Source organism: Exiguobacterium sp. s56, from assembly GCF_018618255.1.
GTDB lineage: Bacteria > Bacillota > Bacilli > Exiguobacteriales > Exiguobacteriaceae > Exiguobacterium > Exiguobacterium chiriqhucha.
In genome coordinates this window covers 1-57,671 of record NZ_JACSLR010000016.1, presented here as the reverse complement: position 1 = coordinate 57,671, position 57,671 = coordinate 1, and the positions used below count along the sequence as shown (strand labels likewise).

General features: G+C 51.5%; 58 protein-coding genes and 1 pseudogene (1 of these 59 running past the window's edge). 43 read left to right on the top strand and 16 right to left on the bottom strand.

Annotated features, from left to right (window positions below):
• The 5 genes from gyrB to dnaA all read right to left on the bottom strand — a co-directional run.
• On the bottom strand, positions 1 to 1,687 hold the 5' portion of the coding sequence (gene gyrB, locus KNP71_RS13615) for a DNA topoisomerase (ATP-hydrolyzing) subunit B (RefSeq protein WP_131472094.1). Its footprint begins 242 nt before the window's first position; the window shows 1,687 of its 1,929 coding nt (coding positions 1-1,687); the start codon lies at positions 1,685 to 1,687; its stop codon lies off the left edge, out of view.
• A gap of 54 nt (positions 1,688 to 1,741) precedes the next feature.
• The gene (gene recF / locus KNP71_RS13610; protein ID WP_021067844.1) at positions 1,742 to 2,860 is read right to left on the bottom strand and encodes a DNA replication/repair protein RecF; all 1,119 of its coding nucleotides are present in this window, start codon (positions 2,858 to 2,860) and stop codon (positions 1,742 to 1,744) included.
• A 1-nt stretch (position 2,861) separates the two neighbouring features.
• Positions 2,862 to 3,077 (bottom strand): S4 domain-containing protein YaaA, encoded by a 216-nt coding sequence (gene yaaA / locus KNP71_RS13605; protein WP_021067845.1) that lies wholly within the window; start codon positions 3,075 to 3,077, stop codon positions 2,862 to 2,864.
• 135 nt (positions 3,078 to 3,212) lie between these two features.
• Positions 3,213 to 4,352, bottom strand: coding sequence for a DNA polymerase III subunit beta (gene dnaN, locus KNP71_RS13600; RefSeq protein WP_021067846.1), 1,140 nt, complete (start codon positions 4,350 to 4,352; stop codon positions 3,213 to 3,215).
• Between the two features lie 197 nt (positions 4,353 to 4,549).
• Positions 4,550 to 5,923, bottom strand: coding sequence for a chromosomal replication initiator protein DnaA (gene dnaA, locus KNP71_RS13595; RefSeq protein ID WP_021067847.1), 1,374 nt, complete (start codon positions 5,921 to 5,923; stop codon positions 4,550 to 4,552).
• Between the two features lie 771 nt (positions 5,924 to 6,694).
• Here dnaA and rpmH point away from each other — a divergent pair.
• The 4 genes from rpmH (at position 6,695) to KNP71_RS13575 (ending at position 8,976) form a co-directional block, all read left to right on the top strand.
• A complete protein-coding gene (gene rpmH / locus KNP71_RS13590) occupies positions 6,695 to 6,829 on the top strand; it encodes a 50S ribosomal protein L34 (protein WP_015880216.1) in 135 nt (44 codons plus the stop codon).
• Positions 6,830 to 6,996: 167 nt separating this feature from the next.
• Positions 6,997 to 7,350, top strand: coding sequence for a ribonuclease P protein component (gene rnpA / locus KNP71_RS13585; RefSeq protein WP_021067848.1), 354 nt, complete (start codon positions 6,997 to 6,999; stop codon positions 7,348 to 7,350).
• 102 nt (positions 7,351 to 7,452) lie between these two features.
• On the top strand, positions 7,453 to 8,313 hold the full coding sequence (gene yidC, locus KNP71_RS13580; RefSeq protein ID WP_021067849.1) for a membrane protein insertase YidC: 861 nt from the start codon (positions 7,453 to 7,455) through the stop codon (positions 8,311 to 8,313).
• Positions 8,314 to 8,433: 120 nt separating this feature from the next.
• Positions 8,434 to 8,976 carry an HdeD family acid-resistance protein gene (locus tag KNP71_RS13575; protein WP_131472089.1) on the top strand — a complete coding sequence of 181 codons (543 nt, stop codon included), beginning with the start codon at positions 8,434 to 8,436 and terminating at the stop codon, positions 8,974 to 8,976.
• Between the two features lie 16 nt (positions 8,977 to 8,992).
• Here the strand turns inward: KNP71_RS13575 and KNP71_RS13570 are convergent, their stop codons facing one another.
• Positions 8,993 to 9,745, bottom strand: a complete 753-nt coding sequence (locus KNP71_RS13570; protein WP_214830901.1) for a nucleotidyltransferase domain-containing protein — start codon at positions 9,743 to 9,745, stop codon at positions 8,993 to 8,995.
• Between the two features lie 170 nt (positions 9,746 to 9,915).
• On the opposite strand from KNP71_RS13570, the gene mnmE reads away from it, so the two are divergent.
• The 5 genes from mnmE (at position 9,916) to KNP71_RS13545 (ending at position 15,708) form a co-directional block, all read left to right on the top strand.
• Positions 9,916 to 11,295 (top strand): tRNA uridine-5-carboxymethylaminomethyl(34) synthesis GTPase MnmE, encoded by a 1,380-nt coding sequence (gene mnmE, locus KNP71_RS13565; protein WP_021067853.1) that lies wholly within the window; start codon positions 9,916 to 9,918, stop codon positions 11,293 to 11,295.
• Positions 11,296 to 11,310: 15 nt separating this feature from the next.
• Positions 11,311 to 13,197 carry a tRNA uridine-5-carboxymethylaminomethyl(34) synthesis enzyme MnmG gene (gene mnmG, locus KNP71_RS13560; RefSeq protein ID WP_214830900.1) on the top strand — a complete coding sequence of 629 codons (1,887 nt, stop codon included), beginning with the start codon at positions 11,311 to 11,313 and terminating at the stop codon, positions 13,195 to 13,197.
• Positions 13,198 to 13,201: 4 nt separating this feature from the next.
• Entirely contained in the window at positions 13,202 to 13,918 is a 717-nt protein-coding gene (rsmG, locus tag KNP71_RS13555; RefSeq protein ID WP_021067855.1) for a 16S rRNA (guanine(527)-N(7))-methyltransferase RsmG, read from the top strand.
• A 79-nt stretch (positions 13,919 to 13,997) separates the two neighbouring features.
• On the top strand, positions 13,998 to 14,876 hold the full coding sequence (noc, locus tag KNP71_RS13550) for a nucleoid occlusion protein (protein WP_021067856.1): 879 nt from the start codon (positions 13,998 to 14,000) through the stop codon (positions 14,874 to 14,876).
• A gap of 49 nt (positions 14,877 to 14,925) precedes the next feature.
• Entirely contained in the window at positions 14,926 to 15,708 is a 783-nt protein-coding gene (locus KNP71_RS13545; protein ID WP_029596439.1) for a ParB/RepB/Spo0J family partition protein, read from the top strand.
• Here KNP71_RS13545 and yyaC read toward each other — a convergent pair.
• Positions 15,681 to 16,307 carry a spore protease YyaC gene (gene yyaC, locus KNP71_RS13540; RefSeq protein WP_021067858.1) on the bottom strand — a complete coding sequence of 209 codons (627 nt, stop codon included), beginning with the start codon at positions 16,305 to 16,307 and terminating at the stop codon, positions 15,681 to 15,683. The genes KNP71_RS13545 and yyaC overlap by 28 nt on opposite strands.
• Positions 16,308 to 16,476: 169 nt before the next feature.
• On the opposite strand from yyaC, the gene KNP71_RS13535 reads away from it, so the two are divergent.
• The 19 genes from KNP71_RS13535 to KNP71_RS13445 all read left to right on the top strand — a co-directional run bounded on the left by KNP71_RS13535 (position 16,477) and on the right by KNP71_RS13445 (position 34,334).
• Positions 16,477 to 17,415 carry a mechanosensitive ion channel family protein gene (locus KNP71_RS13535; RefSeq protein WP_021067859.1) on the top strand — a complete coding sequence of 313 codons (939 nt, stop codon included), beginning with the start codon at positions 16,477 to 16,479 and terminating at the stop codon, positions 17,413 to 17,415.
• Positions 17,405 to 17,608, top strand: a complete 204-nt coding sequence (locus tag KNP71_RS13530; RefSeq protein WP_016509068.1) for a DUF951 domain-containing protein — start codon at positions 17,405 to 17,407, stop codon at positions 17,606 to 17,608. Before KNP71_RS13535 ends, KNP71_RS13530 begins: the two co-directional genes overlap by 11 nt.
• 152 nt (positions 17,609 to 17,760) lie before the next feature.
• The gene (ychF, locus tag KNP71_RS13525; protein ID WP_029596437.1) at positions 17,761 to 18,861 is read left to right on the top strand and encodes a redox-regulated ATPase YchF; all 1,101 of its coding nucleotides are present in this window, start codon (positions 17,761 to 17,763) and stop codon (positions 18,859 to 18,861) included.
• A gap of 130 nt (positions 18,862 to 18,991) precedes the next feature.
• Positions 18,992 to 19,279: a 30S ribosomal protein S6 gene (gene rpsF, locus KNP71_RS13520; RefSeq protein WP_021067861.1), complete on the top strand. Its 288-nt coding sequence runs from the start codon at positions 18,992 to 18,994 to the stop codon at positions 19,277 to 19,279.
• Positions 19,280 to 19,316: 37 nt separating this feature from the next.
• A complete protein-coding gene (gene ssb, locus KNP71_RS13515; RefSeq protein ID WP_021067862.1) occupies positions 19,317 to 19,826 on the top strand; it encodes a single-stranded DNA-binding protein in 510 nt (169 codons plus the stop codon).
• 41 nt (positions 19,827 to 19,867) lie between these two features.
• Positions 19,868 to 20,098, top strand: coding sequence for a 30S ribosomal protein S18 (rpsR, locus tag KNP71_RS13510; protein WP_015880232.1), 231 nt, complete (start codon positions 19,868 to 19,870; stop codon positions 20,096 to 20,098).
• A 150-nt stretch (positions 20,099 to 20,248) separates the two neighbouring features.
• Entirely contained in the window at positions 20,249 to 22,240 is a 1,992-nt protein-coding gene (locus KNP71_RS13505; RefSeq protein ID WP_021067863.1) for a DHH family phosphoesterase, read from the top strand.
• A complete protein-coding gene (rplI, locus tag KNP71_RS13500; protein ID WP_021067864.1) occupies positions 22,237 to 22,680 on the top strand; it encodes a 50S ribosomal protein L9 in 444 nt (147 codons plus the stop codon). The genes KNP71_RS13505 and rplI overlap by 4 nt, the downstream gene beginning before the upstream one ends.
• A gap of 18 nt (positions 22,681 to 22,698) precedes the next feature.
• A complete protein-coding gene (gene dnaB / locus KNP71_RS13495) occupies positions 22,699 to 24,051 on the top strand; it encodes a replicative DNA helicase (protein ID WP_021067865.1) in 1,353 nt (450 codons plus the stop codon).
• 234 nt (positions 24,052 to 24,285) lie between these two features.
• Positions 24,286 to 25,575 (top strand): adenylosuccinate synthase, encoded by a 1,290-nt coding sequence (locus KNP71_RS13490; RefSeq protein WP_021067866.1) that lies wholly within the window; start codon positions 24,286 to 24,288, stop codon positions 25,573 to 25,575.
• A gap of 120 nt (positions 25,576 to 25,695) precedes the next feature.
• On the top strand, positions 25,696 to 26,406 hold the full coding sequence (gene yycF / locus KNP71_RS13485) for a response regulator YycF (protein WP_021067867.1): 711 nt from the start codon (positions 25,696 to 25,698) through the stop codon (positions 26,404 to 26,406).
• A gap of 3 nt (positions 26,407 to 26,409) precedes the next feature.
• Entirely contained in the window at positions 26,410 to 28,251 is a 1,842-nt protein-coding gene (gene walK / locus KNP71_RS13480) for a cell wall metabolism sensor histidine kinase WalK (RefSeq protein ID WP_021067868.1), read from the top strand.
• The gene (gene yycH, locus KNP71_RS13475) at positions 28,251 to 29,636 is read left to right on the top strand and encodes a two-component system activity regulator YycH (RefSeq protein WP_029596436.1); all 1,386 of its coding nucleotides are present in this window, start codon (positions 28,251 to 28,253) and stop codon (positions 29,634 to 29,636) included. Before walK ends, yycH begins: the two co-directional genes overlap by 1 nt.
• Entirely contained in the window at positions 29,623 to 30,447 is an 825-nt protein-coding gene (locus KNP71_RS13470; protein WP_214828486.1) for a two-component system regulatory protein YycI, read from the top strand. Before yycH ends, KNP71_RS13470 begins: the two co-directional genes overlap by 14 nt.
• A 13-nt stretch (positions 30,448 to 30,460) precedes the next feature.
• Positions 30,461 to 31,252 (top strand): MBL fold metallo-hydrolase, encoded by a 792-nt coding sequence (locus KNP71_RS13465; protein ID WP_021067871.1) that lies wholly within the window; start codon positions 30,461 to 30,463, stop codon positions 31,250 to 31,252.
• 51 nt (positions 31,253 to 31,303) lie between these two features.
• Positions 31,304 to 32,572: a S1C family serine protease gene (locus tag KNP71_RS13460; RefSeq protein ID WP_214830898.1), complete on the top strand. Its 1,269-nt coding sequence runs from the start codon at positions 31,304 to 31,306 to the stop codon at positions 32,570 to 32,572.
• A gap of 37 nt (positions 32,573 to 32,609) precedes the next feature.
• Positions 32,610 to 32,771, top strand: coding sequence for a CxxH/CxxC protein (locus KNP71_RS13455; protein WP_021067873.1), 162 nt, complete (start codon positions 32,610 to 32,612; stop codon positions 32,769 to 32,771).
• An 83-nt stretch (positions 32,772 to 32,854) separates the two neighbouring features.
• On the top strand, positions 32,855 to 33,334 hold the full coding sequence (gene rlmH / locus KNP71_RS13450; protein ID WP_029596433.1) for a 23S rRNA (pseudouridine(1915)-N(3))-methyltransferase RlmH: 480 nt from the start codon (positions 32,855 to 32,857) through the stop codon (positions 33,332 to 33,334).
• A gap of 337 nt (positions 33,335 to 33,671) precedes the next feature.
• Positions 33,672 to 34,334 (top strand): DUF4230 domain-containing protein, encoded by a 663-nt coding sequence (locus KNP71_RS13445; RefSeq protein WP_214830896.1) that lies wholly within the window; start codon positions 33,672 to 33,674, stop codon positions 34,332 to 34,334.
• Positions 34,335 to 34,445: 111 nt separating this feature from the next.
• Here the strand turns inward: KNP71_RS13445 and KNP71_RS13440 are convergent.
• Positions 34,446 to 35,776 (bottom strand): IS3 family transposase gene (locus tag KNP71_RS13440; RefSeq protein WP_483299389.1). Its coding sequence is split into 2 segments (ribosomal slippage): positions 34,446 to 35,395 and positions 35,395 to 35,776, totalling 1,332 coding nucleotides; the frame shifts between segments, so codons are not numbered across the junction.
• A gap of 165 nt (positions 35,777 to 35,941) precedes the next feature.
• Here KNP71_RS13440 and KNP71_RS13435 point away from each other — a divergent pair.
• On the top strand, positions 35,942 to 36,670 hold the full coding sequence (locus tag KNP71_RS13435; protein ID WP_214830894.1) for an alpha/beta fold hydrolase: 729 nt from the start codon (positions 35,942 to 35,944) through the stop codon (positions 36,668 to 36,670).
• 230 nt (positions 36,671 to 36,900) lie between these two features.
• Positions 36,901 to 37,548, top strand: coding sequence for a hypothetical protein (locus KNP71_RS13430; protein ID WP_251132816.1), 648 nt, complete (start codon positions 36,901 to 36,903; stop codon positions 37,546 to 37,548).
• A 49-nt stretch (positions 37,549 to 37,597) separates the two neighbouring features.
• Here KNP71_RS13430 and KNP71_RS13425 read toward each other — a convergent pair whose 3' ends face one another.
• Genes KNP71_RS13425 through KNP71_RS13415 form a run of 3 tightly spaced genes read right to left on the bottom strand, consistent with a single transcriptional unit; the run spans position 37,598 to position 38,806 of the window.
• A complete protein-coding gene (locus KNP71_RS13425) occupies positions 37,598 to 37,969 on the bottom strand; it encodes a VOC family protein (protein ID WP_214830890.1) in 372 nt (123 codons plus the stop codon).
• Between the two features lie 53 nt (positions 37,970 to 38,022).
• A complete protein-coding gene (locus tag KNP71_RS13420) occupies positions 38,023 to 38,286 on the bottom strand; it encodes a hypothetical protein (RefSeq protein WP_214830888.1) in 264 nt (87 codons plus the stop codon).
• A gap of 1 nt (position 38,287) precedes the next feature.
• Entirely contained in the window at positions 38,288 to 38,806 is a 519-nt protein-coding gene (locus tag KNP71_RS13415) for a hypothetical protein (RefSeq protein WP_251131599.1), read from the bottom strand.
• Positions 38,807 to 38,911: 105 nt separating this feature from the next.
• Between KNP71_RS13415 and KNP71_RS13410 the strand changes: the two genes are divergently transcribed.
• The gene (locus KNP71_RS13410; protein WP_214830886.1) at positions 38,912 to 39,397 is read left to right on the top strand and encodes a peptide-methionine (S)-S-oxide reductase; all 486 of its coding nucleotides are present in this window, start codon (positions 38,912 to 38,914) and stop codon (positions 39,395 to 39,397) included.
• An 88-nt stretch (positions 39,398 to 39,485) separates the two neighbouring features.
• A complete protein-coding gene (locus KNP71_RS15945; protein WP_285801280.1) occupies positions 39,486 to 39,611 on the top strand; it encodes a hypothetical protein in 126 nt (41 codons plus the stop codon).
• A gap of 58 nt (positions 39,612 to 39,669) precedes the next feature.
• Here KNP71_RS15945 and KNP71_RS13405 read toward each other — a convergent pair whose 3' ends face one another.
• Together KNP71_RS13405 and KNP71_RS13400 are read right to left on the bottom strand one after the other, a co-directional pair.
• Positions 39,670 to 39,912: a hypothetical protein gene (locus KNP71_RS13405; RefSeq protein ID WP_021067883.1), complete on the bottom strand. Its 243-nt coding sequence runs from the start codon at positions 39,910 to 39,912 to the stop codon at positions 39,670 to 39,672.
• A gap of 18 nt (positions 39,913 to 39,930) precedes the next feature.
• Positions 39,931 to 40,563 (bottom strand): HNH endonuclease family protein, encoded by a 633-nt coding sequence (locus KNP71_RS13400; RefSeq protein WP_214753805.1) that lies wholly within the window; start codon positions 40,561 to 40,563, stop codon positions 39,931 to 39,933.
• Between the two features lie 255 nt (positions 40,564 to 40,818).
• Between KNP71_RS13400 and KNP71_RS13395 the strand changes: the two genes are divergently transcribed.
• The gene (locus KNP71_RS13395) at positions 40,819 to 42,012 is read left to right on the top strand and encodes a DUF4317 domain-containing protein (RefSeq protein WP_214830884.1); all 1,194 of its coding nucleotides are present in this window, start codon (positions 40,819 to 40,821) and stop codon (positions 42,010 to 42,012) included.
• A gap of 328 nt (positions 42,013 to 42,340) precedes the next feature.
• On the opposite strand, the gene KNP71_RS13390 is transcribed toward KNP71_RS13395, so the two are convergent.
• The gene (locus tag KNP71_RS13390) at positions 42,341 to 43,786 is read right to left on the bottom strand and encodes a DEAD/DEAH box helicase (RefSeq protein ID WP_029596425.1); all 1,446 of its coding nucleotides are present in this window, start codon (positions 43,784 to 43,786) and stop codon (positions 42,341 to 42,343) included.
• 128 nt (positions 43,787 to 43,914) lie between these two features.
• Positions 43,915 to 44,688: an aminoglycoside 6-adenylyltransferase gene (locus tag KNP71_RS13385; protein ID WP_214830882.1), complete on the bottom strand. Its 774-nt coding sequence runs from the start codon at positions 44,686 to 44,688 to the stop codon at positions 43,915 to 43,917.
• A gap of 84 nt (positions 44,689 to 44,772) precedes the next feature.
• On the opposite strand from KNP71_RS13385, the gene KNP71_RS13380 reads away from it, so the two are divergent.
• The 5 genes and pseudogenes from KNP71_RS13380 (at position 44,773) to KNP71_RS13360 (ending at position 51,416) form a co-directional block, all read left to right on the top strand.
• The gene (locus KNP71_RS13380; protein WP_214830880.1) at positions 44,773 to 45,840 is read left to right on the top strand and encodes an alpha/beta hydrolase; all 1,068 of its coding nucleotides are present in this window, start codon (positions 44,773 to 44,775) and stop codon (positions 45,838 to 45,840) included.
• Positions 45,840 to 48,574 (top strand): annotated as a pseudogene (locus KNP71_RS16120) (glycoside hydrolase family 3 C-terminal domain-containing protein). The gene KNP71_RS13380 and the pseudogene KNP71_RS16120 overlap by 1 nt, the downstream one beginning before the upstream one ends.
• Positions 48,575 to 48,849: 275 nt before the next feature.
• Positions 48,850 to 49,116, top strand: a complete 267-nt coding sequence (locus KNP71_RS13370; protein ID WP_214830877.1) for a CD3324 family protein — start codon at positions 48,850 to 48,852, stop codon at positions 49,114 to 49,116.
• 133 nt (positions 49,117 to 49,249) lie between these two features.
• Entirely contained in the window at positions 49,250 to 49,900 is a 651-nt protein-coding gene (locus tag KNP71_RS15940) for a FusB/FusC family EF-G-binding protein (RefSeq protein ID WP_214830875.1), read from the top strand.
• A 148-nt stretch (positions 49,901 to 50,048) separates the two neighbouring features.
• The gene (locus KNP71_RS13360; protein ID WP_214830873.1) at positions 50,049 to 51,416 is read left to right on the top strand and encodes an alkaline phosphatase; all 1,368 of its coding nucleotides are present in this window, start codon (positions 50,049 to 50,051) and stop codon (positions 51,414 to 51,416) included.
• Positions 51,417 to 51,472: 56 nt separating this feature from the next.
• Here KNP71_RS13360 and KNP71_RS13355 read toward each other — a convergent pair whose 3' ends face one another.
• Positions 51,473 to 51,916 (bottom strand): hypothetical protein, encoded by a 444-nt coding sequence (locus KNP71_RS13355; protein WP_214830871.1) that lies wholly within the window; start codon positions 51,914 to 51,916, stop codon positions 51,473 to 51,475.
• 103 nt (positions 51,917 to 52,019) lie between these two features.
• Between KNP71_RS13355 and KNP71_RS13350 the strand changes: the two genes are divergently transcribed.
• From KNP71_RS13350 to KNP71_RS13330, 5 genes are all read left to right on the top strand, one after another.
• A complete protein-coding gene (locus KNP71_RS13350; RefSeq protein WP_214797344.1) occupies positions 52,020 to 52,514 on the top strand; it encodes an LURP-one-related/scramblase family protein in 495 nt (164 codons plus the stop codon).
• A gap of 13 nt (positions 52,515 to 52,527) precedes the next feature.
• A complete protein-coding gene (locus KNP71_RS13345) occupies positions 52,528 to 53,070 on the top strand; it encodes an NUDIX hydrolase (RefSeq protein ID WP_214830869.1) in 543 nt (180 codons plus the stop codon).
• The gene (locus KNP71_RS13340; RefSeq protein ID WP_214830867.1) at positions 53,042 to 53,614 is read left to right on the top strand and encodes a DUF1349 domain-containing protein; all 573 of its coding nucleotides are present in this window, start codon (positions 53,042 to 53,044) and stop codon (positions 53,612 to 53,614) included. The genes KNP71_RS13345 and KNP71_RS13340 overlap by 29 nt, the downstream gene beginning before the upstream one ends.
• 138 nt (positions 53,615 to 53,752) lie before the next feature.
• Entirely contained in the window at positions 53,753 to 54,925 is a 1,173-nt protein-coding gene (gene tnpB / locus KNP71_RS13335) for an IS200/IS605 family element RNA-guided endonuclease TnpB (RefSeq protein ID WP_214715345.1), read from the top strand.
• Positions 54,926 to 55,168: 243 nt separating this feature from the next.
• Positions 55,169 to 57,559, top strand: a complete 2,391-nt coding sequence (locus KNP71_RS13330; protein ID WP_214756482.1) for a carbohydrate binding domain-containing protein — start codon at positions 55,169 to 55,171, stop codon at positions 57,557 to 57,559.
• Positions 57,560 to 57,671 lie beyond the last annotated feature (112 nt).

The window sequence follows — 57,671 nt, the reverse complement described above, 5'->3', positions numbered from 1 at the left end:
TCGCTTCTTGCAGTTCCCGTTCATTTTGGACGTAGGTGACGTCTTTTCCGTGCTTCAAGCCGTAAAGTGGCGGTTGCGCGATATACACATAGCCGCTTTCAACGAGCGGACGCATGTAACGGTAGAAGAACGTCAAGAGCAGTGTCCGAATGTGGGCTCCATCGACGTCGGCATCGGTCATGATAATCAATTTATGGTACCGCGCCTTCGCGAGATCGAACTCTTCCGCGATCCCAGTCCCGAGCGCCGTAATAATTGTACGAACTTCTTGGTTGGCTAAAATCTTATCGAGTCTCGCTTTTTCGACGTTGATGATTTTACCTCGAATCGGCAAGATCGCTTGGAAGTGACGATCGCGACCTGATTTTGCAGAGCCACCGGCCGAGTCACCCTCGACGATGTACAATTCAGACTTCGATGCATCTTTCGATGAACAGTCTGCTAGTTTCCCAGGCAATGAACTGACTTCGAGGATTCCTTTTCGGCGAGTCATTTCACGAGCACGTTTCGCTGCAAGACGAGCACGTGCCGCCATTAAACCTTTGTCGACAATCAATCGCCCGACAGACGGGTTCTCAAGCAAGAACTGCTCAAACGTGTCTGTGAAGAGCGAGTCTGTCGCTGTACGAGCGTCAGCGTTGCCGAGCTTTGTCTTCGTTTGACCCTCGAACTGTGGCGATGGGTGTTTGACCGAGACAATCGCCGTCAATCCTTCACGTACGTCATCCCCTGACAAGCTACCATCGGCTTCTTTCATGAGACCGAAGCGTTTTGCATAGTCGTTGATCGAACGAGTCAGTGCCGTTTTGAACCCTGTCTCGTGCGTTCCGCCCTCGTGGGTCGGAATGTTGTTCGTGAATGAATAGATGTTGCTCGCAAATCCTTCGTTGTACTGAAGCGCGATCTCAACTTCAATCCCATCCTTCGTGCCATGTACATAGACAGGCTCATCGTGGATTGAGGCTTTTGAGCGGTTCAAGTGTTCAACGTATGACTTGATTCCGCCCTCGTAATGATAGTTGCGTTCAATCGTCTCATCACTGCGCTCGTCTTTTGCGACGATGCGAAGCCCTTTGTTCAGGAAGGCAAGTTCGCGCAGACGTGTGGCGAGTAAATCAAAGTCGTATTCGAGCGTCTCCTCAAAGATATCGCCGTCCGGGAAGAAACGGACAGTCGTACCCGTCGTATCAGTCGTACCAACAATTTCGAGTTCTCCTTGTGGAACACCGCGTTTGAATGATTGGTAGTAGACGTTGCCGTTACGGCGAACGAACACTTCAAGTTTCGTCGACAAGGCGTTAACGACCGAGGCCCCGACGCCGTGTAGACCACCTGAAACTTTGTATCCGCCGCCGCCAAACTTACCTCCGGCGTGAAGGACGGTGAAGATGACTTCGACGGCAGGACGGCCCGTTTTCTTTTGAACATCGACTGGAATCCCGCGTCCGTTATCTTCGACAACAATCGAGTTACCTGGTTCTACTGTCATCGTGATCGTGTCACAGTGTCCGGCGAGCGCTTCATCAATCGAGTTGTCGACGATTTCCCACACCAAGTGGTGGAGTCCTCGTGAGCTCGTTGAACCGATATACATCCCCGGGCGTTTACGAACGGCTTCTAACCCTTCAAGCACTTGAATCTGATCAGCACCATAATCTTGCATTTGTTTTTCGTTTTCGTTACTCATCGGTTTTGTTCACCTACTATACATGAATTGGTGTTCATATGGATTGGTCTTACGTTATACAGATTCCGTTTCAACTTCGCCTTGTTTCACGTGAAACACCTTCGCTTGTTGAATCGTTTCGTGAGCGATGCCATCAATGTTGGTCGTCGTGATAATGGTTTGGACTTTTTGGCCCATCGTGTCGAGCAGATGGGTTTGGCGATGGTCGTCTAATTCAGATAACACGTCATCTAACAAAAGCAATGGATATTCCCCGACCTCTTCGTGGATCAGTTCAATCTCCGCTAACTTTAAAGACAAAGCCGCTGTACGTTGCTGGCCTTGTGAACCGAACGTTTGGACGTTGCGATTGTTGACATACAATTCAAAGTCATCTCGATGCGGACCAAATAACGTCACGCCTCGTCTTCGTTCGTTCTCTCTTATTTTATCAAACTTTTGACGATACGTTTCAAACATCGCCTCTTTTGGGTAACGTTCTTTTTGGAATGTATCCGATACGTATTGAATCGTCAGTGTCTCCAAGTCACGTGTGATGCCGGAATGGATGGGTCCCGCCCATTTTTCAAGCTGATCGATAAAATGATGACGTCGCGAAACGATTTTCACGGCAAGCTCAATCATTTGATCGGTGAGCACCTCTAGTAGCGTCTCGTCCCCGCCTTTGATGGACAGTTGCTTCAACAAGGCGTTCCGTTGCTTCAGTGTCTTCAAATACTGATTCAATTCATGTAAATAGACAGGACTCACTTGCCCGATTTCCATATCTAAAAACCGTCGTCTTCCTTGCGGGCTACCTTTGACGATGGCAAGGTCTTCGGGTGCGAACAGCACGACGTTAAAAGCGCCGACATAGTCGCTGAGGCGGCGTTGTTCGAGATGGTTCAATTTCGCTTTCTTCCCTTTCGGTGAAAACGTGAGCGACTGGACCGTCTCCCCGGTCCGTTTATGAATCCGTCCCTCGACCATCGCTGCATCCGCCTCCCAGCCGATCAGTTCACGGTCTTGCGTCGTCCGATGTGACTTTGCGAGCGCAAGTACGTAAATCGATTCGAGCAGATTCGTTTTCCCTTGGGCATTCTCACCAATGAGAACGTTCGTCTGTTCTGAAAAATCTAGCTCGAGGGTTTCGTAGTTGCGGTAGTTTTGCAATCGGATCGACTTTAAATGCACGTTAGTTACCCTCGATTTGGAAGTCTCCGAAACCTTCGACCTCAATCGTGTCCCCATCGCGTAGTTTGCGTCCGCGACGTTGATCAACCTCACCGTTCACTTTCACTTGAATGTCCTCTAAGAAGAACTTCGCTTGGCCTCCGCTTGAAATGATATCAGCCAACTTCAAAAATTGTCCGAGCGTTACATACTCGGTTGTAATCGACACTTTTTTCATGTCGTCACTTCCTTTCTTTCATACTTAGTACAAAAAATCGCCATACTTATTAGTTTATCGAAAAACGTCGAATAAGGCAAAAATGGGGATGACAAGGTGAAACACCTCATCATCCCCGAATCTGCTCAGTCTGACTTAAGACGTGCGGACTGGCAAGATCAACTGTAGGACGCTATCTTGCTCGACCGGACGCAAGATGAACGGACGCATCGAACCCGTGAACTGGATTTCGATCTCTGAAGCATCAAGCGCACGAAGCGCATCCATGACAAATTTCGAGTTGAATGAAATTTTTAACTCTTCTCCTTCAAGCGACAGGATGCTGACGCGCTCTGACACTTTCCCGACTTCTGGAGAATGAGAGGAGACTTCGACCGTCGTCGCTTCTTCAGCGACAAACTTGATGACGTTATTGCGATCAGCGCGTGCAAGCAATGACGCACGATCGATAGCTTGGAGGAAGTCCTTCGCGTTCATGCGGACCGCTGTCCGGTATTCTTCCGGAATCAAGCGTGATGTATCTGGGTATGCTCCGTCGAGTAGACGCGAGAAGAACGAGATGTTTTTCAAGCGGAACAAGATTTGTTGGTCCGTCAACACGATTTCGACTGGCAACTCTTCCCGATCAAGCAATTTTGCGAGTTCGTTCAATGAGCGGCCTGGGACGACGACATTTTGGAACGTCAAATCGTTGTCTGTCTCAAACCGTGCCCGGCGAAGTGCCAGACGGTGGCTATCCGTTGCGACACACGTCAAGAATCCTTTTTCGGCAGAGAAGTTGACCCCTGTCAACACAGGACGTGTCTCTTGTCCAGAAACAGCGAAGCTCGTTTGACGGATAATCGTCTTCAACAAATCGGCCGGCAAGTAGAAACGACGCTCGCTTGATAGTTCAGGCAGGCGCGGGTATTCATCTGGATCGAGTCCGTTCAAATGGAACTCGGCTTGTCCCGATTCAATTCGTGTCATAAAGTTCGGAGACACTTCGAGTGTCACTTCATTCGTCGGCAACTTTTTAACGATCTCACCGAGGAAACGTGCATTGAGCACGACGCTACCTGCTCGTTGAATTTGAATGAGTTCGATTCCGCCTTCTTCAATCGGTATTAAGCGTTCGATTGAAATTTCCGTATCGCTACCTGTGAGCGTCAACCCATCGGCATGGGCTTCAAGCTTTAATCCTGTGAGGATTGGAATCGTCGTTCGGGAAGCAACAGCTTTTGATACATCTTGTACGGCTTGCATGAATACATCTCGCTGAATCGTTAAATGCATGTGGATAATTCCTCCTAAGTGAACTGAGTCATATAGTTAATAATAATAGTATTATTTAAGTCATAATAGTAATAAGGGCTGTGGATACTGGGGATAAGTCACTTTAACCACTGGTGTTGAGCCATTCCGCCTGTGAATAACTTGTGGATAACTATGTGGGTTTATCCACAGGATATCCACAATGAAATTGAAGCGTTTTATGACAATGCTTTCTTTAACGTCTGAATCGTCTCTTGCATCTCCGGATCGTGCTTGAGCAACGTACTAATTTTCTCATGGGCGTGAATCACTGTCGTGTGATCGCGTCCACCGAACTCTTCCCCGATTTTAGGAAGCGAGCTTTCCGTCATCTCACGTGATAAGTACATCGCGATTTGACGAGGGAATGCGAGCGTCTTCGTCCGTTTCTTCGCCTTCAGTTCATCGACTTCAATATTAAAGTGACGGCCCACGATTTCTTGAATGTCCCGAATGACAATTTTCTTCGCTTCTTGGACCGGCATGATGTTGTGCAACGCTTCAGCAGCGACATCCGGGTCAATCGGACGACCGACGAGCTTGGCATAGGCCACGACGCGCGTCAACGCCCCTTCGAGTTCACGAATGTTCGTGTCGATTTGGTTGGCAATATACAGCATGACGTCGTTTGCGATATCCAGTCCTTCTGCCGTCGCTTTCTTGCGTAAGATGGCAATCCGTGTTTCAAGGTCAGGCGGTGTGATGTCTGTGATAAGACCCCATTCGAACCGCGAACGAAGACGATCTTCGAGCGTCGGAATCTCTTTAGGCGGTCGATCACTCGAAATCACAATCTGTTTCTGATCGTTATGAAGCGCATTGAACGTGTGGAAAAACTCTTCCTGTGTCTGTTCTTTCCCGGCTAGGAACTGAATGTCATCGATTAAGAGAACATCAATGTTCCGATAGCGGTTGCGGAATTCTTCGGTCTTATTGTCACGAATCGAGTTGATAAACTCATTCGTGAACTTTTCAGATGATACGTAAGCGATCCGTGCGCCAGGCTTCTGCCCTTTCACGTAATGACCAATCGCATGCATCAAATGCGTCTTGCCGAGCCCGACTCCTCCATAAATGAAGAGCGGATTATAGGCGCGCGCCGGCGCTTCTGCGACAGCGAGCGAGGCAGCGTGAGCAAATCGGTTACCCGACCCGATGACAAACGTCTCAAAAATGTACTTGTCATTCAGCTGTCCGAGGTTCCCTTCCTCTTTTGGTAGTACCGGAAGCGGCTGTTCTTTCATTTCTGTGGCAGCAATCGTCTCTTTCGATCCATCCGCAGGTGCATACTTGTGTGCTTGTGATTCCTCGATAAAATGAATCTCAAGCTTGTTGTTCGTTACTTCTTCAATCGTATCTTGTAACAATGACAAGTACTGACGCTCAAGCCAAGTCACAATGAAACTGGCTGGCGCGGACACGACGAGTGTCGTCCCCATCAACGAAATTCCTTCTGTTGATTTCAACCACATATCAAAGCTGGCTTTTGGTGTTCGTTCCTCTTCCTCAATCAGAGATAAAACATTTCTCCAAATCTCGCGAGCATTCTTCAATGAAAGACCTCCTTTACTCACATGTTGGCGAAACTTATTCACACGATATACACATACACTATTCTATAGTAGATAATAGGGTTATCCCCAGAGAACAAAAACTGTGGATAACGTTATCCACATGGTGTTGATGTTGGGGATAACAGTTATCCACAGCCTGTGTATATCTTGGAATTGCTAAAAGTTCATCCACAAGTTTGTGCACATTCAGTTTATCAAAATAAAATAGACGTGGCAACGGTTTTTAATATTTATCCACAGACTGCAAAAAGAATCCACAGGCAGTTATCCACATGCTGTGTATAGTGTGGATAAACTGTGGATATGTTGTGGATAATTAGCAGTGAGATAAGATATAGACAGAAAAGTTATACACAAAAGAGGAAGAAGGAATTGTGGAGAATATTTTTTCAAGAGAAGAAAATGAAAAATTAAAAAATGGAATCGTAAAATTGTTGAAAGAAGAGGAGTTATTCACATATAAGTGTGGATAACTCTTGGGATATGTGGATAAAATGGCTTTAGACAGCTATTTGTAAAAAAGTCACTGGCGGATTGTTAATTCTCCATGTGATTCATTACTTCCGTTTCTTCTAGATCATGCCATCCGGAGGTGATTGTCCCCTTCCCGTCCGAAGGATTTCATCCTAATTGAAAACCTAGCGAAAACTCATTGACAATCTAGACAACAGTTTATATAATCTTAAAGACTGCCTTAAATGAAACTATAACTTGCTAATAGAGCGTTAACCTTGAGGAGGTGCTTTAACAATGAAACCAACTTTCAATCCTAACAACCGTAAGCGTAAGAAAGTCCACGGATTCCGTGCACGCATGGCGACTAAAAACGGCCGCAACATTCTTGCAGCTCGCCGTCGTAAAGGCCGCAAAGCCTTGACTGTCTAATACAGATTATGAGATTGCCCGAGGAATCCTCCTTGGGCAATCTTTTTTTGTATCGTCACAGAACTCACACAAACGGACGGAAAAAGCTGATTCACTCTCGTTGAAACGAATGGGATATGGTATGATGTTAGTTGACGATTTTTGAAGCGAAGGATGGAGTGAGAATTTTGAAAAAAGAATACCGCCTGCAAAAGAATGAAGAGTTCCAAGCGGTGTTTCGTGAAGGACGCTCCGTGGCCAATCGTCAGTTTGTCGTCTACACGCAGAAAGCGGATCAAGCGCACTTCCGGGTCGGACTTTCGGTCAGCAAAAAGCTGGGAAATGCCGTGGAACGGAACCGGATGAAACGATTGATGCGTGAATCGCTTCGCTTGCTCGAACCGAACGTGGCTCCGCACAATTATGTCATCATTGCGCGCAAACCAGCGACGTCGCTTACGCAAGATGAAGTGACAGAAAGCTTGAAACACGCATTCAAACGGGCTAAAGTTTGGAAGCAGAGACAAGTCGATCGATCATAACAATCCGAGCTCGTTCTTTCATATATAACGCGAACTAATTAGGATTGACCGATAGACGTGTGATGAAACAAAAGAATCGATAAAGAAAGCGTAGGGGGAACTATGAGCAAAAAGCTAAAATTAGGATTGTTGGCTGTCATGACCGGCGTCATCATGTTGATGGCTGGCTGTGTCGACCCATCGACGATCCAAGGAGAGCCGATTACGGCTGAGACGGAAGGCTTCTGGTCGCAATACTTTGTTTGGCCACTAGCATGGTTGTTGAAAGAAGCGGCTTACTTAATTGGTGGGACGTGGCAGTACGGTTACTCGATCATCGTCGCGACGATTATCGTCCGCCTCTTGATTTTACCGCTTATGATCAAGCAGACGAAGAGTATGGGTGCGATGCAAGTGTTGCAGCCGGAAATGCTCAAGCTGCGTGAGAAGTACAGCTCGAAAGACCAAGAGACGCAACGTAAACTGCAAGAAGAAATGATGAAAATGTATCAAGAGTACCAAATCAACCCGCTCGCGGGCTGCTTGCCAATCTTGATTCAAATGCCGATTTTGTTCGCGTTCTATGATGCGATCCGTCGGACACCTGAAATCTTTGAAGCACAGTTCCTCTGGTTCGACCTCGGGGCACCAGATCCAACGTTCATCTTGCCGATTCTGGCAGCGATTTTGACGTTTGTACAGCAAAAAATCTCAATGGCGGGCCAAGAACAAAACCCACAATTGAAAATGATGCTCTACATCTTCCCAGTGATGATCTTCGTCATGTCGATCACGCTTCCAGCCGCCCTTTCGATGTACTGGGTCGTCGGTTACATCATCTCGATTATCGTGACGATGGCAATCATGCTCCCGATGCGTGAGAAGATGAAAGTTCAAGCTGAAGCGAAAATCGCTGCGAAAGAAGCAGAACGTGCCGTACTCGCAGAAGAAGAAAAAAAGGCAAAAAAGAAAAAACGTAAATAAACGCTAAGGCTGTGGATAACCAATCCACAGCCTTTTTTGTCGTTCGGGATAGATCAACCTTAAATCCGGGAATAAACAAAGCAGTGGTCGAAATCGTCGAATCAGAAAGGGGTCTTTCATATGGAGACGCTTATCAAACGGTTGGAACGGTCGACGTTCATTCAAGCGGCGCTTTACGTGGTAATCGGGTTACTCATCATCTTGTATCCGCGCATCTTTTTTGATGCGATCGTCTATTTGGTTGCGGCTTACTTTGCCATCATCGGTCTCGTCGCCATCATTCAAGGGTTGCGGCACAAACGGGACGGGCTCCCAGCCGGTTTTTTTATGGGAATCATCTATTTATTGATCGCTTTAATCGTCTTTTTCTTCGCTGAAACGTTGGCAAGTCTGCTCCCGATTTTTATCGGCGCCTTATTCTTGTTTGGTGGCATCATCCGGTTGATTCAAGCCGTCGGATTTCGCCGGACCATCGCCAATCGGTGGATGTACTTCATGCTCAGCAGTCTATTGTGGATTGGGATTGGCCTACTCATGTTGGCGAACCCGTTTGACAGCCTGCTCGTTTTGTTCCAATTGTTCGGCGGTTTTCTCATCGCCGTCGGGGTGATCGAATGGGTGCTCTATTTCACACTCCGCTCCTCGAGACGCCAGCAAGCATAAACGAAAGCCGCTCACATTAGGAGCGGCTTTTTTCACGGATGACGAGTCGGTCGAAAAACGGACGAATCAATTCGAACGCAACGGTCGTCTCGAAGAAGGGACGCTCGACTTCGAGACGGGAGATATACCATCGAGCGGCTGTCGCATGATGGTCGGGTGTCAACGCTTCATAAAAGGTCCGGATTTCAATCCGCTGTCGGGCGGCCACGTCTTTCAACCCGAGTGCGGCCCGTTCGGGTTCGTAATGAGCGGCGAGCACATAGGCGAAATGACTCATGCCTTGCCGAAGCATCTCGACGGCCCAGACATCGTTGCCGCGGTCACGGGCTTTCATATATTGGAAAAAGAACCAAATCGCATCAAACACGTGTCCGCTTAAGTCTTCATCCGACAAGGTGAGCGAACTCGAGTGATGTTGCAGTCGATGTTCCGGATCATACAGCACCGTGATTGTGTCTTGATGGTTCAACGTGTCCGCCGTCACCGTGAAGAAGTCGAGATGCAAGAAATCATCATAGACGACGATCAGTTGCGGGGCTACGATATCGATTTCGTCCTCGAGTAGAATCGGGCGATATGTGGCCAGATGGTCGCGGCGGCGCGACAAGAACTCATTCAGGCTGTCAGGGGCGACCATGACGTACAAGTCGACATCGGAATGTTCGTCCGCTTCACCACGCCCGAACGATCCTTTCAAGAAAATGGCCTGCACGTCCGTATCGGAGATGAGGCTGTCGGTCAATGTGGCGATGGCATCTTGCTGTCGCATTTCATCACGTCCTCCATGGAAATATATTCCTTTATTGTACTAAAGTAATTCACTGAAATGCAACCGTTGCTCGAGAGGTCGGACTCTTTCGTTCGAGACAAATATCGTGTATAGTAGGTGCGTTATGCATAAGATAGAGGAAGTAGTAAGAAGTATGGGAGGGAAAGATGATGCTAGAGTTTGACACGATTACGGCGATTTCGACGCCGATGGGTGAAGGGGCAATCGGAATCGTCCGCTTGTCCGGTGACCGCGCCGTCGAGACGGTGGGCCGTGTGTTTTCTGGAAAGGATTTGACGAAAGTGGAGTCACATACGATCCATTACGGAAAATTGAAACGTCCTGGCACGGACGAGGTCGTCGATGAAGTCATGGTGAGCATCATGCGCGCACCGAAGACGTTCACGCGAGAAGACGTCGTTGAAATCAATTGCCATGGAGGAATCGTCGCGGTCAATCGTGTCCTCGAACTGATTCTTGAACAACCGGACATCCGCTTGGCAGAACCGGGCGAGTTCACGAAACGCGCCTTTTTGAATGGACGGATTGATTTGTCGCAAGCCGAGGCCGTCATGGATTTGATTCGTGCCAAAACGGATCGGGCCATGAACGTCGCCATGTCACAAATGGAAGGACGCTTGTCACGGCTCGTCCGCGAGTTGCGTCAACTGTTGCTTGAGACGATTGCGGCGGTCGAGGTCAATATCGACTATCCGGAATACGACGCCGAAGAGATGACCCAGGCCATCGTCGAAGACAAGGCGGGCGAAGTGAAGCGTGTGCTCGAGCAACTGCTCGAGACGGCGCGACAAGGCAAGATTTTACGAGAAGGGCTCGCGACAGCGATTATCGGTCGACCGAACGTCGGCAAATCATCGCTCATGAACACGCTCGTACAAGAGACGAAAGCGATCGTCACGGAAATCGCCGGAACGACGCGCGATACGATTGAAGAGTATGTGAACGTCAAAGGCGTTCCGCTCAAATTGATTGATACGGCAGGAATTCGGGAGACGGAAGATATCGTCGAGCGGATCGGTGTCGAGAAATCGCGCAAGGCGCTCGCCGGGGCTGACTTGATTTTGCTCGTCTTGAACGGGCATGAAGGTCTGACTGTCGAGGATGAGGCCTTATTTGAGGCGATTGCTGGTATGAATGCGATCATCATCATCAATAAGACGGACTTGCCACAAAGTATGGATTCTTCTAAGCTGGAGAAACTAGCGGCAGGTCGCCCGATCGTGGCGACGTCTCTCTTATTAGAAGAGGGAATCGATGCATTGGAGAAGGCGATCTCGAACTTGTTCTTCGCTAAAGGCGTCGAATCACAGGATATGACATATATCTCGAACGCACGACACATTCAGCTCATCAAACGGACGATCGAACAAATCGATGAGGCGCTCGGAAGCGCCGCCATGAATTTGCCGATTGATATGGTCCAAATCGATTTACGGCGGGCGTGGGATACGCTCGGCGAAATCAACGGGGACACCGTTCAAGAAAGTTTGATTGATCAACTCTTTTCACAGTTTTGTCTTGGGAAATAATAAGGAGGAACAACTATGGCTTACACGGCAGGCGAGTTTGATGTCATCGTCATCGGAGCCGGTCATGCGGGAATCGAGGCCGCACTGGCTTCGGCGCGCATGGGCGCGAAAACGGCGATGCTCACGATGAATCCGGATATGGTCGGATTCATGTACTGCAACCCATCGATCGGTGGTCCCGCGAAAGGGATCGTCGTTCGCGAAATCGATGCCCTTGGCGGCGAAATGGCGAAGGCGATCGATGCGACGTACATTCAAATGAAGATGCTCAACACATCAAAAGGTCCAGCAGTGCGCGCATTACGGGCGCAAGCGGACAAATTCCAATACCAAAATCATATGAAGAAAGTGCTTGAAGACGAACCGAACCTATTGCTTCGTCAAGCGCTCGTCGAACGACTTCTCATCGAAGATGGGAAAGTCGCCGGCGTCGTCACGAATACTGGTTCGGAGTACCGCTCGAAAGCGGTCATCGTCACGACCGGTACGTTCATGCGCGGTCAAATCATCATCGGCGAATTGTCGTATGAGAGCGGTCCGAACAACCAGATGCCTTCGGTCGAATTGTCGAAGCATTTAGAAGAGCTCGGGCTCGAACTCGTCCGTTTCAAGACGGGGACACCGCCACGCATCGACGGGAAGACGATCGATTACTCGAAGACGGAGATTCAACCAGGGGACGACAATCCGTCGCTCTTCTCGTACACGTCGACGGACCTCGACCCGATTGAGCAAATCCCGTGCTGGCTCACGTATACGAGCGAGCGGACGCACCAATTGATTGATGAGAACTTGCATCGTTCGCCAATGTACTCAGGTGCCATCAAAGGGACGGGCCCACGTTACTGCCCATCGATTGAAGATAAAGTCGTCCGGTTCAACGATAAACCGCGTCACCAAATCTTCCTCGAGCCAGAAGGTCGTGACACGGAAGAAATTTACGTGCAAGGCTTCTCGACGAGTATGCCGGAAGACGTTCAGCATCAAATGCTCCGGACGATTCCGGGGCTTGAGAACTCAGAGATGATGCGCCCTGGATACGCGATTGAGTACGATGCGGTCGTACCGACGCAACTTTGGCCGACACTCGAGACGAAGACGGTTGGCGGATTGTTCACGGCAGGTCAAATCAATGGGACAAGCGGCTATGAAGAAGCGGCCGGACAAGGCATCATGGCCGGAATCAACGCCGCATGCCAAGTGCTCGGCAAAGAGCCGGTCATCTTGGACCGCTCACAGGCGTATATCGGCGTCTTGATTGATGATCTCGTGACGAAAGGGACGAACGAGCCATACCGCCTGCTCACATCCCGCGCCGAGTATCGCTTGCTTTTGCGCCACGACAATGCGGACCTTCGTTTGAGCGACATCGGTCACGAGGTCGGTCTATTGTCACCAGAGCGTCATGCCCACCTTGAAGACAAACGAGTCGCCATCGCGGCAGAAGTGAAGCGTCTCAACGGACTCGTCATCAAACCGTCCGCTGACGTGAACGCCGTGCTCGAAGAAGTTGGCGCGAACCCGCTCAAAGAAGCGACGCATGCCAGCATTTTGTTGAAGCGGCCAGAAGTGACGTACGCGACGCTCATGCGCTTTGCACCGGCACCGATCGAAGTGCCGTTTGAAGTGGCGGAGCAAGTCGAGATTCAAGTGAAATACGAAGGCTACATCTCGAAGCAGCTTGAGCAAGTCGAGAAGATGCGTCGGATGGAAGAAAAACGGATTCCGGAGAAACTCGATTACGATGCAATCGGTGGTCTTGCGACGGAAGCGAAACAAAAACTAAAACAAGTTCGTCCGCTCTCGATTGGACAAGCGTCACGTATTTCCGGGGTAAACCCGGCGGACGTTTCGATTCTTCTTGTCTATATCGAGCAAGGACAATACGCGACAGTGGAGTGAAACGATGAACCAATCCCAATTTATTGAGGCGCTGCAGGCAGAAGGGTTTGAATTGAGCGAGAAACAACTCGCTCAGTTCGAACTGTATTTCGAGATGCTCGTCGAGTGGAATGAGAAGATGAATTTGACGGCGATCACGGACAAGGAAGAAGTGTATTTGAAGCATTTCTATGACTCGCTCAGTGCGGCGTTCCATTTCGACTTCGCAAACGTGGATACCGTATGTGATGTCGGTGCCGGGGCTGGATTCCCGAGTTTGCCGCTCAAAATTCTATTCCCGCACCTTCACGTGACGATTATCGACTCGCTTAACAAGCGGATCACATTCTTGAACGAACTCGCGCTCGCGCTCGGGTTAGAAGGTGTGGCATTCCATCACGGACGCGCCGAAGAGTTTGGAAAAAATAAAAAATTTCGTGAGCAATTTGATGTCGTAACCGCCCGTGCGGTTGCCCGGATGACGGTGCTCGCCGAGTACTGTTTACCGCTCGCAAAAGTCGGCGGAACGTTCGTAGCGCTCAAAGCAGCGAAGGTTTCCGACGAGCTGGTCGATGCGAAAAACGCCTTGGCCGTGCTCGGTGGGAAAGTAAAAACGACACACCAGTTCCTATTGCCAGGAGAGATGAGTGAGCGTAATATCGTAATTGTAGATAAATTACGAAAAACGCCTGGGAAATATCCACGTAAAGCGGGTACCCCAGCGAAAGAGCCGCTAATCTGAGCAATAGTGTTTCACGTGAAACTAAAAGCAGATTCCGGTAGTGGAATCTGCTTATTTTTTACATAGAGGGGTGCCGACGTTGAAGAAAACATTTGCTAAACTGTTCGGAAGTCGTCCAGAAGTGGCGGTTACAGAAATCGCAGAAGTCAAACCGAATGACGCAGTTCAAGACATCGCGTTATCGTTGCTTCTCCCGAACCGTTATCAACCGCGTAAAGTATTCGAGCCGGCTAAAATCGAAGAGCTCGCTGTCACAATCGATGAACATGGTCTCCTGCAGCCAATCGTCGTCCGAAAAGCAGAAGAGGGACGCTACGAGATTATCGCTGGGGAACGCCGCTTCCGCGCCGTTAAATCGCTCGGCTGGTCGGTCATTCCGGCCATCGTCCGGGAGATGGATGACGATACGACTGCCGCTCTGGCATTGATTGAGAACTTGCAGCGCGAACAGCTCAGTCCGATTGAAGAAGCGGAGGCGTACGATCGTCTGCTCGCCATGAAAGGTCTGACACAAGACGCGCTCGCGAAGAGTCTCGGCAAGAGCCAGTCGACGATTGCCAATAAACTACGCTTGTTGAAATTGCCGAACGACGTCAAGCAATGTTTGCGCGACCGCCAAATCAATGAACGTCACGCTCGGGCGCTCTTGCCGCTCAAAGAGGAAGGACTCCAGCTCCAAGTGCTCATGGAGATTATAGAGCAGGACTTTAACGTCAAAGAGACGGAAGAACGCGTCGCCTTCTTGACGACACCGATTGAAGAAGAGAAGCGGAAACCGAAAAAGCAACGCCGTCGGACGAAAAGTTTCGCACGTGACACGCGAATCGCCCTCAATACGATCCGGGACTCGGTCAGTTTGATCGGAAAGACCGGGATTGAAGTCCAGACCGAGGAAGTCGAAGAAGACGAATTTGTTGAAATTCGAATTCGAATCCCGAAAGCACGGCCACAAAAGTGAGCCTGTGCTTTTTTTATAGCTATCAGTCAGAAGGAATGGAGGAATCATGATGGAACGGTTACCGATTAAACACATTCGTCCCAACCCGAACCAGCCCCGTAAGCAGTTCGAACCAGAAAAGCTAGACGAGCTCAGGCAATCGATTGAACGTTATGGGGTGTTGCAACCAATCGTCGTCCGTAAAGCGAGTGGGTTTTATGAAATCATCGCCGGCGAGCGCCGGTTTCAGGCTGCTCAATTGGCCGGCAAGACGGATATCCCGGCGTTGATTGTCACGGCCGACTCGGACCGCGTCATGGAACTCGCCTTGATTGAGAATATTCAACGTGCCGACTTGAACGCGATCGAAGAGGCGCTCGCCTACGAACAGTTGATGCAAACGCTCGGATTGACCCAGCAACAACTGGCCGAACGCGTCGGCAAGAGTCGGAGCCATGTGACGAACAGCTTGAGACTGCTTCGGTTACCGAGCGCGGTCCAGCATGCGGTCATGGTCGGTGAGTTGACGATGGGCCACGCCCGGGCCATCACCGGCATGAAATCGGTTCAGGCGATGGAACAGATTGCCCGTCGCGTCATCGCCGAGCAATGGACGGTCCGCCGACTCGAGCGCTATTTACAAAAGGAGCGCATTGAAAAAAAGACGCTCAAACGCTCGGACGCCGACGTGGAAGCCGTCGAGGCGGTGCTAGCGGAACGTCTTCAAATGGATGTATCGATTCGCCCGCGTCGAAAAGGGGGCGTCCTCGAGCTGAAGTATTTCTCGCAAGACGATTTGGAACATCTATTGACGTTGTTATCGCCTCAAGATTTCGATTCGTCACGAGACTGACGAAGTCGGGTGATGGCCGCCTCTTCTTGATGGAGCCGCCCGATGCGTGAGTCGAACTCGACGAACCCGTCGGTGATGAAACGGGCCAGCTCATAGACGAGGTGGAGGCGCGTGTTTTGCAAAATCATCATTTCCATGAAGCCACTTACGTTGACGACGGCTTTAATATTGTATTCGCCGACCGAAGGGAGTTCTTTTTGAACACCGGCACCGGGGGCGAGCGGTCCTTCTGAGAAGAAGATATAACCGACACTCGACAAGCGACCGAGGCAAGCGTCGATGGCGATGATGAGGGGGCGATGGAACCGTGTCTGAATCTCATGGAGCGTCTCGACAAGGTTCAGCGCATGGACCGGTTTTGTCAACGTGCCGTACACATGGATATTGCGGACAAAGCGCTCCTCAAGGAACGTGCCGACGAGCGGTCCGAGCGAGTCACCGGTGGAACGGTCGGAGCCGATACAAACGAGGACAATCGGACGATGCGTCTCCTTTGCCAACTGATCATGCAGTTGATCGGCAAAGAGCTTGGATCCACTCCGTTCGGTATGTTCGATGAAGAAAGAGTATGGTTTATGAGGTTTTAGGCGAAACGGCATGAATCTCATCCTCTCTTCTAAGCTGCCTGCGTCTAGTTGCAATTGCGGAATGAAACCGTATTATCCCATTCCCGGAACACCAAAACTTATAACGTCCGGATGTAGGGTTTGAGAAAAGTCGTTAATTATGGTTTGATGGGTTAGAATCTATAACGCTAGAGGTGACAACATGGCTTCACAAAATACAGATACAAACTTAAGCACGGTAGCCGACGAAACGATGGATAGTGTCAATCGGTTCGTCGCCTATTTCCAAGACACGGAGATGTGGATCGGTCTCGGTATCAAATTGACCGGTGTCGCACTCATCATCTTGGCACTTTATGTGGCGTCACGTATTTTGACGTCGATGGTCCAACGCGTGTTCGCACTGCGTAAAATTAAAGAGCACGATATTGTGACGCAACGGCAAAATGAGACGCTATCGAAATTGGCCCAAAACACGATTCGCTATGTGCTCGGCCTGATCATGATTTTGACGGTGCTCGGGCAGTTTGGCGTCAATATCGCCGGTTTAATCGCATCGGCCGGGGTTGCCGGTCTGGCCATCTCGTTCGGTGCGCAAAACTTGGTGAAGGACGTCATCACAGGTGCGTTCATCATCTTCGAGAACCAGTATAAGAACGGGGATTACGTCAATTTAAATCAACAAGTCGACGGTACCGTCATCGAAGTCGGGATTCGGACGACGAAGTTGAAAGGGTTGAACGGACAAGTGACGATCATCCCGAACGGACAAATCATGCAAGTGACGAACTACTCACTCGAGAACAGCGTCGCAGTCGTCGATATAGGTGTCGCGTATGAAGAAGACATGGCTAAAGTTGAGAAGGCGTTGAAAGAAATCGCCCATACGGTCGAGGAGAAGTATCACGACTTGTTCATCGAACCAATTACGCTCGCTGGTGTGCAGTCGCTCGGACCGTCGGAAGTCGTCTATCGTCTCATGGCCGAAGTTCCGCCGACACAACACTTCGCGGCCGGTCGGATTTTGCATAAAGAGTTGAAGGCCGGGCTAGATGAGCGCGGAATCGAAATCCCGTATCCGCGTACCGTCATGATGCCGCCAACCACAACGACTAAAGGAGCGCCGGAAAATGCAGGCTAAATCGTATGAGTTGAACGATTTTGTAGAAATGAAGAAACCGCATGCGTGTCAGACGAACCGCTGGCAGGTGACTCGGGTCGGAATGGATATTCGCATCAAGTGTCAAGGATGCGGGGCGAGCGTGCTCATGCCGCGTCGCGACTTTGATAAGCGATTGAAAAAAGTGCTTAAACAAGAGAACGCCGCTGAATAAGTGGCGTTCTTCTCTATGTTGCAACCGTGAGTTGCGGTTTAATCGAGGACTAACTATAATTGTGAAGGATGTGACGGTGTGGTGTACTGAACGTACCCACTCCACAGACGGATCAACATTTCCCGGGAAAGCCGGATGAGGAGGACATACAAGTGGGATTAACAGCAGGAATCGTCGGATTACCGAACGTCGGGAAATCGACATTATTTAACGCCATCACGCAAGCCGGTGTAGAAGCAGCCAACTATCCGTTCGCGACAATCGACCCGAACGTTGGGGTCGTCGAAGTGCCGGACGCACGTCTCGATCGGTTGACAGAACTCGTCAAACCGAAGAAGACCGTACCGACCGCATTTGAGTTTACAGATATCGCCGGAATCGTGAAAGGTGCGTCAAAAGGAGAAGGTCTTGGAAACAAATTCCTCGCCAACATCCGTGAAGTCGACGCGATTTGCCAAGTCGTCCGTTGCTTTGAAGACGACAACATCACGCACGTAGCAGGAAAAGTCTCACCGATTGATGACATCACGACCATCAACCTCGAATTGATTTTGGCCGACCTTGAGTTGGTCGAGAAACGCATCACGCGCGTTCAAAAAATGGTCAAGTCGAAAGATAAGGGTGCACCTCAAGAACTCGAGGCACTTGAAATCGTTCAAGCCGTCCTCGAATCGGAGCGCCCGGCTCGCGTTGCCGAGTTGACAGAAGACCAGCTTGCGATCGTCAAACACTTCCAATTGCTCACGATGAAGCCGATGCTTTACGTCGCGAACGTCAGTGAAGACGAAGTGGCGGATGCCGATCAAAACCCATACGTCCAAGCAGTTCGTGAACACGCGGCGACAGAAGAGGCGAAAGTAATCGTCATCTGTGCCCGCATCGAAGAAGAAATCTCAGAGCTCGAACCAGAAGAGCGCCTTGAGTTCTTGCAAGACCTCGGCATCGAAGAATCAGGTCTCGATCAATTGATTCGTGCCGCTTACTCGACGCTCGGTCTCGCGACTTACTTCACGGCCGGTGAGAAAGAAGTACGCGCCTGGACGTTCAAGCAAGGCATGAAAGCCCCACAATGTGCGGGCGTCATCCACTCGGACTTCGAGCGTGGATTCATCCGGGCAGAAGTCGTCTCGTATGAAGACTTGTCAGCTGCCGGCAATATGACGACGGTCAAAGAACAAGGGAAACTTCGCTCAGAAGGAAAAGAATATGTCTTCCAAGATGGCGACGTCGTCACGTTCCGTTTCAACGTTTAAGCCATTTTACGGAAACGTATTGTAAAACGAACAGAAGTTTGATAGTATATTATGACGTGAGTAAAACATTTGTTTGCTCCTTGCTCCTACAACCGGTAGGAGCCGTTAGTCCAAGAGGAGGTGAAAGATAATGCGTAAATACGAACTTCTTTACATTATCCGTCCATCAGTTGATGAGGAAGCTAAGAAAGCTTTAATCGAACGCTTCAACAACGTCATCACTGAAAACGGTGGTACTGTTGATAAAACAACAGACATGGGTAAACGTCGTCTCGCTTACGAAATCAACAAGATGCGCGAAGGACACTACGTTCTTCTCAACATCACTGCTGAGCCTAAAGCGATTCAAGAAACAGAGCGTCTCATGAAGATCTCTGATGACGTTGTCCGTCAAATGACAACTAAAGACGAGCGTTAATTCTTAACGCTTCATATTGCGAAAGGGGAGCTTTGAGATGATTAACCGAGTTGTGTTAGTTGGTCGATTGACACGCGATCCAGAAATGCGTTACACGCAGAGCGGGATTGCCGTAACTCGCTTTACTCTCGCTTGCGATCGTCCATTCACTGGACAAGATGGGAAGCGCGAGGCGGACTTTATTGATTGTGTCGTTTGGCGCAAACAAGCAGAGAACGTGGCACAATATTTGAAAAAAGGCAGCATGGCCGGCGTAGACGGTCGCCTTCAAATCAGTAGTTACGAAGGTCAAGATGGCCAACGTCGTTACCGGGCAGAAGTCGTAGCCGATAGCGTACGCTTCCTTGAACCACGCGGTGCCTCAGGGCAACGTGATACAGCACCGGCTGGAGATGTCTTCGGTGGTGGTGAGTCAAGTGGGTCAGGATGGGGCGCAGCCGCTTCTTCGACTTCATCTCAGTCCTCGAACTCAAACAAAGGTTTTGAAGCTGACCCGTTCTCGGGTGGCGGAAAAATCGACTTATCGGATGACGATCTGCCATTTTGATCGCGTCGATTCGAAAACTAAACTAAAAAGGAGGTCTTCACATGGCACGTCGTCCAGGAGGTCGTCGTCGTCGTAAAGTATGTTTCTTTACGTCGAACAACATCACCCATATCGATTATAAAGACGTAGAATTGCTCAAACGCTTCGTTTCGGAGCGTGGTAAAATTCTTCCACGTCGTGTGACTGGTACTTCAGCGAAATACCAACGTCCACTTACTGTCGCTATCAAGCGCTCACGTCAAATGGCTTTGCTTCCATACGTTGCAGAGTAATTTTTGACACACGGCTTATCCCTCGGGATAGGTCGTTTTTTGTTTTCTGAGCCGATGTAGGAGTGTAAGTGAAACGGGCGGATATGGTATGATAGAGCAGAAACCATTTAGACATCATGGGTGGAACACCACTCATTTTAGGAGGCACACATGCACAGTGGTGAAGCAATAACATCAGTGAAGAACCAGTACGCGCGTCACGCCGTTCCATATGTGATTGGAATGTTGGTCGCGTTAGGATTGGCGTTCTACAGCATTGTGGCGGCAATCACCCTGTTCGTGGGCACGCTGATTTTTTTCATCTATCAGCAAGTGACGATTCGACGAGAGCGCAAGGCATGGGAACAATACGTTCATTCCTTGTCGCATCGGATTGAAGATGTTGGGAAAGAAGCGCTCACCGGCATGCCGATCGGGATTCTCGTCTTTGACGAAGCTCGTCGCATCAGCTGGTTCAATGAACAGTCTCGACTCATCTTTGAGCTCGAGATGGAACTCGGAATCTCGATTGACTCGATTCACTCGGCGTTCACCGAATTGATTGAGGAAGAAGAGGACGAGGCGACCATCGAAGTCGGAGACCGCGTTTATCGGGTCCTCTACAATAGGGAGTATCAGACACTTTACTTGTTCGATATGACGGACGAGGCAGAGATTGAACAAAAATACTCGGAAACACAGACGGTAATCGGCGTCTTATACTTAGACAACTATGACGAGATGTCGACCGCTGTGGATGAACAGGTCCGGAGTGAAATCAATCGACGTGTGACCGTCCTCTTGAACCAATGGGCTCAAAAATACCATATCTATATGCGCCGGACGGCAGCCGACCGCTTCTTTCTCGTCATGAACGAACGGACGCTCTCTGAACTCGAGAACAACCGCTTCTCGATTCTCGATGAGGTCCGCGAGGCGACGAAAGAGCATAAGATTCCGCTCACACTCTCCATCGGGATTGGTTGCGGAGAGACGACGTTGACGGAACTCGGCAACTTGTCGCAATCGAGTCTCGATTTAGGGCTCGGACGCGGCGGTGACCAGGTCGTCGTCAAGCGTCATAACGGGAAAGTCCGCTTTTTCGGCGGCAAGACGAACCCGACCGAGAAACGGACCCGGGTTCGAGCCCGCGTCATCTCGAACTCGATGCGCGATTTGATTCGCGAGTCGAGCCGTGTCCTGATTATGGGGCATAAAAACCCCGATATGGATTCACTTGGGGCTTCGATTGGCATCATGAAACTGGCTGAATTTGTCGGTCGCGAGGCGTACGTCGTCATCCCAGCCGGCGAGACGAGTGTCGGCATCCAACGTCTCGTCAATGAAGTCGAAAACGACGAAGACCTATATAGCCGTTTTTTGACAGAGTTCGAGGCTCAACCGCTCATCGACGAACAGACGCTCCTCGTCGTCGTCGATACGCACCGACCGTCGCTCGTCATCTCACGGGACATTTTGGACCGGGCGGAACGGGTCGTCGTTATCGATCACCATCGCCGCGGCGAAGAGTTCATCGAGGATCCGGTCCTCGTCTATATGGAGCCGTACGCGTCATCGACGTGCGAACTCGTGACGGAGTTGATCGAGTATCAGGCCGGGACGCGCAAGCTATCGATTTTAGAGGCGACGTCGCTCCTCGCAGGTATGGTGGTCGACACGAAAGGATTTACTCTGCGGACGGGATCGCGGACGTTCGACGCCGCTTCCTTCCTTCGGATTCAAGGGGCAGACACCGTGCTTGTCCAACACTTCATGCGTCAAGACCTTGAATCGTATATCGAACAGTCCCATATACTCGAAAACACGGATATTTATTCCGATGGTATGGCGATCGCCGTCGCTTCGGATGATGAAGTGCATCATCAAGTGTTGATTGCCCAATCCGCTGATCAACTCCTCAATATGGAGGGTGTTAAAGCGTCGTTCGTCATCGCCATCTTGCCAGACGGCCGGACCGGCATCAGTGCTCGTTCGCTCGGCGACGTCAACGTCCAAGTCATCATGGAGATGCTGGACGGAGGCGGCCATTTGACGAATGCGGCGACGCAATTGAACGTGAGCCGGGAACAGGCGAAGACGTTATTACAAGAAGCGATTGATCATTATATGACAGATGAAACAGAGGGAGAGGATTCTGAATGAAAGTCATTTTAAAAGTAGATGTTAAAGGTCAAGGTAAAGCTGGTGACGTCAAAGACGTCGCGGACGCTTACGCGAAGAACGTACTCTTTAAAAAGAACTTGGCGGTCGAAGCGACACCGGGTAACTTGAAGGCGTTCGCCGCGAAAGAGCGACGCGCTGAAGAAGCGGCCGAAGAAGAATTGAAGCAAGCCCAACAGTTGAAGGACAAGCTCGAAAAAGAGACGATCGTCGTCAAGACGAAGTCAGGTGAAGGCGGTCGCGTCTTCGGATCGGTCACGAGCAAACAAATCGGTGAGGCGTTGAAAGGAATGGGCTACAAGATTGACAAGCGTAAAATCGAGCTTGAACACCCAATCAAAGCGCTCGGGTTCACGAAAGTGCCGGTGAAGTTGCATCATGACGTCACGGCTTCGTTAAACGTTCATGTTCAAGAAGCGTGAAGGTGAGGTAGACAACGTATGAGTGATGCGATTCAAGTCAACACCCCGCCACATAGCGTCGAAGCGGAACAAGCTGTCCTTGGGGCCGTCATCCTCGATTCTGATCGGCTGATTACGGCCTCGGAACGGGTCGACCCGGACGACTTTTATCGTGTCAGCCATCAACGGATTTTTGAGGCGATGCTGAAGATTAACGACCGCGGCGAACTCGTCGATTTGGTCACGCTCAGTTCGGAGCTTCAAGCCCAAGGCATTCTCGATGAAATCGGTGGGTTGAACTATTTGGCGGAAATCGCCGAAGCGGTTCCAGCCATCGGCAACATCGGTTATTATTTGAACGTCGTCGACCAAAAGGCGGCGCTTCGCCGCTTGATTCGGACTGCGACGAATATCGTCTCGGACGGCTATGAACGCCAAGATGAGGTCGATGCCGTCCTGTCAGACGCCGAGCGGAACATTTTAAAAGTCTCGCAACGTAAAGGGCAGTCAAGCTTCCATCCGATCGGATCGGTCTTATCGGACGCCTACTCGACGATTGAAAAACTGCACCAATCGAGCGGCGAAATCACCGGTATCGCGACCGGGTTCAGCGATCTCGACAAGATGACGGCCGGTTTCCAACGCAACGACCTCATCATCGTCGCGGCCCGTCCTTCCGTCGGGAAGACGGCCTTCGCCTTGAACATCTCGCAAAACGTGGCCGTCCGTACCGGCGAGAACGTCGCCATCTTCAGTTTGGAGATGGGTGCCGAGCAGCTCGTCATGCGGATGCTCTGTGCGGAAGGCAATATCGATGCCCAGCGTCTACGGACGGGACGGCTCGAGGCCGAGGACTGGGGGCGACTCTCGCTCGCGATGTCGTCGCTGTCACAAGCCGGTATCTATATCGATGATACGCCGGGTCTTCGCGTCAACGAGATTCGGGCGAAGTGCCGCCGCTTGAAACAAGAGCACGGCCTCGGCATGATCATGATTGACTACTTGCAGCTCATCGTCGGGAACGGCAAGCCGGGCGAGAACCGGCAACAAGAAGTCTCGGAAATCTCGCGTACGCTCAAAGCAATCGCGCGTGAGCTTCAAGTGCCGGTCATCGCCTTGTCACAGCTCTCACGTGGTGTTGAGAGCCGTCAAGACAAGCGGCCGATGATGTCGGATATCCGGGAATCCGGGGCGATTGAGCAAGATGCCGATATCGTCGCGTTCTTGTACCGGGATGACTATTACGACAAAGAGAGTGAAGACGCCAACACGATCGAGATCATCATCGCCAAGCAGCGTAACGGTCCGACGGGGACGGTCAAACTCTCGTTCCGAAAAGAATATAACAAGTTCGTCAACATGGAGACGCAAGCCTTTGCGCCACCGATGTAGGACGAATGATTCTGCCAGGCGACGTCTCATGACGTCGCCTTTTTGGTCGGTCTTTAGACCTAAACGTATCTTGATTTTGAAGAATTCCATCATTGAACGAGAAATGACACGTCAATAACGAACGAAAGGTTACAACTTAAAAATATCGTTCGGTATTAGGTTGACTTTCAACAAGAGCAAGTGTACACTTACGGATGGTTTGAATAGAACGTTTATCTACAAGGAGGATTCATTATGTCATCAGTAGTCGTAGTGGGAACGCAGTGGGGCGATGAAGGTAAAGGGAAAATCACGGACTTCTTATCGAAGCAGGCCGAGGTCGTCGCGCGTTATCAAGGGGGAGACAACGCTGGTCATACAATCGTCTTCAACGATACGAAGTATAAACTTCACTTGATTCCATCGGGGATCTTCTACTCGGACAAAACATGTGTCATCGGGAACGGGATGGTCGTCAATCCGAAATCGCTCGTCACGGAGCTCGCGTATTTGCATGAGCGCGGTGTGAGCACGGATAACCTCCGCATCTCGAACCGGGCCCACGTCATTTTGCCGTATCACCAGTTGCAAGACAAGCTCGAAGAGGACGCGAAAGGCGACGCCAAAGTCGGGACGACACTCAAAGGGATCGGTCCTTGCTACATGGACAAAGCGGCGCGCATCGGGATTCGCATCGCCGACCTGCTCGACAAAGAAGTGTTCGCCGAGAAGCTCAAGACGGTCCTCGCGATTAAAAACCGCATGTTCGTGAAGATGTACGAAGTCGATGCGATCGAATTCGATGATATCTTTGAAGAATACTATGCGTACGGCCAACAGTTCGCCAAGTACGTGTGTGATACATCGGTCGTGTTGAACAACGCGCTCGACGAAGAACAGAAAGTGCTCTTCGAAGGCGCGCAAGGTGTGTTGCTAGACATCGACCACGGGACGTACCCGTTCGTCACATCATCGAACGCGGCTTCAGGCGGCGTATCGAGCGGTGCCGGTATCGGTCCATCGAAGATCCATCACGTCGTCGGCGTCTGTAAGGCGTACACGTCACGCGTCGGAGACGGCCCGTTCCCGACCCAACTTGACGATGAGATCGGTCACACGATCCGTGAAGTCGGAAAAGAGTACGGTACGACGACAGGACGTCCGCGTCGCGTCGGTTGGTTCGACTCGGTTGTCGTCCGCCACTCGCGCCGCGTCAGCGGCATCACAGACCTTTGCCTCAACTCGATTGACGTGTTGACAGGTCTTGAGACACTCAAGATTTGTACGGCATATGAGTTCGAAGGCAAGCTCCTCGACGAGTACCCACCGAACTTCCGCGTGCTCGAACAGTGCAAGCCGGTGTTCGAAGAGCTCCCAGGCTGGACAGAAGACATCACAGGCATCCGCAAGTTCGAAGACTTGCCGGTGAACGCACAGAACTACGTCAAGCGCATCGAAGCGTTGACGGGTATCGAATTGTTGACGTTCTCGGTCGGACCGGCACGTGAGCAGACGGTCATCTTGCGTGACATTTACGAAGCATAAGACAGAGAGCCCTCGTGGCTCTCTTTTCATTTCCACGGAAATGGACCACGCTTTCTAACCTATAGAAAAAGAGTTACAATGTAGACATGTACGTTTAACGATAAGAGGAGGACTCACTGAATGGATCGTACGATTTTAGTGGTAGATGACGAACAACCAATCGCAGATATATTGAAGTTTAAGCTTGAAAAAGAAGGATACCAAGTCCACGTCGCATATGACGGGGAAGAGGCGCTCGTGAAAGTCGAAGAAGTCAAACCGGATTTGATTTTGCTCGACATCATGCTGCCGCTCAAAGACGGCATGGAAGTGTGCCGTGAAGTCCGTAAGAAGTACGACATGCCAATCATCATGTTGACGGCGAAAGACTCTGAGATCGATAAAGTGCTCGGACTTGAGCTCGGTGCCGACGATTACGTCACAAAGCCGTTCAGCTCACGCGAGCTTTTGGCCCGCGTCAAGGCGAACATGCGCCGTCACGCAACGGCTCCGGCCCCAGAGACGAAAGGTGCCAACGACAACGATATCGTGATCGGTGATTTGACGATTCATCCGGATTCGTACATGGTCACGAAACGGGAAGAGAAAATCGAATTGACACACCGTGAGTTCGAGCTCATCCATTACCTCGCCCAAAACATCGGGCAAGTCATGACGCGGGAGCATTTGCTCCAGACGGTATGGGGCTATGACTACTTCGGCGATGTCCGTACGGTCGACGTGACAGTCCGCCGATTGCGTGAGAAAGTCGAAGACAATCCATCGACGCCGACGTATATCATCACGCGCCGTGGTGTCGGGTACTATTTAAAAGCAGGAGAAGAAGACTAAACGATGAAACGGACGAACTTCTTTAAATCTATCCAGTGGAAGCTCGTCGTCATCTATGCGCTGCTCATTCTTGTTGCGATGCAAGTCATCGGAGTGTACTTCGTACGCTCCCTCGAACGACAATACATCAACAACTTCTCGCAGTCGCTCGTCGATCGAGCCAACCTTCTGAGCTATAACGTCAGTGAAGGGATCGCATCGAACGGTGGTGACTCGACCTCGGACCAGCAGTTGAACCAGGTACTGGATCAACTGCTGTCTGAGTTTACGGAGAGCACGACGCTAGCTGACGACATTCGCGAAGTCCAGATTATCGACACGAACAGTGTCGTCCGGGCGACGTCGAACCCGAACAACCAGAGTCTCGTCGGACAACGGACGGCGAACTCGTTCATTCAAAAATCATTTGCGACGAGCGGGGCGCAAGAGACGCTCGTCTATGAAGACTCGAACGAACGCATGCGCGTCGTCGCCGTTCCGGTCAAATCAGAAGTCGATGGGACGACGACCGGTATGATTTATATCGAGGCGTCGATGCAGTCCATCTACAATCAGATGGAACAAGTGACCCGAATCCTCGCGACCGGGACGCTCATCGCCCTCATCATCACGTCGATTCTTGGGATTTTGCTGTCACGGACGATTACGCGACCGATTGCGGATATGCGTCGTCAAGCCGTCGAGATGCGAAAAGGGAACTTCTCGCGAAAAGTTAAAGTCTATTCCGACGACGAGGTCGGCCAACTCGCTTATTCGTTCAACGAATTGACCGATGAGCTGATGGAGGCGAATGCCACGACCGAGGCTGAGCGACGCCGCTTGACGAGCGTCCTCGAGAACATGTCGGATGGGGTCGTCGCGACGGACCGCTCGCTCCGGGTTATCTTGATGAACGACCAGGCCCGTGACATGATTGGGCTCGCCGAAGAAGAGGCGATGGGTGCGAACCTACAGAACCTGCTCGAGTTTGACGATGAGATCGTCATCCCGGAAGACGGGACGATGCCGCCGAAACTGATCGACCTCAGTACGGACGAAGAGCTGTTCCTCGTCCGCGCCTACTTCTCGCCGATTCAAAAGCATAGCGGACCGATCACCGGTCTGATCGTCGTCTTGCACGACGTGACCGAGCAAGAACAAGTCGAGCAAGACCGCCGTGAGTTCGTCGCGAACGTCAGCCACGAGCTGCGGACGCCGCTCACGACGATGCGGAGTTACCTCGAAGTGCTCGCGGAAGGCGCATATAAGGACGACGAGCTCGCCCCGCGCTTCCTCGAGACGACACAAAACGAGACGGAGCGGATGATCCGCCTCGTCAACGACTTGTTGCAACTGTCGAAGATGGACAGCAAAGAGTATACGATGCAAAAAGTGAAGTTCGATTTTATCCAGTTCTTCAACGATATCATCGAGCGACATGAGATGACGAAAGGTGAGACGATTCAGTTCCGCCGTAAGCTCATGAAGCGTCGCGTATACGTCCATGCCGATCAAGACAAGATGACGCAGGTCATCGATAACATCATCACGAACGCCGTCAAGTTCTCGCCGGAAGGTGGGACGATCACGTTCCGGACGATGCTCCGTGCCAAACGGCTCGTCATCGGCATTAAAGATGAAGGAGTCGGTATCCCGAAATCGAACTTGAAAAAAATCTTTGAACGGTTCTATCGGGTCGATAAGGCCCGGGCCCGCAATATCGGTGGGACCGGACTCGGTCTATCAATCGCCAAAGAAGTCGTTTCCGCCCATGGCGGCGACATCTGGGCCGAGAGTGAGTTCGGACGTGGGACGACGATTTACTTCACCATCCCGTTCGATACGATCGTGGAGGTGAATGACTGATGGAACGACCACGCTTCTTGGCGAAGCCAGAACTAGTGAAATCGCTCGTCTTGCTCACCTTGATCGTCACGTCCATCGTCCAAACGGTCATCCTTTGGGATTACCATCCGAAGTATCAGTCGGTCCAATCGGAGACGCAAGTCGCGACGGTGGATGAGTCGTTGCAGCGCCAGGCGCGTCAAGTCATCGTGCCGGCCCAAACGGTCGTCCATGAGAATAACGCCGTCTTTGCCACGAAGAACACGCCGAAGCAGATCATGCGCGTCATCCGGGAATCGTTCGAAGCGAGCGAGTTCAAACCACTCGCCGTCAAGAACGTCCCGAGTTTGTATGCGGGCGTCGACGAGGCCGTCGAACTGATTTTACCGGAAGCGTATTATGCGGACACGCTCAGCTACATGCTCCCGGGCTCATACAGCCTGTCCGGGAAAGTGCCGCAGCGCGCCCTCATCTTCATGAAGGACGACACGTGGCGCATCCGTACCATCATGAGCGACCAGTCGCTCTGGGAAGGCCGCTTGTCGAAAGTCGGCCAAGGGGACGTCAACAGCCTGTTCTTGAAAGATTCGGACCGGGCGATGCGACGTGTCACGTACACGGATGAACGCGTTAACTATATCCCGGTCGTCGGACCAGAGATGAATGAGCTGTTCGCCTATGACGTATCTCAAATTCAAATCTCGGCGCGCCTCGACTGGATGCGCGATACGTTCTTCCCGGGTGACCCGAACGTGCAGGAAGTCGATCCGGCCAGCTCTGTTGGCGCCCTCACGAACGGGGTTAGCGTCGCCGAGTACGATGCGAACCTGAACGCGAGCCGCTACCGTAACTTGTCGCGCAATAGCACGGAACAAGAGTCGGTCATCGGGCTCGACACGATCGTCGAGTTCGTCAACTTCCACGGAGGTTGGGTCGATGAGACGTCGGAGAGCCAAGGGTTGTCGCTTCGCTTCGATGCGATTACCCCGGCCAATCAAGGGTTTGAGACGACCGTGTTCCGGTTTCACGTGAACGGTTTCCCGGTGTTCAGTCAACGGGAGGCGTTCATCAACAACGACGCCGTCGATTTGTCGACGCTGCGTGTCGAGAACGACGGGACGCAAGTCCGATCGATCACCCGGCACCATCTCGAAATCGATCGTTTGATCTCGGTCGGGACGACGCAGCTCGCGGATGGACAAGATGTGGTTGATACGCTCGTCAACGCAGGACGATTTGAAAACGTGACCGAGATTCGTCTCGGCTATGAGATTGAATACAATGAAGACACGAGCCGTTACGTCACGTTCTCCCCGAACTGGTTCGTTCGGGAAGCCGGAAGATGGATTCCATTCGATCAACCGGAGGACTGGACAGAAAGGATGATGTATCGTGGACTGGAGTAAAGCGAAAACGATTCTCCTCTTCGCCTTCCTCGCGCTGAACATCTACCTGTTGTTCCAGCTCTTGACGGAAACGTGGGCGACGGAGGTCGTGACGAACGACAATACGTCAATCGCGCAAATCTTGGACCAGCGCAACGTCGATGCGTCGAAGTTGCCACGGATGGGTCGGGACATCGGCTATTTGACGGGATCGTCGGAACAGATGTCGGCCTCGATGATCACGCAGAATCGGGAAGCCCAACTGGCGACGACACTCGACAACATGCAGCTCGAAGTCGAGCTCAAACAGCCCGTCCCACTCGATCAAAACGATTTGCGGACGACCGCGGCGACGTTCGTCTCAGAGTACGTCCCGTTCGGTTCCGAATATGCGTACTGGCGATATGACGCCGAGACGCGTCAAGTCGCTTTCGTACAGATGTATGAAAATAATAAAATTTTCTCGAACCCCGAAATCAACGGGGAGACGGAACAGTACATCGGTCCGTCGCTTTTATTGCTTCAACTGAACGAAGCGTTCGAAGTGACCGACTATAAACAACGTCATTTGACGAACTTGTCCTCGAAGTCGCAAGACGATCTCGTTTTGACGGCGAGCGAGGCGATCTCGCAACTCGCGGCCCGGAAATACTTCCAGCCGAATCAAGAGATGCGAGCCATCAATACAGGCTTCTATAGCCTGCCGCTCGACAGTTCCGGCAGCCTGATTATCATGCCGCCGCTCTGGGCGATCACGATTGACGAGGACGCCTACTTCGTCAATGCGATTGACGGGACCGTCGAACGGGTCGAATTTGATTCAGAAGAATGAAAGGAGTGATCGAGTGACTTTACGCTATAGTGTGCTTGCGAGCGGTTCGACCGGAAACGCCCTCTACATTGAGACGGAACGGGCGAAATTGCTCGTCGACGCCGGATTGACCGGGAAGGCGATGCAACAACGCATCACCGAAATCGGCCGATCGTTTGACGGTATCGATGCACTGCTCGTCACGCATGAGCACTCCGACCATATTAAAGGTGTCGGGATTCTCGCTCGAAAGTACAATTTACCGATTTACGCGAACGCGAAGACGTGGGACGCGATGGAATCCTTGATTGGGAAGGTCGACCCGGCCTTGAAGTTTCACTTTGAGGTAGGCGAGATTAAACAGTTCGGGGATATCGAGATCGAGTCGTTCAACGTCAGCCATGACGCGGCCGACCCGATGTTCTACCAGTTCGCCCATGACGGCAGACGCCTCGCCCATATCACCGACACGGGTTATGTGTCCGACCGGATGAAAGGTGTCATCCGCGGGGCCGATGACTTTATTTTCGAATCGAACCACGACGTCTCGATGCTCCAGATGGGACGTTACCCGTGGAGCGTCAAGCGCCGGATACTCGGGGACTACGGTCACGTCTCGAACGAAGACGCGGCCATCGCGATGAGCGAGGTCATCGGGGATCAGACGAAACGGATTTATTTGGCTCACCTCAGTAAAGATAACAACATGAAAGAGCTCGCTCAAATGAGCGTCTCGCAAACACTCGGGACGCGTGATGTCGACCTCGGTCGCATCAAATTGTGCGATACCGACCCATCGACCCCCACTTCGCTCGTTTCTTTATAAGCGAACTTGGGAAAAGACAGATAACACACTGTCTTGAAGGGGGGACGCGTCGTGAATGAAGAGAGACACCATGAGTATGAACCTCAAGACGTCGAACCTTTAGAGCACGAAGCAGATACAATGAACGATGTAAAACCGACGTACCCATCTCGTAGCGAGTGGCGCCCGAAGCAAGAAGAACATGTGCGCCATAAGCCACGAGTGAATTTAAAACCGTTGTTACTCGGAGGGGTTGGCGGATTCTTAGGAGCGGCTTTGTTCTTTTTGGCGATGATGCTCTGGGATTCCCCAACCTCTCGTTTTGTGACGAATGAACTGATTCGGACGGAACAAGCCGTCACCGTCACGGAATCTGACATCACGAGCGCTGTGACGGGCGCTAAGACGTCCGTCGTCAGCATTACGAACATCCAGCGGGCGTTCACCTCGGACTCGCAGTGGGAGGCCGGAGCGGGCTCTGGTGTCATCTATAAGGTCGACGGCGACACGGCGTATATCGTCACGAACTTCCATGTCATCGAAGAAGCGGATGAGATCAACGTCGCGTTCGCCGACGGACAAGTTGCTGCGGCGACCATTCTCGGTGAAGACCCGCTCAACGATTTGGCCGTTGCCTCGGTCGAGCTACCGGCCAATATCGATGTCGCCCCGATCACGCTCGGGGACTCGACCGTGCTTCAGGCGGGCGAGACCGTCATGGCGATCGGGAATCCGCTCGGCGTCTTTTCAAACTCGGTCACCCGTGGTATCGTCAGTGGTGTCGAACGCACCGTACCGGTCGACACGAACAGTGACGGTCTCATGGATTATAACGCCGAGGTCATCCAGACCGATGCCGCCATCAACCCGGGGAACTCCGGCGGGGCACTCATCAACATCCGCGGCGAGCTCGTCGGCATCAACTCGATGAAAATCGCCGAGGCGAGCGTCGAAGGGGTCGGCTTCTCGATTCCCGTCAACGTCGCGTTGCCGGTCATCGATATGCTCGAGCGGGATGGGAAAGTGACACGGGCCCAGCTCGGTGTCACGATTCAAGAAGTCATCGCCGTACCGGGTAACGTCCGGGAAGAATACGGCATCAGCTTTGATAACGAAGACGGGGTGTTCGTCGAGGCAATTACGCCCGGCAGTCCAGCCGAAGAGGCGGGCCTCCGCGTCGGTGACGTCATCGTCAAAATCGGCGACCGCGACATCAAACGTTACGTCGATTTGCGAGACGCCCTGTACCGAGACGCCACGGTTGGGGATAAGGTCACGATTGAATATACGCGACGCGGCAAGGCAGGCAAGACCGAGGCCACATTAACTGAAGCAACCTAAAGGAGCGGCGACGCTTCTTTTTTAAGGAGGAAACATTGTGGAAAAAAAAGTATGCAAGGAACATGTTGAAATCGCTTTAGATATTATTGTCGATGAGACGGGGGAATACCCGTTGCTCGAAGAACTATCCACAAGTGGACAAGTGACATGTGAGTTCTGCGATGCCGACGCAACATATGTTGTGTCAAGCAAAAAATGATTATCAACATGTGGATTTGTGGATAACTCTGTGGATAACCCTATGGATAACTCCAAAAAAACTGTGGAAAAAGGAAGAATTGGATGAATATTTCAATTATCACGGTCGGCAAACTAAAAGAGAAGTATTTGAAACTAGGGATTGCCGAGTACACAAAACGCTTGTCGGCCTACGCGAAAGTGCAGGAAATCGAGGTCGCAGACGAGAAAGCGCCCGAGCATTTGAGTGAGGCGGACATGATTCTAGTAAAACAAAAAGAAGGCGAGCGGATTTTGGCGAAAATCAGTCCGGACACGCATGTGATTGCCTTGGCCATCGACGCCAAACAACGAACGAGCGAAGAGTTCGCCCGTGAGCTCGATCAACTCGCAACGTACGGCAAGAGCAAAATCGCCTTCGTCATCGGTGGCTCGCTCGGCTTATCGGATGACGTCATGAAACGCTCAGATGATACAATCTCATTCTCGAAGATGACGTTCCCGCATCAATTGATGAAGCTCGTCTTGTGTGAGCAGATTTATCGGGCGTACCGGATTAACCGGAATGAACCGTATCATAAGTGAACTCAAATAAAAGGTTGGTGAGCGTCAGCTCATCAACCTTTTTGATTGCTTTGATAACATAGATGTTTTTCAATAGTATTCCAACAATCACTCTTTTTTTATTACATAAACTAATTTAATTTTTTTGAAGAAAGATGCCAAAAACTAATTTTACTCTCCTTTTTTATATTAATAATAGTATGATTTATCCATAGATATTTAAATGTTTACATATAAAGAGCGGTATTCAAATTTTAGATTAGGCAAAAGAATGACTGGTGTTTTCAAAACGAAGTGTTAAATGTTTTTACTACTTGAAAACGAGTTTATGAAACAACTCGTATAGGAGGAACATCGAATGGACAAGAAAAATGAAAAATCGTCACAATTTGCACGTACATCAAAGAATCAAGAACCAATTAAAAAAAGACGGTATGGAGTGATCTTGAGTGTTACGTTATTGACTGTGCTTCTTGGATCAATGGCAACTTGGTTTTTTGTTGGAAATGCATCTAAGGATAAAAGCTCTGTGACAGTTGATCAAGTTCGTGAAATTGCGACGCTTGCAACGGCTGAGGCGCATCTTTCGGCAACTATTGAAGAAGAGAGCAATGAATTGTTAGGCATAAAATTACCATTTAACTTAGCTGGAACAAAACAAAAAATCTTACTTGTTGTTCCTGGTACGGTTATAGCAGGAGTTGATTTAAAAGGAATAACTTCTGAAGACATTGACGTTAATGAAGAGACAAAGCAATTAGCTATCGTCTTACCCAAAGCAAGCTTTCTTCAAGAGCCGGCAATCGATATGAGTGATGTAGCCCATGTTTCAGATGAAGGGGTGTTTCGTGGAGAAGTCACGTTTGACGAGGGAACAGTTTTAATGGAGAAGGCGCAACAAGATATTAAGGATATGGCTGTTGAAATTGGTTTGTTAGATACAGCAGAACAAAATGCTGAAAAATTCTTAATTGGTTTCTTTGATAACCTTGGTTATGAGGTAAGTGTTACTTTCAAATAATACGTTAAAGAAAACTATAGAACTACATTCAAATGAAAAGGACGTTCGATTATCGCTTAACCTGAACTGAGCCCTGTTTTACGGACAGTTTAATAAAAAGTGCCTCGAATTCTATGCGGCGATCAGATGGCTCCGGTATTGCTCCGGGGTCATCTTTTTTAGGTTCCATTGTTTGCGTTCGCTGTTGTAATAGTCGATGTAGGAGTCGACCATCGAACGAACCTCGTTGAGGTCAAGTGCCGATCGATGCTCGACATGATCTTTCAGATGTCCGAAGAAGGACTCGATTGGTGCGTTGTCGAGACAGTTCCCACGACGTGACATGGACTGGACCAACCCCAGTCCGCGAATCCGCGACTGATAGGCGGGATGGGTATAGTGGAACCCTTGGTCCGAATGGATCATCGCCTCAGGATGTAAGTTCCCGTTGAGGTGCTTTTCGAGCTTCCTCGTCGTGTGAAAGACGAGGTCCATGTGAAGGCTCGTCGACAGATGGTGCGCCACGATCTCACGTGTCGCGACGTCCTTCACACAGGAGAGATAGACGTTCTGTCCCTTTCGAGTAGGGAGATAGGTGATGTCCGTCACGAAAACCTTGCCCGGCTCGTCCTGGTCGAACTGACGGTTCAGACGATTCGGGACCGTCCTGTGTTCCTGTGTCGCCTTGGCGAGCTTCCGATATGCGTTCTTCGTGCGGATTTTCGTGATGATCCCGTATTTCCGCATCAGCCGAAGGATGCGCTTGTGGTTCATGGGTGATCCGATGAGGTCGAGCACCTCCATATAGAGCCCGCGATACCCGATCTTCCCGTGCCGACGATCGTGGAGCTGTTTCAGGAGAAGATAGTCCGCGTAGTCGCGCTCTTCCCGTAAGGAGTCTTCTTCCGCACGCTTGAGCCAGGCATAGTAGCCGCTTCGGCTCACACCCGCGATCTCGCAGAGTGGACGGACGAGGTTCTTCAGACGGAACGTCCGGAGGACGGTGTTGATGACCTGATATCGCTCCGTCGGTGTCAGTCGGTTCGCTTCGCCCGCCCCTCGAACTCCTCGAGCTTTTTTAACAGCTCGTTCTCCGCCGTCAGATATTTGATGCGCGCCTCGGCCTTGGCGAGTCGTCGTTCGAGCGAGTCATCCTGCTTCGGACGCCCGCCGCCTGCGTTCGATTTCCCGCGACGTTCGGTCAACAGCCCCTCTGTGCCATAGGTTTGATAGGTGTTGCGCCAGCGTTCCAAGGCAGACTTCGCCTTCACACGTCCGATCACCGTCAGGTCGAAACCGGCCTCCTCGAAGATTTGGGAAGGACCCTTCCCTTCCTGATTCTCAAGGACGGCCCGTACCTTGAAGTCGCCCGTGTACTGGATCGACCGGTCCGAGACCGACTCGACGTTCGGATTTAACTCAAGCTGCCTGATCTGATGTTCGTTGAAGATGATTTTACTCATGGATGCGTTCCCCCGTCTGAATGAATAGGTTCATTATATCGATTCGATCGCACGCAAAAAACCCTGAATGAGCACTTTTTATCAAGTGTCTATCATTCAGGGTTCAGTTCAACCGCTAATCATCGTCCTTTTTATATTAAGTTACTAAATGTGAAGGGTGAAATTGTGATAAAAGAACAATTGATTCAACTCGCAGAATATAAGTTATACACCAAATCAATTCAACACGATTCCGCAAACGTGACGGTCGTCATGGACGCTGGGTACGGTGATGACTCAACCTCTTGGAGCCCGTTGATAGATGATGTTTCGAAGTTGGCTAACGTGTTCTTATATGATCGTGCAGGACTTGGTCAAAGTGAAACCGGCGCGAATCCAAGAACGAGTCGAAACATGATTCAGGAACTGAGGCAGCTACTGACGGAAACCAATACGAAACCTCCTTACCTCCTTGTCGGACATTCTTTTGGCGGGGTGAACATGCAGCTGTTCGCGGCTGAATATGAAGAAGACGTCAGCGGGTTGATTTTAGTAGATGTCACTCCGAAAGACTATCGTGAGCGATTCCTGCCGACGATGTCACAAGACTTTCAACGTGCCTACCATCAGCAATTCGTCCGCGAAGGGAACTACGAGGAGTTCATGGAAAGTTTGAAACAATTAAAAGAGACGGAACTGGCATTACAGATTCCGGTCATCGTCATCGGAGCCGGCAAGAAGGACCACTACTCCAGTGAATCGCAACGATTATGGAACGATATGCAGAAAGAACTCACGCAAATCTCGTCAAATTCCGAATTCGTCCTTGCCGAAGCGAGCGCCCATTACATCCAGCGAGATGAGCCGGAAGTCATCTTGGCCGCCATCAAACGATTGATTGAACGATTCAAATGATTTCCCGAGACCGGCCATCGAACAGCGAGGGCCGTTTTTTTCAATGAGCAACCCGATTATCCGATGTCGTATTGCCGTCAAAAAACCGATGTGATAAAATCACATGGCAAATGATTATCATTATCAATAAGAAATGGGAGAATTTAATCCAATGAACAAGATCGAATTATATAAAACGGCCTTTATCAACGGACTTGATGTCGAGCCAGACGATTGAGTATGACTGGAAGATGTTGAAGCAGTTTGATGAACATCTGCGTCCGGGTGGGGTCGTCATCGTCTCACTCTCGCAAATCACGTTCAGCAATGCGGAGATTGGCCGGAAAGAAAATTATTATCAGGTGTTGGACCGGGAAGACATCGAACCGGTCAGCACGTTCGATTACTATACGTACACGTCGATTCCCGCGTTGAACAGTGGGAGCGTCTATACGGCGCTGTCGCGAGACATTCGTGATTTAAGGTGGGAGTCGCACGAACTGTGGGTGAATAACGGCAAGAACTATTCGGAACGAAAATACGAGATGGTCGAAGCCCAGTATAAACAAGCTGTGGAGAATCGTGACATCGAGCAGAATATGGAACGCGTGACAGACATCGTCACGTATTGTCAGACGAAAGGCTATCGCGTCGTCTTGGCGATGGAGCCGGTCCACGCGTCTTACAACGCCTGTTTTGATGAAGCGGTCATGGACCGACTCGTCCATCAACATTTGGCCTCGCTCGAGTTGGACGTCCCGTTCCTGAACTACATGACTGACGAACGGTTTATCCATCAGCGTGAGTACTTTCATAATCCAGACCATTTGAATGGGAAGGGGAGAACGCTCCTATCTTCTCTCGTCTATGAGGATTTGAAACGGCTCGGCTATCTATGAGAAAAGGAAATCTACGTTATTGTAGATTTCCTTTTTATGTGGTCGCAGATCACGTGTGGATCTCGTTCATCAACGCATGTGTGTTACCCTCAGAATCCTTGAAGAAAGCCATCCACGTCTCGAGGTGCACCATTTTTGCGACGAGGTGCGGCTCGTCGATAAACTGCACCCCTTTTGCCAAGAGCTGTTCATACGCCTCAGTGAGATTGTTCACTTGGAGATAGAGCACAGAGCTCGCTTTGGCAAAGTCTTCATTCTCGGGACGCGACAACATGAGCCGCACGCCGTTGCATTCTAGAAAAGCGAGGCTGCCGGCTTGGAACAGGAGCGGAATTTCAAGTGTGTCCCGGTAGAAACGGACCGCGCGATCCAAGTCGTGCACCGGCACGTAGATTTGTCTGATTTGCTGAATAAGATTCAAACGATATCCCTCCTAAAGTGGCATCTGTGACCGTGTAGCGCATGTATTCTTGATTAACGCGCTTGGCGAATCCGTTGAGCGGTGAACATCCCGAGCGCCAGAAGGACGGCAAGGCCGATCCATGTGAGGACGTAAATCAATGGCGACCCGGTCGTCCCGATGGCGACTTCGCTTTGAAGTGACGTGACGTTGTCCGCTTCGGAGATGATGTCGGGTGTATAGTTGAGCGTGCGGATGAAGCCGATTCCGAACGTGGCGATGACATACAAGAGGTGAAGCGCGGTCGAGATGAGTATCGCGCGTTTTGTAATCTTCAAGTCAATCTTCCTTTCCGTCTTTCGCATGTTGGCTGTGCGAAAGTTTTTGTTCCATTTGCGTATGTAATTTAGTGACAATCCCGTCCGGATGCGGAGAAATCGCGAGTTGAACATGAACCGGGAACATGGTCCATAAATCGGTCGGATAAGACGATCCGTCACGCGGCAACCGATGACCTTGAATCGTAAATGATTCGTCATCGTCGTCAAGGTATAATACAAGGGGGACGGACATGCCCGAACCTTGCTCGAAGCGATCACCTTCTTGCACGTACTCTTGGATGAGCGCCCAGACGTACACTTCATGTTTCGTCGTATTCGTGTCGAGTATTTGATATGACGTCCACACGTCACCGCCGAAGTTCGGTTCCATCACTTCGGTCGACAAATAGCGTTCCATCTCTTGATGATCAACCGAAACGGACTGACTCATCGAGACAAACGACTCTCCCGTCGTGACAGAATATATGGTTGCGACGATGGTGATGGTCCAAAAAGTGGTCCACATGAGTTTTTTCAATGTAAGTCCCCCGTATCTGTTCACCGATAAAAGATATGAGTTTATCGTAGCGCATTTCTACCGAATCGTGGGAATTATTGACTAAAATTTTAAGGGGATGATTGGATGCAAACGGTATATATAGCGGGAGGATGCCTCTGGGGCGTCCAAGCGTTCATCAAGACGTTACCCGGTGTCATCGAAACGGAGGCCGGACGGGCGAACGGGACGACGGATACGCTTAACGGACCATATGACGGTTACGCCGAATGCGTCAAAACGACGTTCGATTCGAGCATCGTCACGATGGAGGATTTGATGCACTACTTGTTCGAAATCATCGACCCGTATAGCGTCAATCGCCAAGGCGAGGATGTCGGTGAAAAGTATCGGACCGGCGTCTATAGTACAGACCCGCGCCATTTGGAAGCCGCGCGCACGTTTATCGACAGTCGCAGCGACGCGGACCGAATCGCGGTCGAGGTGTGTCCGCTCACGAACTACGTCCGGAGCGCGGACGAGCATCAAGACCGGCTCGCGCGATGCCCGGACGATTACTGCCACATCCCGCAAGCGTTGCTCGAGAAATATAAGCGGGCCGCGCATAAATAGAGATGTTGAATCGGGCAGTAACGAAAAAATAAACCTAGCTTATGTGATGGTGCGGCAGATGATATAGTGGTCAAGGTAAACCATAATCATGTCATCACGGAGGACCATTATGTTCACACTCGGCATCATCGGTGGCGCCAGTTTGCTGTTGGCTGGAATCGTGATCGGTGTTAGTTTCCTTATCATTCGTGCCATCGTCAAACTGGTGAAGTAAGCACGTAACAAAAAAGGAGTCTCGTCACCAGAACTAGGTGTCGAGGCTCCTTTCTACATTACGCCCGCTCGAGGACGTTCACGAGCAAGCGATGCACGACCTCGTGGTCGCGCACGTCATGCAGTTTGTAGTCTTTCCCGGGCAATGTGTACCACTCGGCCGCACCGACGTACGTGATGGCGAGCTCGAGCGTGCCGTCTTCCTGGCATGTCGTCCGTAATTCAAGATCTCCACTGATGACGCCGACTTCCTCGGTCATGACGCCGTGAGTAGCTTTAAATACTGAAGATTGCTGGTTCATCGTAGACTCCTTTCTGAATCAATAGACGCAAGCATTGATGGCCGTTTGAAGGGCCGTCTTTTCTGTAGATTGGAGGCTGAGACCCCAGCGGCTCTTCGTCTCGACCCACATCTTCGCATAAGCGCAACGTGCACCGGTGCGTGTCGGTTGCCATGTTGACGGGTCTTGGTCCCCTTTTGAACGGTTCGAGCTGGCCGAGACGGCAATCAGCTGTGGTCCGGTCAAATCGTTGGCGAAGCTTTGACGTTTCGTCGTCGTCCAGCTGTTGGCACCTGAACGCCACGCTTCGGCCAACGGTACGACGTGGTCGATATCGAGATCAGACGGTGACGTGAACGTGATGCCGTCATAGTAACTGTACCACGAGCCCGATGTGACCGGGCAGTCACCGACGTACGAATCGGCGTCACGTTTTAAGACGACTTGCCGCGTGTCGCAGCCGTTCCCTTGTCCGCTCCAGTGCGGGAACAGGTCACGGCTATAGCCGGTCATCGTTCCTTCAGTTTTAACGGTCAACGCGTTCAACTTCGTGAGCGCACTCGATTTCGATGGAATATTGGGCGGGAGTGCCGAGGCGGTCGGCGTCGTGAAGTGGAGCGACGTGGCGACCAAGATGATCGTGAATAAAGAACTGATGCATTTTTTAAGCATGTTTGTGCCTCCTATTATGTATGACGACTGAACGACGCGCATCGTAAACGCACGATGCACATCGACTATACATGGCAAGGAAGTGAGAAATACGCAAATTTACAAAAAATGAATCCAAAGATTATAAAAGTTGAGGTCAGGGACATGATACATGACATCAGACGTCCCGGCTTTAGCACTATCGGCATACGCGCAGGCACCAACTATTGGTATAATGAAGGCGGTTTGTAGTAAAGGACGAAGGAGTTGGGATGAATGAATCAAAAAGACATCGCGGCAATCCGCAAGCATTTCAAGTTGAATGCGGAAGCGGTCAAAATCGCTGACATTTATAATATTTATATTCGCCAAGACAGCAACGAGATTTTTTACGAGGAGTTACGCTCGTTCCCGTTTGTCGAGCAGGAGCACCAAGAGCTGTTTCTCGCCAACTTCAAGAAAGTGCTCGGCGGCAAAATCGACGAGAAGCTATTCGAAGTGAAGTTTCAACATCCGGAGCCGGGCCAGACCGACCATACGCAGACGTTGTTGTATGAGGCGCTTCGGACCGACGAGATTGAAGAGTGGGCCGGTATGATGCAGCGCATTGCACTCAAGATGGTCCAGGAGGCACCGTTTGAGAAAGATATGGTCGTCACGTTCATTCGCTTCAAATACAATAAGCCGACACGCCGTCACTCGGAGGAGACGGAAATCGATATGCGTGACGAGGTATGGGCGTCACGATTCATCCTATGTAGCATCAACCAGACCGAGCTCCCGAAACAGTCGCTCGTGTTCGATTATATCGAGCGGGAGTTCAAGTCGAATATCTTCATCAATCCGGTCATCAAACTCGATGCCCCGATTGGTGGTTTCATGTTCCCGTGCTTCACGGACAACGCGGCCGACGTCAACCATATCTTGTACGCCGCGCAAAAAGCGCATCAACCGGACTTTGGCTTTATCGAGAACGTCTTGAACGGGACCGAGATTGTGACGGCGGTCGAGGAGAAGGCGATGTTCGAGGAAGTCGTCAAGACCGTCATCGGTGAAGAAGTGAACGTCGGGACGCTCGCTACCGTTTACGATGAAATCAACCAAATGATCCTCGCCGAAGCGGAGCGTGAGGACGAGGAAGAGAGCGTGCCGATGATTGACGCCCGCACTGTCGAAATCGTCTTGAAAGCGAGCGGTGTCGAGGACGTGACGACGGAGAAGGTCGAGCAGGCGTTCCAACAAGTCGTCGACGACCGCCAATATGAGATGAAGGCGAGCAGCGTCGTCCCGAAATACACGTCGAAATCGATTAAAATCAATACGAAAGTCGCCAATATCTCAATCAGCCCGCAAGACTTGAAGTACGTGAGACAAGTGAACGTGAAAGGGAAACGTTGCCTGTTGATTGAACTAGAAGAAGACACGGAAATCGAAGGATTCAAGTTGATCTCGGAAGAACTGCTCGACTGACGCTAAGCGGACGGAGACGAGCGGGTTCACCCGTTAGAAATCGTTGAGCGGATGACCGCCCTTGCTATCCAATCGAGCCATCGTTCGATTCGAGAGGACAAGATTGATTTTCTTCATTTGGAAGACTGAGGTTCAGACAATCGTCTGAGCCTTTTTTTGTCAATCACGTGAGGATAGTTGAATTTCGGAACGGTTATCGGTATGATGCTCTTGAAAGCGTTCTCTCGATAAGTTTTATTTTTTTAACGTTTATCGAAAGCGCTTTCGGTAATGTTGGTTAAACACAAAAAAGGCCCGGAGAGATCTTCCTCTCCGAAACCTGGATTGTTTATTTATGGGCTTTACTAACTTTTAGCTTTTTACCTTTAATCGGTGTCGATTCCATCGCCTGAAGGACGAGTGAGCCTTTGCCGTTCAAAATGTCGACGTACGTCATCTGGTCGTTGATCGTGATGATGCCGATATCGTCAGCCGACACGCCAGGAATTTTGGCGATTGTACCGACGAAGTCGACGGCGCGGAGTTTTTTCTTCTTCCCGCCGCTGAAGTGAAGCTTCATGATGTCTTGGTTGATGCGGGCCGTCTTGTTGTTGCGAACGACACGTCGACCGCTCAACTTCTCTTCGAACGCGGCTTGGTTGCGCGCGACTTCTCTTTCAGTCGGTGCATCCATCTCCGGGATATCGAACTTGATGAACGCTTCGATGGCGCGAACGAACTTGCCTTCATGCGGCGTCGCGAGCGTGATCGCTTTTCCGGCGTTGCCGGCACGGCCTGTGCGTCCGGTCCGGTGCACGTAGCTCTCTTTTTCCATCGGCACGTCATAGTTGATGACGAGGTTGACGTTATCGACGTCGATTCCACGTGCTGCGACGTCGGTCGCGACGAGATAACGGAAGTTGCCCATCTTGAACCCTTCCATGACGGCGAAACGGTCTTCTTGCTCAAGGCCACCGTGGAGGCGTTCGCACGAGTAACCGGCCTGATCGAGCTCGGTGTAAACCGTGTCGACATGTTCTTTCGTCCGACAGAAGATGAGGCAGCTGTCCGGATTCTCGACGACCGTCACATCTTTCAGCACGGCGAGCTTGTCTTCGCGGCGCACTTCAATCAAGCCGTGTTCGATCGTCGAGGCGGTGACACCGCTCGATTCGATGGCGACACGGACAGGTTCGTTCATGTGCTTTTGGCACAAGCGCTCGATGTCGTTCGGGAACGTCGCCGAGAATACCATCGTCACACGGTCGCGTGGCAATTCTTGAAGAATCGCCTCGACGTCAGCGAGGAAGCCACGGTTCAACATCTCGTCGGCCTCATCGATAATCAAGTAATCGATTTTATCGAGGACGAGCGTCTCCCGTTCGATGTGGTCCATGACGCGTCCCGGTGTCCCGACGACGATGTGCGTCTTCTGCTTCAATTCTTCACGTTGTTTCGAGAACGGTTCTTTCCCGTAGACGGCAGTCGCCTTGATGCGTTTGAAACGACCGATGTTCGTCATATCCTCACGGACTTGGACGGCGAGTTCGCGCGTCGGTGTGAGAATCAGCACTTGCGGCTTGTTCTCTTCCCATTCGATGAGTTCCGTTACCGGAATCCCGAACGCTGCGGTCTTCCCGCTTCCGGTTTGGGCTTTGACGACCAAGTCTTGGCGCTCGAGGGCGAGCGGGATGACTTTCTGTTGGACTTCGGTCGGTGATTCGTATTTCATGATGCCGAGCGCGCGTTGGATGTCTTCGCTCAGGCGATAGTCTGAAAAGCGTGGTTGATTCATAGGTTTACCTCTTTTTCGTGTAAGAAACTTCTATTCGAGAAATTTTCATTAGCAATTTGGATTACGCTTCATTATACACGAAAGCAACCCGTTCGTCGTTCATCCCGAAAATCGGTCAAGTGTGAAACTCATTCCTCTTGAAGCAACCGCCGCATATACGGTTCAAGTTTGAACTGCGGATGGTCTTCCAAACAAGTTGCAAACAAGGTGTGAAGCGATTGTCTGGCGCGTTGGATTGACACTGGGTCGACGGAGGCAGGATACGTCTGTAAATAGTCTTCGATGAACGAACGGTTCAACGTATGATATGCCTTGAATTGATGGACCTTTCGTCCTTCTTTCAGCGCTTGAGCCGTCAACGTCAGCTCTCGTAACGTCTCGAGCATCTTCAGCGCATAAATGGGGTTGTTTCGCTTCAACTCTTTCTCAAGGGCCAGTGAGGCATAGATGAACTCGAAAGGGACGTCACCGGTCTCATACTGGATTGGACTCGCGATGAATTGTTCATGTTCGCTCTCCATGCGTTGGAGGAGTTGTCCGTCTTGATCGACGACGACCTTCCAAAGCGGGGAACGGACCGGTAAGATTTCAAGCGGGGCGATCGAGACGTTAAACTCCAACCGATTCTCGAGCAGGACAATCAATAAAAAGATATCCGGTCCGAACCGCTTCTCTTTAATGAAAACCGGGGATAACTGGAGAAAGTAGTCGGCTAGATGCTGCTTGATGGATTGGGGGTCAACGCCAGTGCGGGCAGCAACCATTAAATCGATATCAGAGTACTGGTCCTGATAGCCTGCGGCCCCGGAGCCGAGCTGAACGACACCTTGAGCGCCTGTGTCGGTTTGTAGATGCTGAAGCACGTGTTGGAAGTGTGTATCTCTTTCGACTGTACTGTACATAACAAGACCTCGTTTTCGTAGATGATACATCCTTATTCTACCAATCGAGGGCGAACCCTTTAAACATGTCAGGAGGATGAAGTGATGGAAGCAACTTATGCACAACTAGTGGATGATTTAAGCCAGTCTCGAGAGCGAAATCATGTGGACGGCATCGAGACAATCATCAAACCGATTCCCGATTCGGGTGTCAGCGGGGATTTGGACCCGCGCGTCTTGGCCGTCATCAAGGGCTATGCCGCAGCCGAGCCAGAGACGTCGTTCGACTTGGCGTCTGCCCGTGCCAGCATGGGCTGGCCGAACCGGGACGTGACGACGATGGACATCACGACAGACCTCGTCATGATTCCGAGCGCTGACGGTGACATCCCGGCACGCCTGTATCGGCCGCGCACGGAAGAGGCGTTACCGGCCATCGTATTCTTCCACGGCGGCGGGTTCTTCGGCGGGACGCTCGATACGGTCGAGAACCCGTGTAAGTTACTGGCGGAGAAAGCGAACGCCCTCGTCGTCTCGGTCGACTACCGGCTCGCGCCGGAGCATCCGTTTCCGGCCGGATTGAACGACTGTTATCGGGCGGTCGAATGGGTATACGAGCAGGCCGACAAATTGAACGTGTTGCAGGATCGCCTCGCGGTCGCGGGCGACAGTGCCGGTGGGAACTTGGCGACGGCCTGTTGTCTGCTCGAACGCTCGAAAGGGTTGAATCGGATTCACTATCAAGCGCTCGTCTATCCGGTCGTCAATCTAGGATCAATCCCGACAGACGATTATGAATGGAGACTCGACGACTATGAGATCAAGCATCACCACGACTTGATTCGTGGCGTCGTCATGGCGCTCGGTGATTCGGACGGTTTGCTCAACCATGTGTATTTACAAGGCAAGGCGGAGCTGACCGACCCGCTCGTCTCTCCGTTGTTCGCCGATGATGTGGCGGGTCTTCCGCCCGCGCTCCTCATCACGGCCGAGTACGACTATCTGCGCCTTGAAGGCGAAGTGTATGCACGGAAACTGGCGCGCGCCGGTGTGAAGACACGATTGATTCAATACCGCGGGATGGACCACGCCTTTATGGACAAGCTCGGCGACTTCCCGCAAGCCGAAGACTGTATGACCGAAATCGCAAACGGAATGAAGGAGATGACATGATGAAAACTTACACATTGAACTGGGATACATATAAACAATTGGCACGGACAGCCGTCGCGGAAGGGGCCGTCCTCTTAAAGAACGAGCAGGCGACGCTTCCGCTCCAACATGGGACGACCGTCTCTGTCTTCGGACGCAGCCAATTCAACTACTATAAGAGCGGCACGGGTTCAGGTGGGATGGTCAACGTCTCGCACGTGACGAGTCCGCTCGAGGCGCTTCAGGCGACAGAAGGGATTCAGTTGAACGACTCGCTTCTTAAGACATATGAGACATGGGTCGAGGCGAACCCGTTCGACCAAGGCGTCGGCTGGGCCGGCGAACCGTGGTCGCAGCCCGAGGTGGCGGTGACGGATGAGCTCGTCCGAGAAGCAGCCGCGCAGTCAGACGTGGCCCTCATCTTCATCGGACGTACGGCGGGGGAAGACCGGGACAACACGGCCGACCCGGGCAGCTATTTGTTGACGGACATCGAGCAGGCGTTGATTGAGCGAGTATCGAAGGCGTTCACGAAGACAGCCGTCGTCTTGAACGTCGGCAATATCATCGAGATGGACTGGGCGCATCAACCGAGCGCCATCCTCTACGCATGGCAAGGGGGATTAGAAGGTGGGACGGGACTCGTCGACGTGTTGACGGGTGCGGTCACGCCATCTGGAAAGTTGACCGATACGATCGCGAAATCGATTGAGGACTACCCGTCGACGAAAAACTTCGGACATGCGGACAAAGGCATCTACCAAGAAGACATCTATGTCGGCTACCGTTATTTCGAGACGTTCGCCAAGGACGCGGTGCTCTATCCGTTCGGCTTCGGCTTGTCATACACGGCGTTCACGACCGACGTCGCGACGGCGGACGAACAGGACGGTGTGATCACGGTGACCGTCGATGTGACGAACACGGGCGCCGTTGACGGAAAAGAGGTCGTTCAGCTCTACGTTGAGAAGCCGCAAGGCATGCTCGGTAACCCGGCACGTTCACTCGTCGCCTTCGATAAAACGGACACACTCGTACCGGGGGAACGGACGACGCTCACACTCAGCGTCCCGGTCACGCGTCAAGCTTCGTTCTCGAGGCCGGCACATACGAGTTTCACCTCGGGACCGACGTGCGCTCGGCACGACCGGTGTTCGCGTATGAAGTGGCATCCCAACAACTTGTCGAGACGCTCAGCGAGAACATGGCCCCGGTCACTCCGTTCGACCGGATCAAACCGGTCGTCGGCGAGCATGGCTATTTGGTCGAGTACGTGCCGACGCCGCTCCGAGCGGTCGATGTCGAGGCGCGCTACCTCGCCGAACGTCCGGTCACGCGCGACTACGCCGGTGACAACGGCTTCACACTGAAGGACGTTTATGCGGGCAAGGTCGAGCTCGATGCGTTCCTCGATCAATTGACGGATGAGGATCTCGCCTGCATCGTCCGGGGACAAGGGATGAACTCGCCGCGCGTGACGCCGGGGACGGCCGCCGCGTTCGGTGGCGTATCGGACCGCTTGAACGAGCTCGGCATTCCAGCGGCATGTTGCGCGGACGGTCCGTCCGGCATCCGGATGGACATCGGGACGAAGGCGTTCGCCCTTCCGAACGGGACGCTCCTCGCTTCGACGTTCAACGTCCAATTGGTGGAAGACCTGTTCGAGATGACTGGACTCGAGATGCGGAAAAATCGCGTCGATACGCTCCTCGGACCTGGGATGAACATTCACCGCAACCCGCTCAACGGCCGGAACTTCGAGTACTTCTCGGAAGACCCGCACGTGACCGGCAAGATGGCGATCGCCCAATTGAACGGGATGCATCGCGTCGGTGTGACAGGAACGCTCAAGCACTTCAGCGCCAACAACCAAGAGGCGCACCGTCACGATATCGACTCCATCGTCTCGGAGCGGGCGCTGCGTGAGATTTACTTGAAAGGGTTCGAGATGGCCGTCAAAGAAGGCAAGGCCACATCAATCATGACGACGTATGGCGCCGTCAACGGCGTCTGGACGGCCGGATTGTATGACCAGAACACGCGCATCCTCCGTGACGAGTGGGGCTTTGACGGCATCGTCATGACCGACTGGTGGGCGAAAGTGAACCACCATGAAGACGAGCCGGCGAACCGTCAGAACACGGCGGCGATGGTTCAGTCGCAAAACGACTTGTATATGGTCGTCGACCGTCCGGACACGAACTCGTTCGATGACAACACGGGCGCGGCACTCGCTGAGGGCTTGCTCACTCGTGGTGAACTGCTCCGGAGCGCGGCGAACATCTGCCGTTTCGTCTTACAGTCACCGGCGATGGAACGCGAGCTCGGCATTCACGACGGCACGGTCGAGGTGATCGGTCTCGACGAGGAAGCCGGACAGGCTATCGACTTCGATGTGACGTATCGCCACCTTGAGAGCGGTGAAGCTGTCAGCCTGAGTGACGCCGACACATCGACAGGGAATACGCACGTCTTTGCCGTCTCGGTCGATGAGACGGGCACTTACGACGTGACGATTACGGCGAAATCGGACGCGGGTGAACTTGCCCAGATGCCGGTCACGTTGTTCGCCAACAACATCCCGGGCCCGACGTTCACGTTCAACGGGACGGACGGGGAATGGGTGACGCAGACGAAGCAAGTGTTCTTCTTGAACCAGCACAACTACTTGCAGCTCTACTTCGCACTCGGCGGTCTCGACGTGAAAGACATCACGTTCACGCTCGTCGACTCGTTCAGCATGAAAAACGGATGACCAACAAGAGCTCTTCATCGTATATGTTCGCCTGTCTTTCAAACATCACGAGATATTTTGTATAATGAGGTCAACATCTTGTGATTTGAAAGGGGGGCGCATATACGTGGAAAATCGTTTGAGATTTTCTAAGTCTTCAATCACTCATGCAAAGCCAGTTGTCACAAGGGCGATCGTTTGCATGGGGCAGAACGGTTTATTTGATCGCTAGGTAATCTTTTACAACAATGGCTTTGCTTCCTTATTGTCGGATTTTCTATAAGGAGCGAGCAGATATGAAGTACGTAAATGCGCAACAGATTCTTCCGGAGAAGTTGCTTCAGGAAGTTCAACGATACGTCCAAGGGGAGACGCTCTACGTCCCCCGGACCGGTCAAGAAAAGAAGCGCTGGGGAACAGTCAGTGGTGGCAAACAGCTGCTTGAACAGCGGAATGAAGCGATTCGAACATCCTATGCGAAGGGGACTCGGGTTGACCAGTTGGCGGCTGAATATCATTTGGCCGTCACGACCATTCGAAAAATCGTTTACTCTTCAAATTAATCAACGGCACAACGCATAATTGCGATTGTGCCGTTTTTTTATATAAAACAGTTCTAACTTGAAGTCGGTGCAATCTTGTCTTGTAAAATCCTTTACACTAAAAGAAGTCAGGATGGAGAAAGGATGACTGAACATGTCAGAGCGTTTTATGGAAAACCACCAATTCAACTTCATTCGAGAACAAGTCGAGATCATTCGAGATAGTCGAAAGAAAAGCTTACCGGCTTCCGTATTACAAGCCGTCATCGATTTGGCTAATGCTAAAATCGCATATCTGTTTCCAGATGCGACGCCATCTCAGCTTGCGATGATGGACGTATCGACTTTAAAAACAGATGAATCGTATGACGTTTTCATAGAAGGGTTAAGACCTCATGTCCGGTCATTCCCTCAAGTTACGGAACCACAAGTGAAAAAAATGTTTCCCAAACAGAAAAAGCTAAGGCTTCCGGACGCAACGAGTTTTAATGTGAATCGGATGTCCTACATGAGCTGGAACGACTTACGTTCCAATCGGAAATATATCGTTTGCGAGAAGAATCATCAGCTCATGGGAATCGAGCTCAAGGCAAGCTCGAACGCGAAGAAAAATATTTGCGCCTTCTGTAACCAGTTTGCAGAAGTCTCGTACTGTGTCACCATCACAAAAGCGAAACAAGCGAAAAATCCTGACTATTATAAAGCGATTGGGACGTATATTTGTACAGACAGTGCCTCATGCAACGAGAACATGACCAACTTGGACGCCTTGATGACGTTCGTCGAAACGGCGTTGAAAGAGTGAACAGAGAATCGACCATGCGTCGATTCTTTTTTGTCGTCTTTACAAAACCTATACAGGATTGACTCGGTGTTGAAAAAGCTTCTTAACAAAAATCCTTTAGTCTACAAAAGTCAGCACAAGCAGTACATATTCGGGAGGGACTAAGGAAATGAAGAAATCGATGAAAAAAGTGATTCCGTTGGCCGTCGTGTCGACGCTCGCAATCGGCGGACTTGTCGGGATGCAACAAAACGAGACAGAGGTACAGGCGAAGGACGGCAAGAACGGCAAAGCGAAAAACGTCATCTTCATGATTGGGGACGGGATGGGCGTTCCATATACGACGGCGCTACGCTACATGAACGACACGGAAGGAGTGGACATGCCACAGACGGCGTTCGATCCACACTTGGTCGGCTTGCAGTCGACGTATCCAGAAGATGAGGCCGAGAACGTGACGGACTCAGCGGCAGCGGCCACAGCGATGAGCGCCGGTGTCAAGACGTACAACAATGCCATCGCGGTCGACAACGACAAGTCGGACGTGAAAACGGTCCTCGAGCAGGCGAAAGAGAACGGCATGTCGACCGGGATCGTCGCAACGTCTGAAATCACGCATGCGACACCGGCCTCGTACGGTGCCCACGAAGAAGAGCGCAAGAGTGAGAACGCCATCGCTAACGATTATTATGATGAGTTGATTAATGGGGAACATAAAATCGACGTCATGTTGGGCGGCGGAACCGACTTCTTCGAACGCTCGGACCGCAATATCGCGAAACAGTTCCAACAAGATGGATATAGCTATGTAAAATCGGCGGACGAGATGAAGCAGGACGACAATAAACAAGTGCTCGGTCTGTTCGCCGAGGTCGGACTCGACAAGATGATCGATCGAGACGATAGCCAGCCGAGCTTGGCCGACATGACGACGTCGGCGCTCGACCGCTTAAAGGACGACGAAGATGGCTTCTTCTTGATGGTAGAAGGCAGTCAAATCGATTGGGCCGGCCATGACAACGATGTCGTCGGCGCGATGAGTGAGATGAAAGACTTTGAGAATGCGTTCAAAGAAGTCGAGGAATTCGCGAAAGAGAACGGCGAGACGTTGGTCATCGTCACAGCCGATCACTCGACAGGTGGCTTCTCAATCGGTTCAGACGGGAACTATAACTGGGACCCGGCTGCGATCCAAGCCGCGAAACGCACACCGGACTTTATGGCGAAACAGATTGAAGCAGGACAAGATGTGGAAGCGGTGTTGAACGAATGGATCGACCTCGACTTGACGGATGCGGAAATGAAATCGGTCCAACAGGCTGCCGAAACGAAAGACGTGACGAAGATTGACAATGCGATTGAAAAAATCTTTGATGCACGCTCAGGGACGGGTTGGACGACGGACGGTCACACCGGGGACGACGTGCCGGTCTATGCATACGGTCCTCAAAAAGAGCAGTTCACGGGCATGATCGACAACACGGATCAAGCCGCGCGCATTTTTGAGTTGTTGGAGAATCGTGGGAAAATAAAATAAGGAAAACGGACAGAGGGACCATGCGGATAGTTGCCGCGTGGTCCCTTTGATTGGATTCAGGAGGCATCGAGCGCTTTGACCGCGTGTCGTAACGCCTCGATGTCTTCGTTTCGCCAGCCGTGTCGGTCCGCGGCATTGATGAACTGACGTGTCGCTTTGATGAGGGCATGTTTCAATTCCTGAAGTGATACAGTCCCCATAGGCGTATGGAGATGGCCATCTTCTATGAACGTGAGCTCAACTTCTGTGGCGGTCACTTTTTCAGCGGTTATCCGGATCGGGCCGTCCATGAATTGAAACGAGTATGTCTCCCGCCACGGGGCGAATACGAGGGCACGGCAATTGTCGACCCACCAGTTCAAGACGATGGCGACGAAATCCGACCAATCCTGTCCCGGGAAATAATCATGAAAGTCGATGACGAAGGCGATGTTGCCGATGATATGTGTGTCATAGGCTAAAGAATCGAGATCCACCTCGATTGAAAGTTGATGGTTCATAAAGCCTCCTCTCGATGTTCAAAACAGGAAAATACAATGAAGTGAATCATAGTTGGGTAAATACTCGTATATATGGTATCACGACCAAATCGGAGGGATGACGATGAACACGCTCTATATGAAACAGAAGGTTTTCAGCCTGCGCGGCCGCTTCACCATCAAAGATGCGGATGAGAACGATTTGTACTTCGTTGAAGGGAGCTTTATGAAGCTACCGAAATCGTTCACAATCTCGGACAAAGACGGCCATGAGATTACGACAATCACGAAAAAGACGTTCAGTTTCTTGCCGAAGTTCTATGTCGATGTGGAAGGCCAAGAGACGGTCACGATTTCGAAAGAGTTTACGTTATTCAAACCGCGTTATACGATTGATGCGGCCGGAATCGATGTGCAAGGCAACTGGTGGGACATGGACTTCCAAGTGATGCAGAACGGCCAAGTCATCGGCAGCGTCCAAAAGAAATGGTTGTCATGGGGCGATAGTTACGAGATTCAAGTGATGGACGAGACGATGGAGCACATGCTCATCTCGATCGTCGTCGCCATCGATTGTGCGAAGTCAGACCAAGCCGCAGGTGCGAGCGCGGCGACATAAAGGGGATGGAACGATGGAGTTTTGGGATGTGTATGATGTGGACCGCAAGAAGACAGGGCGGACGTGGCAGCGGGGCACCCGCCTCGAGAACGGCGATTATCATCTCGTCATCCACGTCTGTATTTTCAACAAGGACGGACAGATGTTGATTCAGCAACGCCAACCGTTCAAAGACGGTTGGGCGAACATGTGGGACATCACCGTCGGCGGCAGCGCCACGGTCGGCGATACGAGCCAACAGGCGGCGATGCGCGAGCTCGAAGAAGAAATCGGGCTAAAACTCGACTTATCACACACAAGACCGCATTTGACAGTCAACTTTGACGAGGGGTTCGACGACATCTACCTCGTCGAGACAGAGGTAGATCTCGATGAATTGACGTTACAGGAATCAGAAGTGCAGGCCGTACAGTGGGCGGACGAGGCGACGATTCTCGACATGATTCGTTCAGGCGAATTCATCCCGTATCACGAGGGGATGATTCCATTATTGTTCGCGATGCGAGGGCAGTGGGGAGGAATCAATCATGTGGCAGCCATACACGGGGATCAATGAACCTAATGAAGTGAGCGCCGGTGAGCGCTTGACGTTCCAGACAGCACCAGACACCGACTTTTGGCGGAACACCCATTACGGCTTCAACCGGATGACGGCACACGCTTTGGTGACGGACGTGTCGACCAAGCAGTTCACGTGTCGGGCGACGATTGAGATGGAGCCGAGCCATACATACGATCAAGCCGGCATCCTGCTGTACGTCAACGACGACCATTGGCTCAAGACGTCCGTCGAGTATATCCCGGACGGACCGTCACACCTCGGGGCTGTCGTCACGTCCTTTGGTTATTCGGATTGGTCGACGCGTGATTTCCCCAACAAGGACATTCACGGACGGTTGACGTTCGAACTCGTCTATACCGATGGTGATGTCGAGGTGTTCTTCGAATACGAGGGAGGTGCGCGTGAACAGTTGCGAATCGCTCATCTCCATGATGTGTCGACGTTACGCGTTGGACCGTACGCTTGTAGTCCGGATCCGGAGGCGCCTGGATTCACGGTCACGATTTCAGATTGGATCGTTACGGAAGCATCGACTTGAGTCATCAGTCGATGCTTTTTATCAAAATTAGGCGAGAATGCTCCCGCTTCTAAACGTCGCGGGCGAAGCCCTAGTGAAAGTGGGCTATGAATCGCCAACCTCTCTTTTGGGTATAAATACCTAAGGGAGGTGAACATCTTGTTGAAGCATAAAGCGTATAAATTCCGGATCTATCCGACAACGGAGCAGGAGATTCTGATTGCCAAGACGATCGGTTGTTCACGCTTCGTCTTCAACCACTTCTTGACGAAGTGGGAAGAGACCTACGAGGCGACAGGAAAAGGACTGTCCTACGGTTCCTGTTCGAAAAAAATCCCTGTACTCAAGCAAGAGTTCGACTGGCTGAGGGAGGTCGATAGTACATCTGTCCAAACCAGCGTCAAACACCTCGCCGAAGCGTTTGACCGCTTCTTCAAGAAGCAGAACGAACGGCCCCGGTTCAAATCGAAACGGAACCCCGTCCAATCCTATAAGACGAACATCCAAGGCAAGTCTCAACTTCCTGAGGTGTCGATCGTCGGCAACCGGCTTAAGCTGCCGAAGTTGAAGTGGGTCCGGTTCGCCAACTCGAAACAAGTCGAGGGCCGAATCCTCAGCGCCACGATCCGACGGAACGCGACGGGCAAATACTTCGTCTCCCTGTGCGTCGAGCAGGAGATCGACGAACTGCCAAAGACCGGCTCAACCGTCGGCGTCGACGTCGGACTGAAGCATTTCGCCGTCCTGTCCGACGGCACGGTGTACCAAAACGACCGCTATTTTCGCACGCTCGAGAAGAAACTGGCGCGCGAGCAACGAAAACTCTCCCGTCGTCAGCTCATCGCCCTGAACAAGAACATCAAGCTGTCCGAGGCGAAGAACTACCAGAAACAAAAACGCAAGGTCGCCCGCATCCATGAGAAGATCGCGAACAAACGTACCGACTTCCTGCACAAAGTGTCGACCGAGATCGTCAAAAACCACGACGTCATCGGCATCGAGACCCTGCAGGTGAAAGACATGCAACAGGACCGCAAGTTCAGCAAAGCCATCTCCGATGTCAGTTGGTCGGCGTTCTTCCACATGCTCGAGTACAAGGCGGACTGGTACGGCAAGACCGTCGTGAAGGTCGGGAAGACCTTCGCCTCGAGCCAGCTCTGTTCAAGTTGCGGCCATCGACATAGAGACGTGAAGCATCTCGGTCTGCGTGAGTGGACATGCCCGGGTTGCGGGACCCACCACGACCGCGATGTGAACGCAGGACTGAACCTCAAACGAGAGGCCGAACGCATCCTCGCCTCTTCAACCGTCAGGACGACGGGGCTAGCCTGATCAGGTTTCGACTGTTAGGTCGGATCACTCAGGAATCCTCCACCCCCAAGCGAAGCGTAGGTGGGGGTAGTTCAAGTCATTTTCATTTCACTTTAAGAAAATGGTTGAATCGAGACATGGAAAAAATTTATAATAAGATTAACGAAAGCGCTTTCGGAAAGCGGTTTCAATTTGTACGTCACTAAAAGAGGCAAGGTCGATTGCGTCGTCCCTGCCTTCATTCATGCCAAGGGAGGAAATGTAATGAAGAAATGGGTCGCACTTGCACTCGGGACCGGTCTTGTCTTGTCAGCCGCACAAGGCGCATCTGCCGAAAAGCCTGAGAAAAAAGACAACACGAAATGGAAGCTCGTCTGGTCGGATGAGTTCAACAAATCAGAAATCGATCAGACCAAATGGAACTTCGATACGGGGAACTGGTTGAAGGATCAAGACGGTACGCCGGTCACACCGGGTTGGGGAAACAATGAGAAGCAATTTTACACGGACAAAAACGAAAACGCTTTCGTAGAAGACGGGAATCTCGTCATCCGTGCGAAAAAAGAACAAGTGACAGACGAACTTGGGTCATACGATTACACGTCAGCGAAGTTGACGACCAAAGGTAAGTTCAGTCAAACGTACGGCCGTTATGAGATGCGTGCGAAGCTCCCGACCGGCAAAGGGCTATGGCCGGCGTTCTGGATGTTGCAGGAACAGGACCGTTACGGCGCCTGGGCCGCGTCTGGCGAAATCGACATCATGGAATCATGGGGCAGTCAGCCTGACAAGGTCGCCGGAACGATTCATTACGGCGAGAACTGGCCGAACAATAAATATACCGGTAAAGACTACCACTTTGAAGAAGGCGACGGCATCGACAAATGGCATACATATGCGGTCGAGTGGGAGCCAGGCGAGTTGCGTTGGTACGTGGACGGGAAATTGTATCAGACACAAAACGATTGGTACTCGAAAGGGTTGAACCAAGCGACGAAATACAGCTATCCGGCACCGTTCGACCAAAACTTCTATTTGATTATGAACTTGGCCGTCGGCGGCTGGTTTGATGGAGACGTCGATGCGACGACACCATTCCCGGCTGATATGAAAGTCGATTACGTTCGCGTCTTCGATTTGAAGAACCGCGACTATCGCGAAGCAGTCGAACCGGTGTATACGGATGAAACGATTGTGCTTCCGGATGGAGCGAAACAACCGTCTGAAGACGGCAACCTCGTCTACGATCAAGACTACACAGAGCCAATCACGACCGTGACAAACGGTTCGCAGGCGCTTGACCCTGTGAATTGGAACTATGTGGCGCTACCGGACTTCGGTGGGGCTGGATCCATCGACGTGATTGAGCAAGCTGGTTCGCGCTTCGCGGATATCTCGATCACGCAAGCGGGCAGTCAGCCTTACTCGCACCAATTGATTCAAAACGTGTCACTCGGCAAAGGCGGTCACTACAAAGTGTCGTTCGACGCGAGTGCCGACTCGGCCCGCTCAATCGCTGTCAAAGTCGGCGGTGGACCAGACCGTGGTTACGCTAAATATTCGGATGAAGGTTCGTTCGATTTGACGACCGACGTCCAGACGTACTCGATGACGTTCGACATGACGGAAGACACGGACCTCGCGGCACGCCTCGAGTTCAACGTCGGCCTCAGCACGGCAGGCGTTCAAATCGGGAACGTCCGCGTCGAACAGACACCGCGCGAAGCGCTCGACCCGAACGCGACGAAATCGGCGCTCGGAGACGGCAACCATGTCTATAACGGCACGTTCGATCAAGGGGCAATGGACCGCTTGACGTACTGGCAGTTTGACCCAGGCGCAACGAAAGGCACAGGTACGGTTGATGAGGAAGCTCGTCACTTCGAGTTCGTGACGAACGCGAAGAAAGGGCAACCGGCAACGCTCGTCCAAAACGGCATTCAATTGACGGAAGGCCGTGAGTACGTGCTTCGGTTCAACGCGAAGTCGGAACGCATCAAATCGCTTCAAGTCGGCTTGAATGGATTGGACGGACAAGCGTATCTCCCGCTCCAAGACGTGGCGTTGACGCGCGACTTCCAATCAATTGAAATCCCGTTCACGATGGAACAAGAGTCGGATTTGTTGAGCCAACTCCAATTCGTGCTTGGTTCGGCTAAAGGTGAAATCACACTCGACGATGTGCAATTACTGGATGTGACACCGGTCGATGTTGATCCATCACCTCTCAAGAACGGTTCATTCACTGAAGGATTGACGCATTGGGGCTCGTACGTCCACTTTGACGCTCAAGCGGCGGTCGAAGCGGTGAACGAGGCGGCTCAATTGTCAATCACGCAAGAAGGACAAGAGCCGTGGAGCGTGCTCATGGAGCAGGGTGGTCTCGAGTTGCATGCAGGTCAAACGTACGTCGTGCGCTTCGATGCTTCGTCGACAGTAGCCCGTAACATGGAAGTGACGATCGAGAACGCGGCGTACACACGTTACTTGAGCGAAATCGTCCAAGTTACTCCTGAGACGAACACGTATGAGTTCGAGTTTGTCATGGGCCAGACAGACATGACAGCTATGAAATTCTTGCTCGGCCGCACGGAAGGCTCGCCGCTCGGCGCGCACGATGTGACGATCGACAACGTCAGCGTGACCGTAAAATAATCGAAAGCAAGAGCGCCTCGCATGCTGAACTGCTCCCCGTCAAGTAGACAGGGCAAATAATGAAAACCGGACTATGCGGCTTGAGACCTGTATTCGACAGGGCTCAAGCCGT

Bases quoted from the DNA above. Each gene is read 5' to 3' on its own strand.
- KNP71_RS13535 (WP_021067859.1), top strand. From the start codon at position 16,477: ATGGCTTCACAAAATACAGATACAAACTTAAGCACGGTAGCCGACGAA.
- KNP71_RS13445 (WP_214830896.1), top strand. From the start codon at position 33,672: ATGGACAAGAAAAATGAAAAATCGTCACAATTTGCACGTACATCAAAG.
- KNP71_RS13575 (WP_131472089.1), top strand. From the start codon at position 8,434: ATGGAGACGCTTATCAAACGGTTGGAACGGTCGACGTTCATTCAAGCG.
- yyaC (WP_021067858.1), bottom strand. From the start codon at position 16,307: ATGCCGTTTCGCCTAAAACCTCATAAACCATACTCTTTCTTCATCGAA.
- KNP71_RS13490 (WP_021067866.1), top strand. From the start codon at position 24,286: ATGTCATCAGTAGTCGTAGTGGGAACGCAGTGGGGCGATGAAGGTAAA.
- KNP71_RS13570 (WP_214830901.1), bottom strand. From the start codon at position 9,745: ATGCGACAGCAAGATGCCATCGCCACATTGACCGACAGCCTCATCTCC.
- KNP71_RS13385 (WP_214830882.1), bottom strand. From the start codon at position 44,688: ATGTACAGTACAGTCGAAAGAGATACACACTTCCAACACGTGCTTCAG.
- KNP71_RS15940 (WP_214830875.1), top strand. From the start codon at position 49,250: ATGTCAGAGCGTTTTATGGAAAACCACCAATTCAACTTCATTCGAGAA.
- rpmH (WP_015880216.1), top strand. From the start codon at position 6,695: ATGAAACCAACTTTCAATCCTAACAACCGTAAGCGTAAGAAAGTCCAC.
- KNP71_RS13345 (WP_214830869.1), top strand. From the start codon at position 52,528: ATGGAGTTTTGGGATGTGTATGATGTGGACCGCAAGAAGACAGGGCGG.
- KNP71_RS13340 (WP_214830867.1), top strand. From the start codon at position 53,042: ATGTGGCAGCCATACACGGGGATCAATGAACCTAATGAAGTGAGCGCC.
- KNP71_RS13350 (WP_214797344.1), top strand. From the start codon at position 52,020: ATGAACACGCTCTATATGAAACAGAAGGTTTTCAGCCTGCGCGGCCGC.
- rplI (WP_021067864.1), top strand. From the start codon at position 22,237: ATGAAAGTCATTTTAAAAGTAGATGTTAAAGGTCAAGGTAAAGCTGGT.
- KNP71_RS13530 (WP_016509068.1), top strand. From the start codon at position 17,405: ATGCAGGCTAAATCGTATGAGTTGAACGATTTTGTAGAAATGAAGAAA.
- mnmE (WP_021067853.1), top strand. From the start codon at position 9,916: ATGCTAGAGTTTGACACGATTACGGCGATTTCGACGCCGATGGGTGAA.
- KNP71_RS13405 (WP_021067883.1), bottom strand. From the start codon at position 39,912: ATGAACCAGCAATCTTCAGTATTTAAAGCTACTCACGGCGTCATGACC.
- rpsR (WP_015880232.1), top strand. From the start codon at position 19,868: ATGGCACGTCGTCCAGGAGGTCGTCGTCGTCGTAAAGTATGTTTCTTT.
- rlmH (WP_029596433.1), top strand. From the start codon at position 32,855: ATGAATATTTCAATTATCACGGTCGGCAAACTAAAAGAGAAGTATTTG.
- KNP71_RS13330 (WP_214756482.1), top strand. From the start codon at position 55,169: ATGAAGAAATGGGTCGCACTTGCACTCGGGACCGGTCTTGTCTTGTCA.
- KNP71_RS13505 (WP_021067863.1), top strand. From the start codon at position 20,249: ATGCACAGTGGTGAAGCAATAACATCAGTGAAGAACCAGTACGCGCGT.
- rsmG (WP_021067855.1), top strand. From the start codon at position 13,202: ATGAACCAATCCCAATTTATTGAGGCGCTGCAGGCAGAAGGGTTTGAA.
- KNP71_RS13395 (WP_214830884.1), top strand. From the start codon at position 40,819: ATGAATCAAAAAGACATCGCGGCAATCCGCAAGCATTTCAAGTTGAAT.
- KNP71_RS13355 (WP_214830871.1), bottom strand. From the start codon at position 51,916: ATGAACCATCAACTTTCAATCGAGGTGGATCTCGATTCTTTAGCCTAT.
- KNP71_RS13430 (WP_251132816.1), top strand. From the start codon at position 36,901: ATGTTGAAGCAGTTTGATGAACATCTGCGTCCGGGTGGGGTCGTCATC.
- yaaA (WP_021067845.1), bottom strand. From the start codon at position 3,077: ATGAAAAAAGTGTCGATTACAACCGAGTATGTAACGCTCGGACAATTT.
- rpsF (WP_021067861.1), top strand. From the start codon at position 18,992: ATGCGTAAATACGAACTTCTTTACATTATCCGTCCATCAGTTGATGAG.
- KNP71_RS13380 (WP_214830880.1), top strand. From the start codon at position 44,773: ATGGAAGCAACTTATGCACAACTAGTGGATGATTTAAGCCAGTCTCGA.
- yycF (WP_021067867.1), top strand. From the start codon at position 25,696: ATGGATCGTACGATTTTAGTGGTAGATGACGAACAACCAATCGCAGAT.
- KNP71_RS13390 (WP_029596425.1), bottom strand. From the start codon at position 43,786: ATGAATCAACCACGCTTTTCAGACTATCGCCTGAGCGAAGACATCCAA.
- mnmG (WP_214830900.1), top strand. From the start codon at position 11,311: ATGGCTTACACGGCAGGCGAGTTTGATGTCATCGTCATCGGAGCCGGT.
- KNP71_RS13370 (WP_214830877.1), top strand. From the start codon at position 48,850: ATGAAGTACGTAAATGCGCAACAGATTCTTCCGGAGAAGTTGCTTCAG.
- KNP71_RS15945 (WP_285801280.1), top strand. From the start codon at position 39,486: ATGTCATCACGGAGGACCATTATGTTCACACTCGGCATCATCGGTGGC.
- dnaN (WP_021067846.1), bottom strand. From the start codon at position 4,352: ATGCATTTAACGATTCAGCGAGATGTATTCATGCAAGCCGTACAAGAT.
- yidC (WP_021067849.1), top strand. From the start codon at position 7,453: ATGAGCAAAAAGCTAAAATTAGGATTGTTGGCTGTCATGACCGGCGTC.
- dnaB (WP_021067865.1), top strand. From the start codon at position 22,699: ATGAGTGATGCGATTCAAGTCAACACCCCGCCACATAGCGTCGAAGCG.
- KNP71_RS13545 (WP_029596439.1), top strand. From the start codon at position 14,926: ATGGAACGGTTACCGATTAAACACATTCGTCCCAACCCGAACCAGCCC.
- KNP71_RS13400 (WP_214753805.1), bottom strand. From the start codon at position 40,563: ATGCTTAAAAAATGCATCAGTTCTTTATTCACGATCATCTTGGTCGCC.
- walK (WP_021067868.1), top strand. From the start codon at position 26,410: ATGAAACGGACGAACTTCTTTAAATCTATCCAGTGGAAGCTCGTCGTC.
- KNP71_RS13410 (WP_214830886.1), top strand. From the start codon at position 38,912: ATGCAAACGGTATATATAGCGGGAGGATGCCTCTGGGGCGTCCAAGCG.
- KNP71_RS13360 (WP_214830873.1), top strand. From the start codon at position 50,049: ATGAAGAAATCGATGAAAAAAGTGATTCCGTTGGCCGTCGTGTCGACG.
- yycH (WP_029596436.1), top strand. From the start codon at position 28,251: ATGGAACGACCACGCTTCTTGGCGAAGCCAGAACTAGTGAAATCGCTC.
- ssb (WP_021067862.1), top strand. From the start codon at position 19,317: ATGATTAACCGAGTTGTGTTAGTTGGTCGATTGACACGCGATCCAGAA.